Origin of the sequence: Shinella sp. CPCC 101442, assembly GCF_024704725.1 — a bacterium.
Taxonomy (GTDB): domain Bacteria; phylum Pseudomonadota; class Alphaproteobacteria; order Rhizobiales; family Rhizobiaceae; genus Shinella.
In genome coordinates, this window is sequence record NZ_JALIQS010000008.1 from 173,015 (window position 1) to 218,411 (window position 45,397).

The 45,397-nt window shown below is 59.9% G+C and carries 46 protein-coding genes and 1 pseudogene (1 of these 47 only partly in view); 28 read left to right on the top strand and 19 right to left on the bottom strand.

The window, feature by feature from the left end:
- The 4 genes from MUO32_RS24310 to MUO32_RS24320 all read right to left on the bottom strand — a co-directional run.
- Positions 1-377, bottom strand: the 5' portion of a protein-coding gene (locus MUO32_RS24310) for an HWE histidine kinase domain-containing protein (protein WP_257950949.1). 241 nt of this gene lie to the left of the window's left edge; only the first 377 of its 618 coding nucleotides appear in the window; the start codon lies at positions 375-377; the stop codon falls past the left edge of the window.
- Positions 378-389: 12 nt separating this feature from the next.
- Positions 390-551, bottom strand: a complete 162-nt coding sequence (locus MUO32_RS29425; protein WP_374708715.1) for a GAF domain-containing protein — start codon at positions 549-551, stop codon at positions 390-392.
- A 105-nt stretch (positions 552-656) separates the two neighbouring features.
- A complete protein-coding gene (locus MUO32_RS24315; RefSeq protein ID WP_257950950.1) occupies positions 657-923 on the bottom strand; it encodes a hypothetical protein in 267 nt (88 codons plus the stop codon).
- A gap of 38 nt (positions 924-961) precedes the next feature.
- Positions 962-4,081, bottom strand: coding sequence for a type II toxin-antitoxin system ParD family antitoxin (locus MUO32_RS24320; protein WP_257950951.1), 3,120 nt, complete (start codon positions 4,079-4,081; stop codon positions 962-964).
- Between the two features lie 137 nt (positions 4,082-4,218).
- Here MUO32_RS24320 and MUO32_RS24325 point away from each other — a divergent pair, with 137 nt between their 5' ends.
- Complete coding sequence (locus MUO32_RS24325; protein ID WP_257950952.1) at positions 4,219-5,313, top strand: PAS domain-containing protein; 1,095 nt, start codon at positions 4,219-4,221, stop codon at positions 5,311-5,313.
- Positions 5,314-5,315: 2 nt separating this feature from the next.
- Entirely contained in the window at positions 5,316-5,762 is a 447-nt protein-coding gene (locus MUO32_RS24330; RefSeq protein ID WP_257950953.1) for a response regulator, read from the top strand.
- A gap of 368 nt (positions 5,763-6,130) precedes the next feature.
- On the opposite strand, the gene MUO32_RS24340 is transcribed toward MUO32_RS24330, so the two are convergent.
- The 3 genes from MUO32_RS24340 to MUO32_RS24350 form a co-directional block, all read right to left on the bottom strand.
- Positions 6,131-6,385, bottom strand: coding sequence for a hypothetical protein (locus MUO32_RS24340; RefSeq protein ID WP_257950955.1), 255 nt, complete (start codon positions 6,383-6,385; stop codon positions 6,131-6,133).
- A gap of 251 nt (positions 6,386-6,636) precedes the next feature.
- Positions 6,637-7,077 (bottom strand): hypothetical protein, encoded by a 441-nt coding sequence (locus MUO32_RS24345; protein WP_257950956.1) that lies wholly within the window; start codon positions 7,075-7,077, stop codon positions 6,637-6,639.
- 49 nt (positions 7,078-7,126) lie between these two features.
- Positions 7,127-7,636, bottom strand: a complete 510-nt coding sequence (locus tag MUO32_RS24350) for a hypothetical protein (protein ID WP_257950957.1) — start codon at positions 7,634-7,636, stop codon at positions 7,127-7,129.
- A gap of 327 nt (positions 7,637-7,963) precedes the next feature.
- Between MUO32_RS24350 and MUO32_RS24355 the strand changes: the two genes are divergently transcribed.
- From MUO32_RS24355 to MUO32_RS24375, 5 genes are all read left to right on the top strand, one after another.
- The gene (locus tag MUO32_RS24355) at positions 7,964-8,173 is read left to right on the top strand and encodes a cold-shock protein (protein WP_257950998.1); all 210 of its coding nucleotides are present in this window, start codon (positions 7,964-7,966) and stop codon (positions 8,171-8,173) included.
- A 124-nt stretch (positions 8,174-8,297) separates the two neighbouring features.
- Positions 8,298-8,525 (top strand): hypothetical protein, encoded by a 228-nt coding sequence (locus tag MUO32_RS24360; RefSeq protein ID WP_257950958.1) that lies wholly within the window; start codon positions 8,298-8,300, stop codon positions 8,523-8,525.
- Between the two features lie 32 nt (positions 8,526-8,557).
- Entirely contained in the window at positions 8,558-8,938 is a 381-nt protein-coding gene (locus tag MUO32_RS24365) for a DUF6481 family protein (RefSeq protein WP_257950959.1), read from the top strand.
- Between the two features lie 96 nt (positions 8,939-9,034).
- Positions 9,035-9,310: a hypothetical protein gene (locus MUO32_RS24370; protein ID WP_257950960.1), complete on the top strand. Its 276-nt coding sequence runs from the start codon at positions 9,035-9,037 to the stop codon at positions 9,308-9,310.
- Between the two features lie 223 nt (positions 9,311-9,533).
- On the top strand, positions 9,534-9,752 hold the full coding sequence (locus tag MUO32_RS24375) for a hypothetical protein (protein WP_257950961.1): 219 nt from the start codon (positions 9,534-9,536) through the stop codon (positions 9,750-9,752).
- A gap of 193 nt (positions 9,753-9,945) precedes the next feature.
- On the opposite strand, the gene MUO32_RS24380 is transcribed toward MUO32_RS24375, so the two are convergent.
- Positions 9,946-10,908: a DUF808 domain-containing protein gene (locus MUO32_RS24380; protein WP_257950962.1), complete on the bottom strand. Its 963-nt coding sequence runs from the start codon at positions 10,906-10,908 to the stop codon at positions 9,946-9,948.
- Positions 10,909-11,125: 217 nt separating this feature from the next.
- Here MUO32_RS24380 and MUO32_RS24385 point away from each other — a divergent pair, with 217 nt between their 5' ends.
- The 3 genes from MUO32_RS24385 to MUO32_RS24395 all read left to right on the top strand — a co-directional run bounded on the left by MUO32_RS24385 (position 11,126) and on the right by MUO32_RS24395 (position 14,491).
- Positions 11,126-12,376, top strand: a complete 1,251-nt coding sequence (locus MUO32_RS24385; protein WP_257950963.1) for a sensor domain-containing diguanylate cyclase — start codon at positions 11,126-11,128, stop codon at positions 12,374-12,376.
- Between the two features lie 554 nt (positions 12,377-12,930).
- On the top strand, positions 12,931-13,245 hold the full coding sequence (locus tag MUO32_RS24390) for a helix-turn-helix domain-containing protein (protein WP_257950964.1): 315 nt from the start codon (positions 12,931-12,933) through the stop codon (positions 13,243-13,245).
- Positions 13,238-14,491, top strand: a complete 1,254-nt coding sequence (locus MUO32_RS24395) for a type II toxin-antitoxin system HipA family toxin (protein ID WP_257950965.1) — start codon at positions 13,238-13,240, stop codon at positions 14,489-14,491. Before MUO32_RS24390 ends, MUO32_RS24395 begins: the two co-directional genes overlap by 8 nt.
- Positions 14,492-14,555: 64 nt before the next feature.
- On the opposite strand, the gene MUO32_RS24400 is transcribed toward MUO32_RS24395, so the two are convergent.
- The 3 genes from MUO32_RS24400 to MUO32_RS24410 form a co-directional block, all read right to left on the bottom strand.
- Positions 14,556-14,810, bottom strand: a complete 255-nt coding sequence (locus tag MUO32_RS24400) for a recombinase family protein (protein ID WP_257950966.1) — start codon at positions 14,808-14,810, stop codon at positions 14,556-14,558.
- 9 nt (positions 14,811-14,819) lie between these two features.
- Positions 14,820-15,047 carry a hypothetical protein gene (locus MUO32_RS24405; protein WP_257950967.1) on the bottom strand — a complete coding sequence of 76 codons (228 nt, stop codon included), beginning with the start codon at positions 15,045-15,047 and terminating at the stop codon, positions 14,820-14,822.
- Positions 15,048-15,128: 81 nt separating this feature from the next.
- Positions 15,129-15,401, bottom strand: coding sequence for a recombinase family protein (locus MUO32_RS24410; protein ID WP_308311334.1), 273 nt, complete (start codon positions 15,399-15,401; stop codon positions 15,129-15,131).
- 45 nt (positions 15,402-15,446) lie between these two features.
- On the opposite strand from MUO32_RS24410, the gene MUO32_RS24415 reads away from it, so the two are divergent.
- A complete protein-coding gene (locus tag MUO32_RS24415; RefSeq protein WP_257951000.1) occupies positions 15,447-16,358 on the top strand; it encodes an HNH endonuclease in 912 nt (303 codons plus the stop codon).
- 908 nt (positions 16,359-17,266) lie between these two features.
- On the opposite strand, the gene MUO32_RS24420 is transcribed toward MUO32_RS24415, so the two are convergent.
- From MUO32_RS24420 to lsrA, 5 genes are all read right to left on the bottom strand, one after another.
- Positions 17,267-18,520 carry a class II aldolase gene (locus MUO32_RS24420; RefSeq protein ID WP_257950968.1) on the bottom strand — a complete coding sequence of 418 codons (1,254 nt, stop codon included), beginning with the start codon at positions 18,518-18,520 and terminating at the stop codon, positions 17,267-17,269.
- 66 nt (positions 18,521-18,586) lie between these two features.
- Positions 18,587-19,618, bottom strand: coding sequence for an autoinducer 2 ABC transporter substrate-binding protein LsrB (gene lsrB / locus MUO32_RS24425; RefSeq protein WP_257950969.1), 1,032 nt, complete (start codon positions 19,616-19,618; stop codon positions 18,587-18,589).
- A gap of 2 nt (positions 19,619-19,620) precedes the next feature.
- Positions 19,621-20,634 carry an autoinducer 2 import system permease LsrD gene (locus tag MUO32_RS24430; protein WP_257950970.1) on the bottom strand — a complete coding sequence of 338 codons (1,014 nt, stop codon included), beginning with the start codon at positions 20,632-20,634 and terminating at the stop codon, positions 19,621-19,623.
- Positions 20,631-21,662, bottom strand: coding sequence for an autoinducer 2 ABC transporter permease LsrC (locus tag MUO32_RS24435; RefSeq protein WP_257950971.1), 1,032 nt, complete (start codon positions 21,660-21,662; stop codon positions 20,631-20,633). Before MUO32_RS24435 ends, MUO32_RS24430 begins: the two co-directional genes overlap by 4 nt.
- Positions 21,655-23,157, bottom strand: coding sequence for an autoinducer 2 ABC transporter ATP-binding protein LsrA (gene lsrA, locus MUO32_RS24440; protein ID WP_257950972.1), 1,503 nt, complete (start codon positions 23,155-23,157; stop codon positions 21,655-21,657). Before lsrA ends, MUO32_RS24435 begins: the two co-directional genes overlap by 8 nt.
- 240 nt (positions 23,158-23,397) lie before the next feature.
- Between lsrA and MUO32_RS24445 the strand changes: the two genes are divergently transcribed.
- Genes MUO32_RS24445 through MUO32_RS24455 form a run of 3 tightly spaced genes read left to right on the top strand, consistent with a single transcriptional unit; the run spans position 23,398 to position 26,258 of the window.
- A complete protein-coding gene (locus MUO32_RS24445; RefSeq protein WP_160785049.1) occupies positions 23,398-24,345 on the top strand; it encodes a sugar-binding transcriptional regulator in 948 nt (315 codons plus the stop codon).
- A 3-nt stretch (positions 24,346-24,348) separates the two neighbouring features.
- Positions 24,349-25,911: an autoinducer-2 kinase gene (lsrK, locus tag MUO32_RS24450; protein WP_257950973.1), complete on the top strand. Its 1,563-nt coding sequence runs from the start codon at positions 24,349-24,351 to the stop codon at positions 25,909-25,911.
- A 41-nt stretch (positions 25,912-25,952) separates the two neighbouring features.
- A complete protein-coding gene (locus tag MUO32_RS24455; RefSeq protein WP_257950974.1) occupies positions 25,953-26,258 on the top strand; it encodes an antibiotic biosynthesis monooxygenase in 306 nt (101 codons plus the stop codon).
- Between the two features lie 364 nt (positions 26,259-26,622).
- Here the strand turns inward: MUO32_RS24455 and MUO32_RS24460 are convergent, their stop codons facing one another.
- Both MUO32_RS24460 and MUO32_RS24465 read right to left on the bottom strand, forming a co-directional pair.
- Positions 26,623-27,984 carry an MATE family efflux transporter gene (locus MUO32_RS24460; protein ID WP_257950975.1) on the bottom strand — a complete coding sequence of 454 codons (1,362 nt, stop codon included), beginning with the start codon at positions 27,982-27,984 and terminating at the stop codon, positions 26,623-26,625.
- Positions 27,985-28,470: 486 nt separating this feature from the next.
- Entirely contained in the window at positions 28,471-29,499 is a 1,029-nt protein-coding gene (locus tag MUO32_RS24465) for a LacI family DNA-binding transcriptional regulator (protein WP_257950976.1), read from the bottom strand.
- Between the two features lie 299 nt (positions 29,500-29,798).
- Here MUO32_RS24465 and MUO32_RS24470 point away from each other — a divergent pair, with 299 nt between their 5' ends.
- The 14 genes and pseudogenes from MUO32_RS24470 to MUO32_RS24535 all read left to right on the top strand — a co-directional run bounded on the left by MUO32_RS24470 (position 29,799) and on the right by MUO32_RS24535 (position 44,766).
- A complete protein-coding gene (locus MUO32_RS24470; RefSeq protein WP_257950977.1) occupies positions 29,799-30,821 on the top strand; it encodes a sterol desaturase family protein in 1,023 nt (340 codons plus the stop codon).
- Positions 30,822-30,937: 116 nt separating this feature from the next.
- Positions 30,938-31,912 carry a substrate-binding domain-containing protein gene (locus MUO32_RS24475; protein WP_257950978.1) on the top strand — a complete coding sequence of 325 codons (975 nt, stop codon included), beginning with the start codon at positions 30,938-30,940 and terminating at the stop codon, positions 31,910-31,912.
- Between the two features lie 159 nt (positions 31,913-32,071).
- Complete coding sequence (locus tag MUO32_RS24480; RefSeq protein ID WP_308311335.1) at positions 32,072-33,052, top strand: ABC transporter permease; 981 nt, start codon at positions 32,072-32,074, stop codon at positions 33,050-33,052.
- Between the two features lie 9 nt (positions 33,053-33,061).
- Positions 33,062-33,889: an ATP-binding cassette domain-containing protein gene (locus MUO32_RS24485; protein WP_257950980.1), complete on the top strand. Its 828-nt coding sequence runs from the start codon at positions 33,062-33,064 to the stop codon at positions 33,887-33,889.
- Between the two features lie 43 nt (positions 33,890-33,932).
- Positions 33,933-34,244 (top strand): MocE family 2Fe-2S type ferredoxin, encoded by a 312-nt coding sequence (locus MUO32_RS24490; RefSeq protein ID WP_257950981.1) that lies wholly within the window; start codon positions 33,933-33,935, stop codon positions 34,242-34,244.
- Positions 34,245-34,248: 4 nt separating this feature from the next.
- Positions 34,249-35,028, top strand: a complete 780-nt coding sequence (locus MUO32_RS24495) for a TIM barrel protein (protein ID WP_257950982.1) — start codon at positions 34,249-34,251, stop codon at positions 35,026-35,028.
- A 2-nt stretch (positions 35,029-35,030) separates the two neighbouring features.
- Positions 35,031-35,855 carry a 3-methyl-2-oxobutanoate hydroxymethyltransferase gene (locus MUO32_RS24500; RefSeq protein WP_257950983.1) on the top strand — a complete coding sequence of 275 codons (825 nt, stop codon included), beginning with the start codon at positions 35,031-35,033 and terminating at the stop codon, positions 35,853-35,855.
- 17 nt (positions 35,856-35,872) lie between these two features.
- Positions 35,873-36,874: an inositol 2-dehydrogenase gene (gene iolG / locus MUO32_RS24505; protein ID WP_257950984.1), complete on the top strand. Its 1,002-nt coding sequence runs from the start codon at positions 35,873-35,875 to the stop codon at positions 36,872-36,874.
- Positions 36,875-36,988: 114 nt separating this feature from the next.
- On the top strand, positions 36,989-37,276 hold the full coding sequence (locus MUO32_RS24510) for a MurR/RpiR family transcriptional regulator (RefSeq protein WP_257950985.1): 288 nt from the start codon (positions 36,989-36,991) through the stop codon (positions 37,274-37,276).
- A gap of 31 nt (positions 37,277-37,307) precedes the next feature.
- Entirely contained in the window at positions 37,308-38,534 is a 1,227-nt protein-coding gene (locus MUO32_RS24515; RefSeq protein ID WP_257950986.1) for an NAD(P)/FAD-dependent oxidoreductase, read from the top strand.
- 39 nt (positions 38,535-38,573) lie between these two features.
- A complete protein-coding gene (gene purU / locus MUO32_RS24520) occupies positions 38,574-39,458 on the top strand; it encodes a formyltetrahydrofolate deformylase (protein ID WP_257950987.1) in 885 nt (294 codons plus the stop codon).
- Positions 39,459-39,467: 9 nt separating this feature from the next.
- Positions 39,468-39,761, top strand: a pseudogene (locus MUO32_RS24525) (tetrahydrofolate dehydrogenase/cyclohydrolase catalytic domain-containing protein); the annotation flags it as partial.
- Between the two features lie 376 nt (positions 39,762-40,137).
- Positions 40,138-41,133: a helix-turn-helix domain-containing protein gene (locus tag MUO32_RS24530; RefSeq protein ID WP_257950988.1), complete on the top strand. Its 996-nt coding sequence runs from the start codon at positions 40,138-40,140 to the stop codon at positions 41,131-41,133.
- Between the two features lie 213 nt (positions 41,134-41,346).
- Complete coding sequence (locus MUO32_RS24535; protein WP_257950989.1) at positions 41,347-44,766, top strand: cadherin domain-containing protein; 3,420 nt, start codon at positions 41,347-41,349, stop codon at positions 44,764-44,766.
- A gap of 449 nt (positions 44,767-45,215) precedes the next feature.
- Here MUO32_RS24535 and MUO32_RS24540 read toward each other — a convergent pair.
- Positions 45,216-45,397: hypothetical protein (locus MUO32_RS24540; protein ID WP_257950990.1), on the bottom strand; the 182-nt coding region annotated here is incomplete at its 5' end.

A 45,397-nucleotide genomic window follows, 5' to 3' on the forward strand; every position in this document is an offset into this window, starting at 1 on the left:
GCGCCATACTTCGCCGCGTTCGTCGCCAGCTCATGGATGACGAGGGCGAGGGCCGACGACGCCTTTTCGCCGACGGAGACCGTCGGGCAGTAGACGACAACCTGGCGGTCGTTGCGCTTGAACGGCGCGAGCAGCGCGTCGATCAAATCCCCAAGGCCGCTGGCAATTCGATCGCCGCCCGACTTGACGTTAACAATAAAGTCGTTCGCCTTGCTGAGCGCCTGTATCCGTCCTGTGACGCTTCGTACGAAGCCGTCGAGATCGGTCTCAGTTCTCGATGACACGATGAGCAGACTGGAGATTACCGAGAAAATGTTCTTGAGACGATAGGCAAGCTCGCCCTCGATAAGGGCTCGCTGCGCGTCGAACCGCGCCATTTCGGCAACCCGTTAGCGAAGGGCTATCTGCTCTTCGACGAGTTTGGCAAAATCCTCAAGTATTTCCTGCTCGCGCGCCGTCCATTGGTGAGGCGCTGAACCGATGGCGCAAAGCGATCCCATGACATGACCATCCTCGCTGAGCAGGGGACATACCGAGATACGCGCGGACATTCAATTCCGGTTTCACTAGATTGTCACAGACGAGAGGGTCGAGGACGGCATCCTTTATAACCAACGGCGCGGCCCTAGAAACGACATTCTGGCAAAACGAATGCGTCAATGGCGCTCGCGCTCGCTTTTCCAAGGCTCGGGCAGGCCAAACGTGCTTTTGAAAAACTGTCGCTTGGTATCGACGAGAGAAAGAAGCGCCACCGGAACCGACAAGGTCGCGGCCACCAACCGCGTCAAACGGTCGAAGCGTTTCTCAGGACCGCTGTCCATCGGATCCGTCTGGTATAGCGCGCTTAGTCGCTCCTGGCCAATATACAACTCATGGTTCTCTCTGTTTCCGGCGATGCGTGGCGGCTGGGGTTTGTCGTTCATTGGAGCATCCTCGGACGTTCCGCCGCCTGCCGTGAAACCTATTTCGACGCATCCACCTCGTCTGCCCGGTCGCACGATAGGGTTTTTGCGTTTGTTCCCCGCAGCGCGCGGCTAAGTTGCTCGGCATCGTAAGGCTTGCAGAGGACGATCCCGTCGGAATCGCGCACAGCCGAGGCGTCCCCAGTCGCAAAGATGATCCTCGATAAAGGCCGCAAGGCGCGAGCTCGCTCCGCAAGAACCTTGCCCGAGACGCCCGGAAGGCTGATGTCGGTGACCAGAACGTCGAAGGGAACCGTCTCCAGAGCAGCCATCGCTTCTTCGGCGCTTCCTGCGTCGACAACGATGTGACCTGCTTCCTTCAGGATGTCGGATGTGTTCATCCGGATCAGCGCATCGTCTTCGACTAGGATGATCGTGAGCCGGGCGGCGGGTTCGGGCGACGGTGTCTCAGACGGTTTTGGGGCCGGAGGCGTGGAGGGCAGGGGGCCGGACCTCTGCCGCTGATTGTTGATGACGTGCCGGAACTTTCGCGCCAAGGCGTCCCGCGTATATGGTTTCGAGAGGAGCTCCACGCCGGCATCGAGCTTGCCGCCGTGCACGATGGAATTCTCGGTATATCCCGATGTGAAGAGCACGGCGACATCGGGCAGGCGCTCTTTGGCCTTGCGCGCTAGCTCCGGGCTTTTCAACGTACCTGGCATGACCACATCCGTGAACAGGATGTCGATTGGTATGCCGCTGTCGATGACGTTCAGCGCGCTGGCGGCATCGACCGCCTTCAGGACACGGTAGCCGAGATCGGCGAGGAGGGCCACGACAGTTTCGCGAACCGCATCGTCATCCTCGACGACGAGAACCGTTTCCGTCCCGCCGGCGATCGGTCCGTTGTCGACGTTGATCTCCATATCTTCCGACTGGAGGGCCCTTGGAAGATAAAGCTTGATCGTCGTGCCGTGACCGATCTCCGAATAGATTTTTACGTGGCCGCCGGATTGCTTGACGAAGCCGTAAACCATCGAAAGGCCGAGGCCGGATCCCTTGCCCTCCGCTTTTGTCGAAAAGAATGGTTCAAAGACCTTGTCGATAATCTCCGGCGACATGCCGGTGCCGGTATCGGTGACGGCGAGCAGGATATATTGACCAGCCGTGACCTCGTCATGCGTGCGAGCATAAAGCTCGTCGAGATGCGCGTTCGACAGTTCGATGGTCAGCTTGCCCTGGCCGTCCATCGCATCACGCGCATTGATGGCGAGGTTGAGCAGCGCATTTTCGATCTGCGCCGGATCGATGAACGTGTTCCAGAGTCCCCCTGCGACGACCGTCTCCACCTCGACAGCCTCGCCGAGCGCCCTGCGAAGCATGTCGTCCATGCCCTGTACGAATCGGCTGATGTTGACGACCTTCGGTTCGAGCGCCTGACGCCGGCCAAATGCAAGCAGCTGGCTTGCCAACTTCGCGCCCCGGCTGACACCAGCCATGGCGTTTGCGACACGTTTCTCGGCGCGTTCGTTCCCGGCTACATCCTTGGCAATCAGGGCTAGATTGCCGGATACGACCTGGAGGAGATTGTTGAAGTCGTGCGCCACGCCACCCGTCAGTTTGCCGACGGCCTCCATCTTCTGGGAATGCGCAAGCTTGATCTCCGCCTGCCGGCGCTCGGCGATTTCCGCGATAACCCGCGCCTCGAGCGTTTCGTTCAGCTGTCGCAGCTGTTCTTCCGCCCGCTCGCGATGGCGAACCTGTTTCGCCAGCGTATCGGCCTGATCACGCAGCGCGGCCTCGGCTGCGCGCTGATGCGTGATGTCTGCGTGCACACCGACCCACTCGAGTATGTCGCCATTCCTGCCAAGAATAGGTAATGCTCGGACCGCGAACTGACGCCAGGCGCCGTCATGTCGGCGCACCCGATGCTCGTAGACAAACATGGTCTTCGTCGCGACCGCCTGCTGCCAGGCCCCCACGCTTCCAGCGGAATCGTCCGGGTGGACGGCGTTCGACCAGCCATATCCCTGATATTCATCTGGTGTTTGTCCAGTCAGGGCAGCCCATCCGGGTTGCTCTCCGACCATGCGACCGTCGGCGCTGTTGGTCCATAGAATTCCGTGGACCGCGTCCATCGCGGTGCGGAAACGAGCGTTGCTGAATTCGATCGCGGCCTCGCGGGCTGCACGCTCTTGGATGTCGATCCCCAAAATATGCACGCCCGGAATAGAGCCGTCCGGCTCGACATGGGGCACATAGCGGACCTCCAGTCGCCGGACTGAGCCGTCGGCCCGGGGCATATTGGTTTCAGCCGTAAACGTTTCGCCCGACAGTCCGCGATCGATCGAGGCTTTACGGTCTGCGTAAGCCCGTTCCCCGATCATGGCTTCGACATGCCGGCCGATCATCGTTTGCGGATCGATATCAAACCAGTCGCGGTAGGCTTCGTTGGCAAAGCGATAGATATGATCGCGATCCACGTAGGAGATCAGCATCGGCACAGCGTCGGTAACCCGGCGCAGCTCCGCCTCTCGCTCGGCAAGTTTCCTCTCCGCGGAAATCCTCGCGCTGTTATCGACGATCGTGCACATCACGCCGCCGACCGTTCCATTCGCCTGGTACACCGGCGTATAGAAGAGATCCAGCATCATGGTCTGCGGACCGTCCGGCCGCTGGAACACGATCGGCTGGTCACGATGAAACACGGTCTCGCCGTTCAGACCGGCTTCCAGGATCGGCCGATTCCAGTCCCAGATCTCCGGAAAGGCTTTCGCAACGGGTGTTCCCAGTGTTGAAGGATGGCGCTCCCCAGCAATTTCCCGATAGGCGTCATTGTACAGCATGACGTGGTCGGCACCCCACATGAGCACCTTGGCGACAGGGGAATTCACGATATTGGCGACGGTGGCCCGCAATTCCAGGGACCAGCCCTCAACCGCGCCAAGGACGTTACTGGCCCAGTCCTTGGTTCTGATGAAGTTGCCACACTCACCACCGCCAATGGGCCAGCCGGGAACAGGAGCCGACCTCGGCTTTGCATCTGCGTCTCTGAGGGCCCGCAGGCCGGCGCGTACGACCTCGCTGGCATTGGCAAAGTCGCCGGATGCCAGGCTCTCGTTGATGAAACTCTCAAGCTCGGGGGTGAGCGATACGTTGCGTGACTGACGATGAACCATGGGCGTTCGTGCCACCGGTACGGGGCTGTGTCAACAGATGGCACACGACAAGAAATTCAGGATCTTCACTGGAACCAGAATGCTCGACGTCGCGTTAAATGACGCTGAATTTTGTGGAACGGAGAGTGGGGGTACCATTGGATCAACGCGATGATTGGCACCTAACTGACAGGCTTCACTACGACCATGGTCGTGGGGATCCTTTTGCTGCTGCCGTGCGCGCCACAAGAATGCCGATGGTGATCACCGATCCATCTCAGCCGGACAATCCGATTGTCTTTTGCAATGAGGCGTTCCAGAAATTGACAGGATATGATCAGAACGAGGTTCTGGGGCGTAACTGTCGTTTTCTGCAGGGCCCTGGTACCGACCGATGTTCAATCGACAAAATAAGGGAGGCGATCTCGAGGGGCGAGAGCATTGCCATCGAGTTGTTGAACTATCGCAAGGATGGCTCCACCTTCTGGAATGCTCTTTATCTCAGCCCGGTTCGCAACGATGACAACTCCATCCAGTTCTTCTTTGCTTCCCAGCTGGATGTAACCAACCACATCGTCGCCAAAGACAGGGCGATTGCACAAAGAGAGGAGATCGAAAACGAGGTCGCCAAGAGGACCGGCCAGCTCGAAGCGGCACTGGAAGCGAAGACATTGCTCCTTCATGAGGTCGATCATCGGGTCAAAAACAACCTCACCATGATAGGGTCTCTGCTTCGATTGCAATCGCGCACGATCGGGGATCCCGAGATAACAGCCAAGCTCGAGGCTATGATGGAGCGGATCGATGCCCTGGCAACCGTTCATCGGACCCTTTACCAATCGGACGATGTGACTAAGTTCGACGTCAGTGCATTTGCTGTGACGCTTGCGCAAGATGTTGTCGGTTCAAGCGGGCGATCGAACATCTTGCTGGCAACGGATCTGGAACCGATCTTGATTCCTGCCGGTCACGCCTCTTCGCTTGGGTTGGTTCTCAATGAGATCCTCACGAACGCTATCAAGCACGGCCTTCGCGAAGGGCGTGCGGGGATCTTGAAGCTCTCCGGAGGATCGACCGCGAACGGTGCGGAAATTCGTATAGATGATGATGGCATCGGTTTTTCTGACGAGCCATCGAAGGGGCTCGGGCGCATGCTTGTAGAACGTCTAACGAAGCAGACTGGTGCAACGGTGGAATGGTCGAACCTCGACCCAGGTACGTGTGTGACCATTCGCCTGAATGATTGGAATTGAAAATGGAAAGGCCGAAGCCACCACTGAGCGTCCTCATCGTCGAGGATGAGCCACTGCTGGCAATGGACGTTGAAATGATGGTTGAGGATGCTGGCCATCGCGTGATGGCAGAAGCGGCGTCGCTGTACGATGTGGAGGCGCTAGATCCGGCGCAATCGCCCGACATCGCATTCGTCGATATGCAGCTTGCGCGTAACACCACCGGCCTCCAGGTCTGTTCTCTGATCCAGGAGCGGTGGAGCAATACTATTATTATATTCGTGACCGCAAATCCCAAGAAAATCCCCGATGATTTCAGCGGTGCACATGGGGTCATTCCAAAACCCTTCTCTCGTCACGGATTTATGAATGCGCTGCGCTACCTCCAAGAAAGCGTCTGTACGCCACCACCAATCACGGCGCTCCCAGGAAGTTTTGTGCCGTCAGAGCATCTTGCCGCGACATGGTGAAAGTCAGGTTGGGTAGAGATATGGCGCCGGAGGGGCGCACGCGAACGATGATGGCGAAGAAGTTAGCGGCACGCGGGCGAAACGCTCTCGTCTTCAACGTCGGGCGAGAACCCCGTTCCAGGTGTCTTGCTTTTGTCCATCAGATGCTGCTTTGCGTGAGGGCCCGCCGGGGGGCCTTCCGGTGCGATCGGTGCCTTTTTGCCCGTATCCTCCATAGCTTCTTGCGCACTTTTGTCCTTGTTCATCGAAAATCTCATGAAGTTGTTGTGTATTAACCTCGAGCATCAGACTGAGGAGTACCGGCGGTATCACCTCCAGCTGGTCATGAGTTCATCTCACATCTTAGTCTAATATGGCATGTCTAACGATCATTCTCTGTATGGAGCGCTCTCAACCGCGCTTCGTATCTCGGCACGGTTGATCGTGTTGACCCTGTTCATGAGATAGGCGGCGATATTGCCACCGCAGTGTTCCGCTAGATCTTTGGCACTGTACCCGTCTTTTTGGGCCCGACGCCTTAAGATGTCAGCCTGCTGCTGGAAATCGACAGCTTTGTCCGAGAACCCCGGAGAGGTGGCCATTTCCTCGTACATGGCATCGAGCCAGTCATTGACCGTTTTCATGCTGTCTAATCCTGTTCCTTGAGAACGAGCATCATCATGGCTCAGCCTATATGCCGTTCATCACTTAGGCTTCTTCTCGCTAATCGGGCGATCCGTTGCCTTTCGCAGTTGCTGTTCAGCCTGTGTTTCAAGATTATCGCGGTTTTCGTCCGCCACTTTTGGATCGCTTCGCGCTGCGTCGCTTGCCGGATCGAGTTTCTTGTCGGTCAGGCGGGGGTTTCCTGACGTCTGGAGGTCGCTTGGAGCTTGTGTTACGTTTCGCTGATGGATGGAAGGTGGACTTCGACTTGCTGGCGCCGCTTTTCATCCATCGGCTCGACGTTCTCTTTCCAAAACGCTTCTGCCTCAGGCGGCTCGCTTTCCCACTTGCGGGTACTGACGATATTGTCATCGACCTTCGCGAGGCGACTGCCGCCAAGGCGAAGATACTCCTCGGCCAGACTCAACGACGGGGTCTTCTCGTCGCTGCGCATTCCCGCGGAGTGGTCTGGGTTGAGAAGTGCAAGCAAAGCTTCGCGCTCGGGTGCAGAGGGGGTCTGCCCCAAAAATGCATCCACCGACATTCGCGTTTCGTGGCCTCCAGAGGGTTGGTTGGCTCTGTGAACCACAATAATCTCTTCTCTCGGCTCTTCCTTACTGAGCAGCCAGCGATCTCCATTCGAACTGACCGCGAATTCCTGTTCGTTCTCCATGACGATCTCCTTCTGGGACGACTGTCGGGCGTGAACCTGAGGCCATCGGTTAATTTCGGCGAAGATTGATTTGGCTGGTTACGACAGCTTTCCCAGTTTTAGGGTCCTTGTCGACAGTGGTGAGACGCATTCCTAAATCACCAATCTTCTCGATAGTCATTTGCGCGCGTCGGTCCCCGTTCACAGGCTTTGCCCATGTGATGCCGAGATTGATCGCATCGCCTTTGCGCCTCCCACCCAGATTAGCGGTGCCCGTGCCTGCGCCGACATAAGAGCCGCTGTAGGCGCTTCCATTTGACGTCAGGTCAGCGCTGATCGCACGAGAAAAGACCGCCAAGCTTTTGCAACGTCCATTGAGTGAAAGCGAATTAGCGGTGGTATTAGATTTGAAATTGCAGGCTACGTTCATTGCACGCGAATTTGTGCGAACCTTCACGGTGCCCTTTCCGCTCCAGCTCCCTTGGAGGGATTTTAAGAATCCAATTTCGTCGGCATGTGCCGAGCCTCCGAAGAGCGCAAGCGAAACAACGGCGACCGACATTGCTAAAGCATTTTTCATTGTCGTGCTTTCGGCTCGCGAAAGACAGAGGCTGTCCCGCGAACATGGAGGAAGGTCATATTTCAACCCGCTGCTCTTGGCATAGTTCCATCGTCGGTTCGTTCGTCGATCAAAAGGAACCCGACAGCGAAATGAGGAAAACTACCGGTTGACATCTGCGCCGATATCTCTATTTTGAGTTTATCGATCTTTTGCTTGCTGAACTTTGGTTACCGCGCGATTAGCACCGCGCCTGACGAACTTTCCCTCTCAAAATCAATCGCTACCACCATCCGCGAACCTTTGGTTCCGCGGTCGCTCAACATTGCTTTGAAAGGGTTCATCATCATGACCACAGGCACAGTAAAATGGTTCAATTCCACAAAGGGTTTCGGCTTTATCGAGCCTGACAACGGCGGCGCTGACGCCTTCGTTCATATCTCGGCTGTTGAACGCGCTGGAATGCGCGAACTCGTCGAAGGCCAGAAGATTGGCTTCGATCTCGAGCGCGATAACAAGTCGGGCAAAATGTCGGCCTGCAATCTGCATTCCGCTTAATTGATATACGCTTCCCTTTGACCACGGATGTACTGGCACTGCCGGGAGCGTAATCAGTTTAAGCCAGGCATCTCGCCTGGCTTTTTTCGTTCCGGATCACCGGTCGAAGCCATCAGGAGTTTCAATGACCGAAACACACAGCAAATCCCGCCAGCGGGCTGAATTCGCGTTCAGCAACGTCCAGTCGCAGTTCTACGCGAAGAATAACGCAGTTGAAGAGCTTGAATCTGAGGCTGAGCGCCGGGACGCCAAGACGTTCAGGCTCAGAGCGGCGCGTTTGGCGCAGGAATTGGCCGACCGAACCTCGGCCAATTCCTGCGCCCTGCTTGCCAAACGAGCAAAAACGCGCTGATCACTGCGCATTATCGATATCAGGATGTAGATTTGAAGAACGCCAGAAACAACGAGCTTACTGACCGACGAACCGCATCCAAAGACGCCAAGATTTCTCTTCTCAACGCCTACCGTATAGCACAGACAGTGGCAGAACCATCAAAAGTGGAAAGGCAGGCGGCACGCACGGCCATCGCCTTGGCTCGTGAGGAACGACGCGTTGAGCGCGGGCGGCTCAAGCGTGAGGAGCGCACGCGTGTTGAGACCCGCGCAGAAGAAGAGACAGCGGCTGCGCAGGCTGAGGCACTCGCCGAAACCAAAGCTCGCGAGGGCGCGGAAAAGGCTAGGATAGCGCGCGTGATCGAAGATGAGGCGGCGCGAAAGGCTGAGCGCGATCGGCGTTACGCGAACCGCAAGGCCAGACAAGCTTAAACTTTGGTATTTTTGCCGCCGCCAGATGCTGACACTGCGCCAATCCCACGACAGGACGATGTTATGCCGTGGCTAGCGAATCTTATAGGAGCCGCCATGGCACCCGATCCGAACGAACTCCAGTCGATCAATACATCCTGGCAAATCGCGATCCAGGAGATCTTAAGGATGGTCATCCGTGACATGTACCATGACGGCGGCGAAGCTACCTTCAAGGCACATATCAAGCGCATCGAAGAAGCGGCCGTCGACAGTATCTATACGGACCTGAGACTCCGGGGCACGGATGAATGGACGGAAGTGCTCGTCAAAGAAAGGGCAAGCAATTTTGTCACTACGCTGCTGACGTCATTCACCTACGACCGAGCGTGAGTCAATTTACCTGAGCAACTGAACAAACCCGCGATATCAAAAACCAGCGATGAGCCCATCTGGCGGGCCAATTACCTCAAGGGGCCGTTCCTTCGGACGGACGCCGGACCAGAACGCACTCGATTTAACAAGCCGCACCCTGCTGGTCGTTAAGGATCTCCTAACCAACCGCTGGATTGTAGCCATTGGCTGTGCTTCATTGGGACTTCAGGAGGACGGAGCAATGAATACCTGCGCAGTCGATCTCGCACGCTTGCTGGCAATGACGATTGAAAAAATGATCCATTCTGAAGGCCAAGGCCCAGTTTGCCTGTCTGACAATTGTGTCCGAGTGCTCGCAGAGACAATCGCCGCTGTGGACGCAGGTCGAGTCGCGATGGGCGAAAGGGAAGTCGGGCGCGTCATTGAGCGCAAGCAGGACATCATTCTTATCCCGGCGTAAGAAAAGATCGCCAGTCGGGCGCCGACTATTCGGTCCCTATCAACGCGGTTTATTCCCTATTTCGCATGGTCGAATTGATGGCGGAGAATAATTTGTTTGTTGAAGTCTGTGAGAGTACAGGCCTGAAGAACGCGGAGTGATAGCTAGGCGAGCGCGGTTTGATGTGCCGACCGAAATTTCGGTGTTCCTTGGATCATTGACTCTGCGGTAGGAGCCGCCGGATCAAGGGTGATGAGGCATGCACGAGGAAAATGGTCACACCGCCGACCAATATGGCCAGAGCGGCCTGGAGCGCGGATGTTGTCGTCCAGTGCAGGACCTCCGGGAGGTAGGCGGACACGCTGCTGACGCCCCCAGCTATCCTTTCGATGACGTGTTCCGGGCCGTGGTAGCCCAGTTCGGCCATTCCGTGTACGAGAATGCTTCCTCCGACCCAGAGCATGGCGGCCGTACCGATCATGGCGAGTATACTGAGGAACACCGGGACGCTGACGACGAGGCCACGCCCGAATGCTCGCACGAGGCCGGCCGAGGAACCAGCAAGCGCCAGCCCCGCATCGTCCGCCTTCACGATGAGGGCGACGACGCCGTAGACGGCCAGGGTGATCAGGATGCCGACTGAAGCCAGGACCGCCGCCTGCGTGTAGATATTGGAGGCGACGACGTTTGCGAGCGTCAACGCCATGATTTCGGCGGAGAGTATGAAATCTGTCCTTATCGCGCCGGACACTTTCTGGTTCTCCAAAGCGACCGGATCGGAAGTTCCCGACACCCCTGCGTCATGTTCGTGGGCGTCGTGAGGCATGACGGCCTCGCACAGCTTTTCGGCCCCTTCGTAGCAGAGATAGAGGCCCCCGACCATCAGGAGGGGCGTGATCGCCCATGGCGCAAAATAGCCCAGGAAAATTCCGGCCGGAAGAAGGTAGAGTAGCTTGTTCTTCAAGGACCCGAGCGCGATCTTGGCGATGATCGGCAGTTCCCGCGCCGGTGAAAGGCCGACCACGTATCTAGGAGTCACCGCCGCGTCGTCAATCACGACCCCAGCCGCTTTTGCTCCTGCCTTCGCAGTCTGGGCGGCGATGTCGTCCAGCGACGCGGCCGCGAGCTTCGCGATTGCGGCGACGTCATCGAGGAGTGCGATCAGTCCGGTTGCCATATGATTTCCCATTCGTTCAGCCGCAAGGGGATATCGGTTGCCTTGCAGGGATTGTCCAGTCCGACATCTCCTCAACCGTGAGATCAAGGTCGCAAATGCGTTAAACTTGTATCGGGCCTCCGCTTTCCTCGTCGCTGGTTCGATTCCCTTCAAGACCCTCGGTGCAACCGGCTGTTTACGAAATCCTGCGCATGATCTCACGAAACAAGGTGTTCCGATGACGGTCGTTCGTGCGTTTGGTAAATCATCAGCGGAAGCAGCACAGCGCCAAATGGACCGGCTTGCAGCCCTGGACCAGTTGGACATGCTGGACACACCGCGCGATGCGGGTTTCGACCGATTGGTGCGGTTGATCAAGGAGATATTCAAGGTCGACATCGGGATTGTCTCGTTTATCGACGCCCATCGTCAGTGGTACAAGGCATGTTCTGGTCTTCCGATGGACGAGATGCCGCGCGAGGATACCTTTTGCCGATATGTCGTTGACTGCGAGGAGGCCATAGTTGTCCAAGATGCAACTCGCGATCCCCGTTTTGCTTCAAATCCCGCGGTGACGGGGGAAGCTCACATTCGCTTCTATGCGGGCGTGCCGATGCAAACGGCAGACGGCCATACGGTCGGGACCGTCTGTGCCATCGACAGGAAGCCGCGCTCGTTCGGCACCAGAGATTTGAGCATTCTTCGGGAACTGGCGGGTGTTGCCATGGATCGGGTTGAGGCGTTGAAGTCGGCCGCGACGGACAGCTTGACCGGAGCCCTCACACGCCGTGCCTTCAAAGAGGAAGCTACTCGAATCCTGTCGCAGGCAAGGCGTCACAACCATGATGTGTCCTGTATCGGACTGGACGTCGATCATTTCAAGAAAGTGAATGATACCTATGGGCATGCGGCGGGTGACGATGTCCTAAAGCTGGTCGCAGCTACTTGCCGGGAGCAGCTGCGAGGGGGCGACCTCCTCGGCCGGTTAGGAGGCGAAGAATTCGCTATTCTACTGCCGCATGTCGATCGGGAAGACGCACTCGCCGTTGCGGAAAAGCTACGCCAGGCATTATCCTCGAAGCAGGTGGAGATGGCGACGGATACAATCCGGGTAACCGCAAGTTTTGGTACGGCTTCCACGTCGATAGTCGCGAGAGACGTCGATACCCTGCTGGCTCAGGCCGATGCTGCCATGTATCGCGCAAAACAAGCAGGCCGCGACCGTTGCGTGTCCTGGGGTTCTGCGGAAGTGCGGGGAGCCGCTGAGCGGCGTCGCGTCTTGAAGGCTGGTACGATCATCTTCAACGATAAGCGCTCCACTCTCGACTGCACGATTCGGTCGCTTGGAGCAGACGGTGCGAATATCTCTGTTTCCAACACATCTGCTATACCTTCGCAGTTCGTCCTTGCGATCCAAGCGGAGGGTTTCGAGACGAACTGCCGTGTAGTTGCTCAGGATCGTCAGCACCTTGAGGTCAGCTTTCGATAAAGGGTACTCCTACCGAGCGAACCGTATAAAGCGCGATCAAATGTTAGCTTCGTTAGAGCCGCCAGCGTAACCTGGCCACAAAGCTCGTCGGTGATCGCATTCCGTACCGATCAGCCTGCGCGCCGCTCTGCGCCCCATATCGCTCAGTTGAACTCCAGTCGCCAGCCTGTTGATTGTTGCCTGAATTTGACCCGGTTCACCGTGACCCACGGGTAGCCAGAAGAATGCTTTTTCCCCAAGCCTTTGTGTCGCTTCAGCCGGCACAGCGCCAAATGAAAAACTGGGTCAAATCCCCGCGATATTCAACAGCATGCTCATCCGTTTCTCTCGGGCATCAGTGCCGGGGGCGAGCGGAATAGGGACGTGCCTTTGCCAAAGCATGTATGGTGGACAGAACTCGCTGGCCGTTACGCGGCCATCAGAAAACAGCATGAATGATATATAAAGGGATCAATTAAGGCGCTATGATCCTTATTCATATCTTTTTCGTTGACTGAGCTCAGAATGTTTGAGATAGCTTGCCCTGCTCCACGGAGAACTTTTGGGTAGGTAGGATGGCACGGTCTGAGTCAGATGCCTTGCTGGAAATCGGGCAGTTGCTGAAGGCTACGCGTAAAGACAGGCAACTGACGCAGGAGCAGGTTGCCGACATGGCGGGTATATCGCGCCCCCGCTATCGTGAGATAGAAGCCGGAAACAGTGCTGCGCGCACGACGACCCTGATCAACATCGGCCGCGCTCTCGGGCTTGAACTGATGCTTATACCGCAGACCATGGTTCCGGCCGTCGGCGCGCTGCTGCGGCCACAGGATGATCTCGACGATCTCCCGGCATTCATGGCTCATCCGGACGGGGATGAGAATGTCTGAATCATCTTCCAATCCGAGGTCCATCTCGTCGCTCAGCGTGCTGCTGAACGATGTGAAGGTCGGTACGATTGTCAGGACGCCCGGCGATTTCAACGCCTTCAGCTTCGAGGACAGCTATCGCGCAACGGGCGGCTTCCCGGTGCTCAGCCTGTCTTTTCGAGCAGTCACTGGCGGCTTGCGCAAGGACCCGACACCCGTCGCCAGAGCGTTGCCGGCGTTATTCGCCAATCTGCTCCCGGAAGACAAGCTGCGCGAGGCAATGGAAAAACACCACGCGGGTAGTGTTCGCGCGGGAAACGATTTCGATCTGCTCGTCGCACTGGGTTCAGATCTGCCAGGCGCCGTCCGCGTCGTGCCGAGCGACAGGACGATTGCCCGTCTCGACAACCTGCCCGCTAACAAGCCGAAAGCCCGGTTTTCGCTCGCCGGCGTTCAGATGAAGCTTTCGGTCATCAAGACCACGGGGAAGGGCGGTGGACTGACGTTGCCGATCGGCGACGAGCAGGGGGCCTACATTGCCAAATTTCCATCGACCTCGTTTCCCGGCGTGTCAGAAAATGAATATGCCAATCTTGCACTGGCTGAAGCGATCGGTATGGAGGTTCCGGAGCGTGAACTCGTCGAGCAATCAGAGTTCGAAGGTATCCCGAGGGAGTTCGAGACGCTGTCGGACGGTAGAGTCCTGCTCGTCAAACGTTTCGATCGTGGCGCAAACAGCGAGCGGATCCATATCGAGGATTTCGCGCAGGTATTCGGCGTCTATCCTTCGCGAAAATACGAAGGAGCTGCATATCATGATATTGCCGCAGCCTTGAACGTTGCCGTTTCGTCCGATGCTGCGCTCGAGTTCGTCCGCCGACTGGCTCTGGCTGCCATAACCGGCAATGGTGACATGCATCTGAAAAACTGGTCGCTGATCTATCGCGGAGCGGGCGACAAACCCGAGTTTGCGCCTGTGTACGACGTGCTCTCGACAATCCCTTACATCCCAGCAGATGCCATGGCTCTGTCGCTCGCCGGCGAGCGCCCGTTCAAGGCGTTGAATGCGCAACGATGGAAAGCCTTCGCCAATCGCGCGCGCTTGCCGGAAGCGGCCGTGCTTGAAGCGGTGGTCGATACGGTCGAGCGCGTCAACGAAGTTTGGTGGTCGCTGCCGGAGCGTAATGTCGCTCCGGCGAAGGTTCTCGAGCGTATCGATACGCATGTAAGGCTGATGACGCCGATCCTTGGCACGTGCGCGGAGTGAAGCCATTCGGCCGAACCTTACCGAGGCTTGTCCTAGCCCGCGCGCCAGTTCTCCTGGCGGGTCTTCACCCGTTGCCAAGGGCACTTTCAACAATTCTGAGCGACGGCACCTCCTTCTCCCGAGAGACCCGACGTTCTGCCGCAGGATTTTTCCGATAGGCGAGGCGGTTGAAGACGATCAGTCCGATATAGGCCTGATTGTTCAGAATGCCGCTGCCACGATTACGATGACCGCGAATTGCGGTCCCTTGCCAGGGTCGACCGCGCGGGCCGGGTACACTGCGTGCATTGAGTTCGTCAGCGATCCTGACCGGGCTCATGCCGTCTGCTTATCGCTCAAAAATCCAGACGATGGTTGCCGCCTCAGCGATGTTGATCGAACGCAGGCCGCGCACCGGCTGCCCGTTATCGTCGAACTCACGTCGTATTCTGTAGCCGTAACAGACACCGCCTGGCACCCGGCCATGCCTGGCGACAGTCTTCATGCCTTCGCGCGTGCGGTAGCGAACCTGTTCGAGCACCTCTTGATTGAGAACCGCCCTCAGTCCCAATTCCATTGACGACACCGCCGCGGCGCCGTGTACCGTCCACAGTTCGACATCATGAAACTGCAGGATCTTGAGAATGCGAGCGCTGTGCTAGAGGTCCCGGGAAAGGCGATCGAGAGTGAGGCATAGAAAGACGTCATAGGCGCCAGTGCTCGACCTGGCCAACGCGGCCCGGAGACCGGGCCGCGTCTCAAATGGCGAGGCGCGGACACCAGCATCAACGAAGGTGTCGGCCAGATCCCAGCCTTGCCGCATGACAAATTCCTTTCCGAGATCGAGCTGGGTATCGATCGAAGCGGGGTTTTGTTGATCTGTCGAATAACGCGCGTAAAGTACGACGCGCTTGAGGGCATGAATAGTGATCGTTCTCCCTGGTTTGAATCGTGGTCACCATGATAGAGATCGAGTATCGGATTCGGGGTTTTCATTCACCGCACAGATTCGATCTACGACGACAGTCCGGCTGAACAATATCAGTTTCCGAGCCAGTATCTCGGTCGCGTTCAAGCCTGCGTTGGGGACTGGATCATCTACTACGAGCCTCGAAAGGTTGCGGCGACGCGTGGATATTTTGCTGTGGCCAAAGTCGCGCAGGTCATTCCGGATCCTAAAGCGCCCGGGATGTATATCGCTCTGATCGAACCCGGAAGCTATCTTGATTTCGTAAATGCCGTTCCCTTCAACGGGCCAAATGGTGTGATCGAGCACGGGGTGCTCAACGACGCCGGACGGATTTCGGGAAGGGCTCAAGCAGTAGTACGGCCGATCTCAGCCGCAGATTTCAATCGCATTCTGTCGATTGGGGTGGCGGAAAATCAACCGGAACTGCCGCGGTCGGGTGAGGCAATCGACGGGATACTGCCAAGCGGGCTCGCTGAGAGCACCCAGGCTCCTTTCATATTCGAGCTGGACAGAACGAGAGTTACACAGCTTTCATCACGCGTCGTTCGCGATCGGCTGTTCCGCCGCTTGATCTTGCAGGCCTATGACAAACGCTGCGCGGTAACAGGCTTGAAGCTGATCAACGGCGGTGGCCGCGCGGAGGTTGATGCTGCCCATATCCGCCCCGTTGAAGCGAGTGGCCCGGACATTTTGTCGAACGGCATTGCGCTTTCCGGAACTGCACATTGGATGTTCGATCGCGGCCTTATCGGCTTGTCGGACGATCTCGAGGTTCTGGTTTCGCATCACGCAAACGACCGCGACAGCATCCAAGGCCTCATCAATAGAACGGGAAAAGCGATCGTGCCGGCAGGTATCCACGAGCGACCTCATCCTCAATTTCTGAAATGGCATCGTGAGAATACCTTCAAGCACTAAAAGCGAGTTGTGCATCACAACCGGTCCGCGGGAATGCCCATGTCACGGCTCAAAATAGCGGATAGAGCGGGGACCATCGTTTGACGATGACTTCCTGCTGGTTCGTGCGGCCGAGGCCAGTCAAGGTATAGCCCTCATCAGGGGCATTTGCGCTGAACAGGAGATTGCCGCTGGGCGCCTGGCAGTGGCGATCAAGCAGCCCTGACCGGCGGCGTTCGCATATTATGCGCTTGCCTTGACCGGCGCCGATCAGCACCCGGCGGTCAGGAGTTTTGTGTCATGGCTGCTGCAAGAGGCTGAACCGCCTCCTCTGGCCAGCCGTGCCTAGATAGCTTAACTGCAATGCTGCCAATATTGTCAAGCACTGACCGCCCCGGACGATTTGTTACGGTCTTGTCGCAGGTTCGAACCTCTTCAAGACCTGGATTGTTTCACTAGTTTTGGCAAATCTTTACGCCGCCCCCATTCGTGCCAGAAGCAGTCATAAAAGCGCCAGTCCGGATTGCCCAGTTGCTCGACCATGAGGCCGAGGATGCAGGCTGTAACGCCTGAGCCGCAGGTGGTGATCACCTCGCCGGAAATGTCAGCCTGCGCGGCCGCGAAGACGGAACGTGCCTTTTTCTATCGTGACGAATTCGAAGTTGTTCTCGGCATCGAAGAATTTGGCCCAGGGCGTATTGATGGCGCCGGGCATGTAGCCCGAGGCGACGCCAGGATAACCCGACCCCTCCAGCCCGTCGAAACGGGCTGCGGTTGGCAGTCAAAGTGGTAGGGTCGTGAGAGGTGGTCCGATGCCAAAAACCATCGAGGATCGTCGATTTAGACCTAATCAAGAGCTTGGCATGGCGAGCGCCGATTTTCACCGATTTCGAACTTCGGGCACCTAAAGAGATTTGTCGGCATCGATGCTATTGAACCACGACCTTTAGTTTTGCCTGCTCTAAGGACCAATACTCCATCTCAAAGAGATCGGCTTCGTCGATTGGAGTGAAGCGTCCGTAGACCTCTGCCGCGTTGATTGCGCGCGTTGCCTGTTCGCAAAGGTCACCACCGATCTTTGCAGCCCTAGCGTTGGCGCCGAGGGCGTACATTCCTTTTCCACGCACCAAGACCACACGGGGATAGACGTCCAGCATATGTTTGCGCTCGCTGGTGCGAGTGGCATTGCGTGCGAAATAGGCGCGGTAGCGCTCGGCATAAGCGTCAAGTGCAGTACCTATCGCCTCCGCGCTCGCGTCTGGCGCGACAATCATTGGCCAGGGTTTGATACGGATGACATGGTCCGGCGTGACGGTGCCGCGCAGGCCGATCGCCTCCACGTTCTCTTTCGCGGTGTGCTCGCGGATCGCGGGGGTGGAGCGATAGTCGAGAAAGACGCCCTTTGCAAAGGGTGAACCCTCGCGGGCAAGGGCCTTTTCCAGCCGCGCCCTCAGCGCGGGATCCTCTTCGCCGTCACTCTGCTGAGGGCCAGTGAGCGCCACGTTGGCGCGGGCAAGCTCGTCTTCCGCCATGGTGACGAACTCGATCATCAGTTCATAGGAGGCACGGGCATCGTCGGCGAAGGTGAAGAGGCCGTGATTCTCCAGCCAGAGGCCCTCGCAGCCTGGATGCTCGCGGTAGATGCGGTCTGCGACGATGGAAAGGTCGAAGCCCGGCATGACATAGGTCACATAGGCGAGCCGATCGCCGTAGATTCGCCGGACCGTTTCGCGCATGTCGGGCTGGTCGGCCAGCGCAAGGATGGCCGTCGCATGGGTATGGTCGACGAAGGCAAAGGGCAGGAAGGCGTGCAGCAGCGCCTCGACGGATGGGTTGGGTGCGTCCGCATCGATCAGGCTGGCGCGCAGCAGCCACACCATGTCAGGGTCGGAAAGCCTGGGTCCATCGCGGGTTTCCAGCAATGGTACGAGACGCACGGCCGGCAGGCCCGGCGCCTCGATCGTGTCGAGGTCCCAACCGCTGCCCTTGATATGCATCAGCGCTTCGCCACCGTCGGAGGTGACCTTGACGGAGGTGTTGCCGCCGCCGTGCAGCACGAGATCGGGATCGCCGCCGATGATGCGGGAGGTGTAGATGCGAAGGCCGAGTGCCTCGCTCTGCCCTGCCGCCAGCGCGGCCTCCACGTAGCGTGCAGCGGTCTCGTCGTTCCAGCGGCTTTTCATGCGTATCGTCCTGTTTTTCGGAATGAATACGGCGGGCAGCCGAAGCCGCCCGCCGCTTATGCCTGATCAGAAGTCGAAGTTGGCGATATTGTCCTTGGTGAAGACCGTGCGCTCGGGAAGCAGGATGATGCCGTTGCCGTCGGCTTCGTAGTCGTAGCCCTGCACCTTGTTGGCCGAGACTTCGACGGTGCCGACGCCCGGAATCTCCAGCTTGTCGCCGACCTTCATCGGGCCATTCTTCAGGACGTGATCGGCAACATAGACCGAGATCTTGCCCTGCTGCGTGACATCCCACAGGCCGAAACGCTGGATGGTGCCGCGCTCGATATAGGGACGCATGACATTCGGCGTGGAGAAGCCGACGATGGTGACGCCTTCGGCGCGCTTCAGGTTTTCGGCAGCCTGCGCGGCGGCCGGCAGGGCGTTGGCGTCGGGTGCGATGATCGCGTCGAGATCAGGATAGGTCTGAAGGATGCTTTCGGCCGTCTGCAGCGATTTCTGCGCGTCGTTATAGCCATACTGGGTGGTGACGATTTCCCAGCCTGGATGCTCCTTGGCGATCTTTGCCTTCGCGGCTTCCGCCCAGGCGTTCTGGTCGGTCACGGTCGGGCTGGAATAGAAGAAGGCGACCTTGGCCTTTTCCTTCGTGACACCTTCAGCTGCCATGTCGACCAAGAGACTGCCGAGCTGCTCGGGCGTGCCTTGGTTGATGTAATAGCTGCGGCAATCGGGGTTGACGTCGCTGTCCCAGGTCATGACGAGCACGCCGCGCTCCATGGCGCGCTTGAGTGCCGGGCATAGGCCATCGGGCGAGACGGAGGAGACGATCAGCGCATTGTAGCCTTGGTTGACGAAGTTGTTGATGAACTGCACCTGGCCGGAAACGCTGGGTTCCGTCGGGCCGTCATAGGTGACCTTCGCGCCGACTTCCCCGCCCGCCTTCGTCGCGCCGGCCCCGCCGGAGGTGAAGAAGCCGACACCCACCAGCTTGGGGATGAAGGCGATCTGGTTTTCGGCATGGGCCGCACCTGAGGCGAGCACGGTGCCCGCGAGAAGCGCGGCGGCGAAAGCGCTGGATTTCATAACGGTCTTGATCATTCTCATTCTCCTCCTGAAGTGACTGCCACCCGGGTCTGTCTCTTTTGCCGGGCGACGGCGATGAAATCGGCCAGCATTGCGCTTCCGTGACGCAGTGCGACCGCGACAACCAGCAACCCTCCCGAAAGTGCGCTGGAAATCTGGCTGGGGACGCCGGCCGCCTGCAGGCCCTGCTGCAGGTAGCCGATGACGAATGTGGCGATCAGGGTGCCGAGGATGGATCCCTGGCCGCCATAGATGGAGGCACCACCGAGCACGGCCGCCGTGACGGCGGGCAGCAGCGTCGCCGAGCCGAGGTCGACGCGCGCGGAGCCGAAATAGGCCGACATGACGAGGCCGGCGATGGCAGCCGAAACGCCCGTGATGACATAGGTGATGGTCTGCACGCGGCCGACCGGGATGCCGGCAAAGCGCGCCGCGCTTTCCGACTGGCCGGAGAGGAACACGGCGCGGCCGAAGCGGGTGAAATGCAGCAGCACCACCAGCACGAAGGCGAGCGCGAGAAACAGCGCGAGCGGGGCCGGCAGGCCGAGGACTTCCGCATAACCGAAGGCGTTGAAGGCTTCCGGGAAATTGCCGATGCCCTCATAGCCGCCCGCGCCGACGAGGCCTGAGGCGACCGTCGCGGTGCCCTGGAAGAGGTAGAGGCTGCCGAGCGTCACGACGAGCGGCTGGATCTTGGACAGGTGGACGATCGTGGCGTTGAGGAGGCCGCAGAGCGCGCCGGAGACCAGCGCCAGCGCGATCGAAAGCGGCAGCGGCACGCCGTAGAAGGTGGCGACACCGAAGACGATGGCGGCAAGGCCGATCACCGAGGCGAAGGAGACGTCGATGCCGCCGGCGATGATGACGAGGGTCAAAGGCAGGGCGACGATGCCGATCTGGACGAAGTCGGAGGTGCCGTAGATTAGGTTCGCGACATTGAGGAAGCGCGGATTGACGAGGCCGAAGATGACAAGCTCGGCGATGAGCATGGCAAGGAGGGCGCTCTCCCAGCGGAAGATGAGCTTCTTCATCGGCCTGCCTCCACGGTGCGCGCCGTTGTCGTTTCAGCGGATTGGACAGGACTGCGCTCGTGCACGGCATAGCGGCGGGCGCGGATGCGGCGGTCGATGATCTGGCGGATGCGCCCGTCGAGCAGCAGGACCGAGAGCAGGATCGCACCGGCGATGAAGTCGTTCCAGTAGGCGGGGATCTTCAGGAAGACGAGCGCGCTGTCGATGGAGGTGATGAAGATGACGGCGGAAAAGACGCCCGCAACCGAGCCGGTGCCGCCGAGCAGGCTGACCCCGCCGAGCACGTTGACGGCGATGGCTTTCAGCTCGATGCCGCTGCCCGCTTGGTTGGGGATGAAGCCGATCTGCGCCGCGAAGACGAGGCCGGCGAGCGCGGCGCAGATGCCGGTCGCGATGAAGGCGGTAAACTGCACACGCTTGACCGGCACGCCGAGATGGTGTGCGGCGGCGCGGTTGTCGCCGACAGCGTAGAAATAGCGGCCGAAGCGCGTTTTGCGCAGCATCAGCCATGCGACGATGGCGAGGGCGAGCACGACGACGGTGAGCGCGGAAAAACCGGGGCCGAGATTGCCGGCGAGCGCCTTCAGGTCCTGCGGCAGGTCCTCGATCCAGCGCCCGCCGGTCAGAACGAGCATGATGCCGCGATAAAGGCCGAGCGTGCCGAGTGTGGCGACGATGGAGGGGATGCCGAGATAGGCGACCATCAATCCGTTGAAGGCGCCGGCGGCAGCGCCGGTCGCAAGGCAGAAGGCGATGGCGAGCGGCAGGCTGATACCGGCATTGAGCGACAGGCCGAGCACGGCCGCGCTGAGGCCGAGCACCGAGCCGCTGGAGACATCGATGTTGCGCGTCAGGATGACGATCGTCGTTCCGAGCGAAATCAGCATCAAGACAAGGCTGTTGGAAACGACGACCGAGGCCGTGGCGCCGGAGAGGTAGCCGGGTGCGGCCGCGCCGATGGCGGCATAGGCGACGACGAGGACGGCGATGAGCGTTGCGACGCGGTTGCGCGCGAAGAGGTCAAGCATGACGGGCCTCCGAGGCGCCGAAGGCAAGGCGGGCGATGGTGTCCACCGAGATGTCGCCCGTCAGCTCCCCGCCGGGCTGGCCGAACGCCATGACCTCGACGCGGTCGGCGAGCTGTTCGATCTCGTCGAAATCCGAGGAGATGAGGACGATGGCGACGCCCTCGGCGGCGAGCTTGCGGATGAGGTCGTAGATATCGTTGCGGGCCGCGACGTCGACGCCGCGCGTCGGCTCGTCGAGAATCAACACCTTCGGCCGGGCGGACAGGCACTTGGCCAGCAGCACCTTCTGCTGGTTGCCGCCCGAAAGGCCGCGCACCTCCTGGCCGGGGCCGGTGCATTTGATGCCCATGCTGGCGCGGAATTCGTCGAAAGCCTTCCGCTCCGCGCCGGGGCGCAGGAAGAAGGGCAGTCGGTGCACGAGATAGGACGAGACGTTCCAGAAGAGCGGGGCTTCGAGGAAGAGGCCATGCTGCTGGCGATCTTCCGGCAGGTAGACGAGGCCGCGGTCGATGCAGAGGCGCGGCGAGCGCTTCTTCAACTCCATGCCGTCGAAGACGACGCTGCCCGCCGCCTGGGGGCGCAGGCCAAAGAGCGTTTCGGCGAATTCCGTTCGCCCCGCGCCGACAACGCCGGCAAGGCCGAGGATTTCACCCGCCCGCACATCGAGGCTGATATTGCGAAAACCCTCGCCGCTGAGACCGCGCACGCTGAGGCGCGGCTGGCCGATCTGCGAGACCTTGCGGCCGGTGCGGTCCTTGCCCGAAGCCTCCGTGATCTGCACGCGGCTCATCGCGTCGATGATCTCGGCGTCGCTATAGCCGTCGAGCGGACCGGAGAGCACGATGACGCCGTCGCGCAATACGCTGATCGTGCCGCAGATTTCGCGGATCTCGCGCAGCTTGTGCGAGATGAAGAAGATGCCGACGCCCTGCGCCTGCAATTTGCGCACGCGCTGGAAGAGCGCGCTCGTCTCGAACGGGGTGAGGGCGGAGGTGGGCTCGTCGAGGATCAGCACGCGCGCATCGCGCACGAGGCCGCGCAGGATCTCGACGATCTGCCGTTCGGCGATTTCGAGGGCGGCGGCCTGCGCGTTGAGGTCGAGCGAGACGGAGAGTTCCGCGACGAGCTGCTCGACACGCGGGCGCAGGGCCTTGGGCGAGGCGGCAAGGCCGAGGCAGATATTTTCCAGAACGCTCTGGTTGGGCAGGATATGCGCTTCCTGCGGCACCAGGTAGAGACCGAGGTCCTGGGCATGGGCGGGCGAGGCATGGGCGAGCGCCCGGCCGTTGATTTCGATGGCGCCGGAATTGGCCGGGATGACGCCCGACATGATCTTCATGAGGCTCGATTTGCCGGCGCCGTTGCCGCCGAGAAGCGCGTGCACTTCTCCGGCCTGCAAGGCGAGCGAAACGCCCTTCAGCACCGGAACGGCACCGTAGGACTTCCAGATGTCCGTCAGCTTCGCGACCCTCCCGGCCGCCGGGCTATCCGTCATTCTGCACCTGTTCACATGTAATTCGTGACAATCATGTGATCATAGCGACAGCGGGGCGTCAATATGCTCAAGCTGCACGAAGAAGCCATGTCGACCCAATATTGCGCTGCAAAATATGATTTACCAGCGAAAATCAACGAATTGCGACGGCAAAGAATTTTTCGCCGCACGGATACGTTGACGTATCAAAAGTTTTTTTGCTATTCAAATGATCAGAAATTGACCGAAAGGGCCGCTTGCATGGCGACGGACAACGGGGAATGGAGCTACGCCGATACGGACGAGGAAATCCTCACCCGCATCGCGTGGTATTACTACAACGACGGGCTGACGCAGAACGAGATCGGCGAAAAGCTCAACATGTCGCGCATCAAGGTCTCGCGCCTGCTCGAGAGCGGCCGACGCTCCGGCATCATCCAGGTGCGCATCAACTCGCGCTACCAGGGCTGTCTGGCGCTGGAGCGGCAGATCAAGGAGCGCTATGGGCTGCTCGAGGCCTATGTCGTGCCGCAGCTTCCCGACCAAGACCCGAGCGACCGGCTGGGGCAGGCGGCCGCACAGTTTCTCATGCAGCGGCTGCAGACGGACGATCTTCTGGCGGTCGGCTGGGGCGCGACGGTTTCCAACACCATCCAGCGGCTCGGCCATCTCGCCAACGAGCGCAATATCGGCCTGGTCAGCCTCACCGGCGGCGTCGGCACATATGTCGACGGCATGCGCACGGCCAATTGGGGCAGCGGCGTGCATCTGGTGCCTGCGCCGCTTGTCGTGCGTGATCCGGATGTGGCGCGCAATCTCTCCTCTGAGCCGGCGGTTGCCAACCTGCTCGACATGGCGCTCAACGCCACCTACCAGCTCGTTGGCATCGGGGAGCTTTCCGCCGCCTCCACCGTCGTGCGCTCGGGCTATGTCAGCCCCGACGAGGTGGAGCCGTTGCGCCGCAAGGGCGCGGTCGGCGATATCCTCTGCCAGTTCTACAACGAGCGCGGCGAGCCGCTAGACCTGCCGCTGCACGACCGGGTGATCGGCGTGAAGCTCGCGGCGCTCTCGCGTGCCGAAAAGGTCGTGGCGGCCGCCGGCGGCATCCAGAAGGTACAGGCCATTCACGCGGCGCTGCGCGGTAAATTCGTCGGCATCCTCATCACCGACGAGACGACGGCCGCCGGCCTCATCGAGATCAAGGACTGACCTATGACGACTTCCTACCTGCTGGCTGTCGACGCCGGCACCGGCAGCGGCCGCGCCGTCATCTTCGATGAGAACGGCAACCAGATCGCCAGCGCCCAGCACGAATGGTGGCACAAGGCCGATCCGCGCTTTCCGGGCTCCATGGATTTCGATGTGGAGGGGAACTGGTCGCTCCTGTCGCGCGCCATCCGGCAGGCGATTGCCGAGGCCGGCATAACGGCCGCCGATATCCGCGCCGTCAGCGCCACTAGCATGCGCGAGGCCATCGTCGCCTATGATCGCGCTGGACGGGAAATCTGGGCCTGCGCCAATGTCGACAGCCGCGCCGTCAGCGAAGTGCGCGACCTGAATCGCGATTTTCCGGGCCTGGAACGCGACCTCTATGCGCAGAGCGGCCAGACCTTCGCGCTCGGCGCCCTGCCGCGCCTTCTTTGGCTGAAGCGCAACCTGCCGGATGTCTATGCCCGCATCGACCGGATCAGCATGCTGTCCGACTGGGTCCTGGCGCGTCTCTCCGGCGTCATCGCCAGCGATCCCTCCAATGCCGGTACCACCGGCCTCTACAGCCTCGCGAAGCGCGACTGGCTGCCGGAAGCCGTGGCGAAAGCCGGCATGCGCGACGATATCTTCCCTGAAAGTGTCGAGCCGGGCACGATCATCGGCCGCGTCACCGAAAAAGCGGCGGATGAGACCGGCCTTGCCCCCGGCACCCCCGTCGTCATGGGCGGCGGCGACTGCCAGAGCGGCGCGGCTGCCATCGGCGTAGTCAACGAGGGCGACTGCGCCGTGCTCGGCGGCACCTTCTGGCAGCAGGTGGTGAATGTCGGCCCTGATGTCTCCGACCCGTCCATGGACCTGCGCATCAATCCGCATGTCGTAACCGGCCTCAATCAGGCAGAGGCGATCAGCTTTTTCGTCGGCATCGTCATGCGCTGGTTCCGCGACAGTTTTGGCGCGGAGGAGGTGGCGGCGGCCGGGCAGGGCGGCGATGCCTACAAGCTTCTCGAGGAGAAAGCGGCAAGCGTACCTGTCGGCGCCTACGGCATCATCCCGGTCTTCTCCGACGTCATGCACTACGGCAACTGGTATCACGCCGCGCCGTCGCTGCTGAACCTGTCGATCGACCCGGAGAAATCCGGCAAGGCGGCGATATTCCGGGCGCTGCAGGAAAACGCGGCCATCGTCGCGTCCCGCAACCTGTCGGCCATCTTCAGGCTCTCGGGCAAGACGCCGGACAAGATCGTCTTCGCCGCCGGTGCGTCGAAATCCGCCCACTGGTCGCAGATCCTTTCCGACGCGACCGGCCTTCCGGTCGTAACCCCGGTCGTCAAGGAAGCGACCGCGCTCGGTTGCGCCGCCTCGGCCGCCATCGGCATTGGCCTTCGCCGCGATTTCGTCGAAGCGGCTGAAGGCTGGGTGCGCTGGGACAGGCGCTTCGAGCCGAATGTCGAACACAAGGCCATCTACGACGAGGCCGGCGAGCGCTGGGCGCGCGCCTATGCGCTGCAGCGCCAGCTCGTCGACGAGGGCGTCACCACGGCGATGTGGAAAGCGCCGGGCCTTTGACCCTTTCATCTAGGACTTCAACATATAACAAGGAATAAGACATGCTCATCCAGATGGTCAGCATCAACGTCAAGCCGGGCCATGCCGCGGAGTTTCTCGAGGCGTTCCGCATCAATTACGAGGGCACCCGGCAGGAGCGGGGCAATGTGCGCTTTGACGTGCTTCGCAATCCCGAAGACGAAAACAGCTTCACGATCTACGAAGTGTTCACCTCGCCGGAAGCCGTCGACGAGCACCGTAAGACGCCGCACTATCAGGAATGTGTACGCCGGATCGACCCGATCCTCGCAGGCCCGCGGACCAAAACCTTTTTCAATGCCGAAATGGCAGATTTCCTCGGCACCTAAATCAGTAACGGCGCGTGGCGCGACAATGTTTTCGTCTGGCGCTCCGGGGAACTGTGTGACGAGTTTGCAAGCCTCATGGGGCGTTTCGATGTGGTGATAACAGCCGCGTCAGTGTTGATTGTTGCCTGAATTTGACTCGGTTTGTTAGTTCAAGGTGACCCACGCTTAGCCAGAAGAACGCTTTTTCTCTCAAGCCTTTGTGTCGCTCTAGCCGGGGCGGCGCCAAATGGAAAACTGGGTCAAATCCCAGTGATATTCATTAGTTGGGAAACAGACTGGCTGTTTTCGGAACGGCAAACGGCAATAGCTGCCGTTCCGAGAGAGTGTTTATCGAGGGCGGTTGTGCAGAGTGGCATCCACCACGCTAGTCCGTCTCGTCCGAGCCTCGCTGCAAAGCCCCGTCGCGGCGCGACAGCACCACAACCGTGATAAAGACCAGCATCAGGTCCGCAACCGGCAAAGCCGCCCAGATACCCGTCTCACCCATCAAGAGGGGCAGGACGAAGGTGAGCGGGATTGCGAAGAGGTACGTCCGCGCCACAGAAAGCAAAGCCGAACGCTTGGCATCGCCTATGCTCTGCAGGTAACCGGCAACCATCATCGTCGGCCCCATTGTAAAATAGAGCGCAGCATAGAAGGGCAGCATGCGTCCGACTTCCCCGACCAAAGCGTCATCGGAGAAGAATACGCCCCCCAGGCTTCCTCTGAATACCCACAGGACTGCCTCCACCAATCCGCAGTAAATCAATGCAAGCAGCATCGACAGTCGGAGGGTGGCGACCGCGCGGTCCTGATGACCAGCGCCGTAATTGTTCCCGACCACAGCCTGCATCGCAAGGTTCAGCCCCATTAGTGGGAGATAGGCAAAGGTCATGATCCGCGTCACGACGCCATATGCGGCAATGATCGCATCGTTGCCGGTGGTAACGTAGAGACCAACACACGTTATGGTCGCTGCCGCGCCAAGGGCGATCCCAAAAAAGCTCAGGCTGCGTGGCGCCCCCAGCGCAAGAATATCTGTCCATCCCGCCAACCAGTTTCGGTTCGGCGTAGGAACCGGCAGGCGTGCCTTACCGGCCAGGCGGAACCCCAGCATCACTCCGAGGGCGACGCCTTGCGCAGCCGCAGTGCCCCAGGCCGATCCGGCAACGCCAAGTCCGAAGCCCGCAATGAGCAAGATGTTGAAAGCAATATTGCCGAGCGAGACCAGAAGCCCTGCCAGTGCCATGAAACCGATCTTGCCTTCAACGCGTAGAGCGTCGGAATGGACGGAAACCAGGAACATGATTGGTGATGTGAGGACCGAAATCATCAGGAACTGATGACCAATTGCGGCCAGCGCCTGATCTAATGTGACGGCGGCTATCACGGGTTGACTGAAGGCTAGGAGAGCCACGCCCAGGATGACGCAGATCAAAATGGACAACCCGTGCGCGCCGGCGAAGGTAGCCTTTGCCTCCGACAGGCGACCGGCGCCGAGCTGTCGCGCGACGATGCTGGCCATGCCCGACGACACCATGGCGGAGAGCGCCAACAACAGCATGGAGACGGGGAACATCAAGGTGACGGCGGCCAGTGCCTCCGGACCGACAAAGATGCCAAGCAGCATCGCGTCGACTACAGTGAGAAGTCCATTGATGCTTGTCAAAAAAACAACGGGAAGTGCGGTGCGAAGGAGAACCTTCGCGATCGGGTCATGGGTGAACCCATGGCTTGCGGAGGGCATGAGCGTAGCCTCGTAGGGCGGGACATCTCATGGGAGCTCGCTTTGCCATGAACCGCCTTAAGAGGAGCGATCAGGGTTTCTAGGGCTGAACTTCACCATCGGACTATCCGGCGAGCGGCAGGCGTCAGCAACCGCACGCTGAATGCTCCTGGGCAACGACGTTGTCAAGGCACTGCCGGATACGCAAAAGCGGTGTGCGAGACGTTTGTCACATTGCGGCGCAGAACCGCTATTCGGTTTGCAAGCGAATGCCTGCTTTTGGAGTTTCCAGCTCAATAGCGAACGGCCGATATAGGGTCGGAAGCGGTCATAGGGCTCGACCGCCCCGGCCTCCAGAACCGGACGGTCCGCTCGCGGCTCCCTATCAGCCGTCCCCGCAAACGACCCGACGTCCGTCCGCTGAGGATTTCAGAGGGTTACCTGTATTCGAGAAAGAGGGTCGTGGGTCCGTATCCCTTCAAGAGCTTGAAGGATTGTTGTTTAGCGCTAGAGATTCTCACGCGTATGAACGTCAAATGGGACGATCCTCGTATGGCTGGCATTTTCGCCGTTTGACGTCATTGCCCTTGTCATGCCGGTGATGGTCTCGCTTGCCAGGCGGGCCAGGGGGTGGGCGATCGAGAGGGTTATGGTCCCGTCGAGCAGGGCGGCCCTGACATTGTCCATCAATTCGTAGCCGACCACGACCAGTTTTCCAGCGCGGTCGCTGGCGCGCAACGCTGCGAGGGCTCCGCTGATCCCACCGCCGGCGACGTAGAGGCCCGCGAGATCTGCATGATCGTTCAGCAGTCGCTCCGTCATTTCCTGGGCGACGGCTGAGGATTCAAATGTCGAGAGAGGTTCGAGCAGCACGAAGTCCCGCGCGTGCTCGCGGAAATACGAGCGGAAGCCGGTCTCGTTCATTTCCTGGTTGCGATAGCGCGGATTGCCCATGAGGATGCCGATCTTGCCGGGCGCCTTGCAGATGTGATCGAAGGCCCAGGCGGCGGTTCTGCCGACTTTCCAGTTGTCGAGCCCGATATAGTGGATCTGCCCCGTTGCGGCGAGCTGCGAGATCAGCGCGAAGACCGGGATGCCCTTTGCCTGGATGTCAGCGAGTGCTTGGGCGACGACAGGGTGCACGGCCGTGGTGATGCAGATGGCGTCGCATTCTTCGGCCAGCGCCAGCGCCCGTTCGGCTGTATTCTGCGGCGAGAGGTCCTCCAGATGCTCGATCTTGAGATCGACGTCGGCCGAGGTGGCTTGTGCGGCCGCGTCCACGAGGGCGCGCGCGACCAGCCTGTAGAACGGGCGGTGCGGCTGGAGGAGAAGTATGCCGAATCGGTATTTGGGGCGCGCCGCAGCATTGCGCGCCTGTATCGCCCCCAGTCCGTAAAAGCCGATCGTCGCCGCCGCCGCCTGGACCTTCTCCCGCGTGCTGCCGCTCACATTTTCCGCACCGGACAAAACCCGGTTGGCCGTGGCGATGGAAACGCCGGCCGCCTCGGCGAGATCGCGGATGGTCGGTCTGCGCACGGAATCCCCATGAGATGAAATATATCATTTGATCGGCTTTATGAGACGAATGATACGTTCGTACCCTGAAAGAGAAATGCGCCTTGATTTAATAGACGTCAAGTTGGCATTGTCTGTTCAGAGACGGCGGGTGGCGCGAAACGCGACGCACACGCCTGGAGGAACTGCCTTCGACATCGTTGGGACTGCACGCTTTGGGCTTTCGTCCGGGGACCGTCGTGCTGTGGCCGCGACAGAGCGCCGGCACGGTTTCTCCTCCCCTTTTGACGACAAGGCGCGCCACGCCCGGAGGCATGACGATGGACGATCACAATTTTGGAACGCGCAACAAGCGCGGCGACTGGGCACCGAACGGACACATCGAGGTTGCGCCATTCTGGGCCTGGCCGCCGAAGCTCATGACCGTGCTGAAGTGGCTGCCGGAATATGTCTGGCCTTGGAATGCCATTCATATGGCAACGGCCTTACTTTACTGGTTCTATGTCGTCCCGGATGTCGCGGTGATGAAGACGCTGAGCTGGGGGTGGCCGCTTTGGCTGTACGCCGTCAATGCGGGCGCGATCTTCGTCTTCTACGGGTCAGTCGAGCTGCTCTTCTACGTCAAGCGCAAGCAGGGCAATCGCTTCAAATACAACGCCAAATTCCCCGGCGAGCAACCATCCGATGTCTTCTGGTTCAAGAGCCAGAACATTGACAACTTTCTGCGCTCGTTTTTCATTTCGATCCCGCTGTGGACGCTGGTCGAGGTCCTCTTCCTCTGGGTGTTCGCCAATGGCTGGGTGCCGTGGCTGAGCTGGGCTGACAATCCGTATTACCTCGCTTTCCTCGTCGCCGTGGCGCCGATGATCCACGAAGTTCACTTCTTCTTCATCCACCGGCTCATCCATTGGGGACCGCTCTATCGCTGGATCCACTCAGTACACCACAACTCGGTCAACCCGTCGCCGTGGTCGTCGCTGTCCATGCATCCGGTCGAGGGTTTTCTCTACCATGCTGTCGCCTTCTGGCACCTCGTCATCCCGTCCAACCCAATCGTCGCGATGTTCCAGCTTCACATTGCCGGCTTCGGCGCCGTCAACGGTCACATCGGCTTCGACAAGCTGGAAATCACAGAGGAAACGCCGATCGATACGCATGCCTATGCCCACTATCTGCACCATAAGTATTTCGAGGTGAACTACGGCGGCGATGGCCTGATCCCGCTCGATAAGTGGTTCGGCACCTGGCACGACGGCACGAAGGATGGCGACGTGCAGATGCAGGCGCGCTTCCAGAAGAAGAAAGAGCGCATGAACGCCAAGGCAGCGCGTGCAAATTCCTGATCGCAGTTGATGCTCAGCACCCGCGAGGAGGCGGGTGCTTTCCAAAAGCGGATCGCTTCGACTCATCCAGTCAACATTGCAACCCGCCATTCGGCGGACACAGGGGAGGAAACCCGATGACCAAACTGACCACCATGACCAGGGCGCTCGCAACCACGGTTGCCGTCTGTCTCACCGCAAGTGTCGCTTTGGCTGCCGACATTGCGGTCGTCGGCGGCAAGACCGACGACGCCTTCTGGACCAAGATCAAGAAGGGGGTCGATGACAGCCGGTTCGTCGTCGAGGCGAATGGCGGCAAAGTCACCTACCTGCAACTCCAGACCTATGACAATCTCGGTCCGGATGCGGCAGGCCTCGTGCGCACCGCCGTCAGCCAGGGCGTCAGCGGCATCGTCATTCCCAACTGGGTTCCGGAAGCGGAAGACGAAGCGATCAAGGCGGCGGTCGAAAGCGGCATCAAAGTTATCCTGATGAACGCTGGTTCTCTCGAAAAAGCCAAGGAACTCGGCGCAATCAACTATGTCGGGTCCGATGAGTACATCGCCGGTGTCGCTGGCGGAGAATACTTCGGCAAAAACGGTCAGAAGAATGTGCTCTGCGTCAACACGCTGCCGGGCAGCGCCAACCAGGAAGCACGCTGCAAGGGCGTCATTGATGGTGTCACCAAGACGGGCGGTGCGGGCAAGCAGCTGCCGCTGCCGGCGACAAGCTTCGGAGATCCGACCGCGATTGCGGAAGCCGTCAAGGCGACGCTTTCCCAAGACGGCACTATCGACAGCGTGATCACGATCGCTGCCGGCGACGCCGATGCCGCCGCAAGCGGGATTCAGCAAGCCGGCAAGGTGGAGACCGTCAAGCTTGGCTCGTTCGACTTCAACGAAGCCAGCCTCGATCGCATCAAAAACGGTGCGCAGCTCTTTGCGATCGATCAGCAGCCGTATCTCCAGTCCCTTCTCGCGGTGTCGCTGCTTGCCTCCCACATCGATTTCGGAACGGATTTGCCGGTGAGGCCGGTTCTGACTGGACCGGGCATCGTCGATGCGTCGAACATCGAATCGACGCTTGCAGGCGTGTCGAAGGGCGCGCGCTGACCGGCCCGCTTCAGGGCCGCTCCCTGTGACCTCCCCAGGGAGCGGCCACCGCCACAACACGGCAAAGCCGGGTAGGGAACCATCATGAACTCGAAAACCGCAAGCCAGCCGATTGTCGTTGCCAAGGCACCGGCGCCATCACCGGCAACAAGCTTTTCCATTGGCGGCCTTTTCCGCAGGCCAGAAGCGGGCGCCTGTCTCGGCCTTTTCGGCGTCTTCGTCTTTTTCATCGCTTTCGGAAGCATCGATTTCCTGAAGCCTGCAGGTGCGGCAAGCTGGCTGAATGTCGCCGCAAATCTCGGGATCGTCGCTTTTCCCATCGGTCTGTTGATGATCGCCGGGGAATTGGACATTTCGATCGGCTCGATGATCCCAGCTGGCTCCATGACGGTCGCGATCATCTCCGGGTACTACGGCCTTCCGATCTGGCTCGGTATCGCTGCGACCCTCGGCCTTGGTGTCGTCGTTGGGCTGGTGAACGGATTTCTCGTAGTGCGCACCAACGTGCCGTCCCTCATCGTCACGCTCGGCACGCTCTTTGCTGTCGCAGGCCTCGTGCTCGGCCTATCGGTTCTGCTGACAGGTACGACGAGCGTCGCCCTCAAGGCACCGGAACTCGCTAAGTTTCTGTTCGGCCGGTTCGTGGCGAACACGTTCCAGGTCATCATCTTCTGGTGGCTGGCGCTGACGGCGATCTACATCTACGTCATCCACTACTCGCCCTATGGCAACTGGATCTTCGCCATGGGCGGCGACAAGGTCAGCGCACGCAATGCCGGCATTCCGACAGCCCGTCTGACCATCGCCCTCTTCGTCCTCTCCTCAACGAGTGCGGCCTTCGTCGGCATGTGCCAGGCTATCCTGTTCAACTCCGCGCAGGTTTCCGCCGGCATGTCCTTCATTTTTAACTCGATCATCTCGGTGGTGGTGGGCGGCGTGCTGCTCACAGGTGGCTTCGGCTCGATCGTCGGCATCTTCTTCGGCACCATCACTTTCGCCGTGGTCAACCAGGGCATCTACTTCACGACCTTCGACCGCAACTGGTCCAGCCTGATCATCGGCGTGATGCTGCTTCTGGCGGTGCTTATGAACAACACCTTCCGCAGCATGGCGCTCTCCTATTCGCCTAAGAAGAAGTGAGGGTCGATCATGTCTACGCCCATCATGAAGCTTAGGAACATCTGCAAGTCCTTCGGCCCGATCGATGTCCTCCAGGACATCTCGCTGGATATCTGTCCTGGAGAAGTCCTCTGCCTGCTCGGTGACAACGGCGCCGGCAAGTCGACGCTAATTAAGACGCTTTCGGGTGTGTATCGCCCGAACTCCGGCACGATTGAGATGGACGGTAAGCCCATCGAATTCGCCGGCCCGCGAGATGCCAGCAACCGCGGCATCGCGACCGTCCATCAGTTTGGGGGTACGTTCCCGCTGATGAGCATCGGCCGCTCGTTCTTCATCGGCGTCGAGCCGACTAAAGGCTGGGGACCGTTCAAGATTTTTGACCGGAAAAAGGCGAACGAGATCGCCGTCAAGGCGGTTCGCGACTTCGGCATAACGCGGATCGAGGATGGCGACCGCCTGGTCGGCGGGCTTTCGGGCGGCGAGCGGCAAGCCCTCGCCATCGCCCGCGCCGTACATTTCGGCGCGAAGGTCCTGATCCTCGACGAGCCGACGGCGGCGCTGGGCGTGAAGCAGGCCACCCATGTCCTGCGGATCGTCAACGAGGCGAAGCGGCGGGGTCTCGCGGTCGTCTTCATCACCCATCAGGTCATGCATGCCATGGCGGTCGGCGATCACTTCGCGGTGTTGATCCGCGGCGCGGTCGCCGCCGATTTCCGGAAGGGGGAAAAGTCGCGCGAAGAGATCACCGACCTGATGGCCGGTGGCGAGACCATGGCGGAACTCGAAGCCCAGATCGACGGCTACATGGAGACGCATGACGGTCATGTGCCTCAGCATGCGGGTGCGTCGGCCTGACGCTACCGCTTCAACAGACCCTTAACTGCCAAAGGACAAAGACATGGGGACCTGGACCCGCGCTTGCGCAACCGAGGACGTCGAACTCGAAGAGCAGATTCGTTTCGATCACAGCGGACGCACCTTTCTGGTGATCCGCAGTCCGGACGACGAATTCTTCTGCATCGACGGCATCTGCACCCATGAAAACGTGCACCTCGCTGATGGCCTGGTGATGGACGGCATCATCGAGTGTCCGAAGCATAGTGCGCACTTCGACTACAAGACCGGGGAGGCGATGCGTGCGCCTGCCTGCATCAACCTTCGCACCTGGCCGGTCAAGGTCGAGGATGGCGACGTTTTCATAGAGATTTGAGACAATGACACAGTTTGCATTGGCGGCCTGCGCCGAAATGATCTGGCGGGACCGCCCCATCGAATGGCGGGCCTCCCGCCTAAAGGATATGGGCTTTGGTGTTGGTTTGTGGAACTGGCCGGCGCACGATCTGGCGAAGCTAAAAGCCACCGGCGCCACCTTCACCATTATGAACGGCTATCTCGCCGGCCGCCTGACCGACGACGAGGGCGCTGCCGAGCTTCTGCGCACCGCGCGAGAAACGGCGCAGATCGGCAGGCGTCTCGGTGTGCAGCGGCTGAACCTGCACGGCACGGGGCTGGGCGAGGGGGGACTTCCCGTCCAACCCATCGAGGTCGTGACCGGTGCGATGTGGTTGAAGGCGCGCGGCACGCTGTGCCGTGTGGCCGAAATGGCCGAAGCTGAAGACGTCATCTTTACGCTGGAAAACCTCAACCTGCCCGTCGACCACGCGGGCGTGCCGTTCGGACGGGCTGAGGACACGCTAGCGCTCGTCTCCAGCATCAATCACCCGCGGCTTAGTCTCAATCTCGACCTTTACCATGCCCAGATCGGCGAGGGGAACCTCATCGAGCTATGCCGAAAATGCCTGCCATGGATCGGCGAAATACAGGTTGCCGACGTGCCAGGTCGTTGCGAGCCGGGCACCGGCGAGGTGAATTGGCATGGCATCGCCAAGGCGCTCAAGACAATGGGATACGCCGGCCCGGTCGGCATGGAGGCTTTCGCTTCGGGCGATCCAGAAGCCGCCCTCGAAGCCTTCCGCAATGCATTCACGGTGTAACTATGGTTCACAGGAACACACGCCCGACCGTTTCCGACATCCGCGCTATGAAGGCGCGGGGCGAAAAAATCTCGATGCTCTATGTCACCACGTTCGAGGAAGCCGCTGCTGCGGATGCCGCGGGCATCCACATGCTCTCGATTGAGGGGCGCTTCTTCTCGCCCGAAATGCGCGAAGCGGCTGGCCGTTGCTTCGTGCAGGTCGGGCTTCCGTTCGGCGGATGGGGCACGTTCGAGGGCCGGCCGCTTGCAACAGCTGAGGATTATCTGCGCGCCGCCTTCCACTTCTCCGCTATGGGCGGCGACTGCTTCTATTGTGCCGCCTCGCTGGATATCCAGAAGGTGCTTTGCGACAACCACGTCCCGGTCGTCGCCCATGTAGGGCTCATCCCCTCCTATATTACCTGGACCGGGTTTCGCGCCGTGGGCAAGACGGCCGAGGAGGCAGCTAGAGTTTACCGACACGTCAAGCAGCTCGAAGCGATCGGCTGCTTCGGAGCGGAGCTGGAGGTCGTGCCGGATCGTGTCGGCGAACTGATCTCGAAAAACACCACGATGATCATGCTCGGCATGGGCGCCGGACCCGGCGCCGATGCGCAATACCTCTTCGCAGAAGACGTGCTCGGCCACACCGATGGACATCGGCCGCGCCACGCAAAGACCTACCGCAACTTCGCGGTCGAATTTGACAGGCTCCAAAAGGAGCGCATTGCCGCCTTCAGCGAATTTATCGCGGACGTGAACACGGGCGCCTATCCGCAGCCCCAGCACAATGTCGCGATCGGCGACACGGAATTCAACGCATTAAAGGCCGAACTCGGTCTCTGATCAGAAGAGGAAAACCCATGCTTAAAGTTGGCCTTCTTGGCGCCGGCCGCATTGCCGGCGTGCATGCTACGGCAATCTCCAGCCATCCCGGCAGCACGCTCGTCGCCGTGTCCGATATCAACACGGCCGCCGCCGAAAAAATCGCGGCCCAATATGGCGCGCAAGCACACGACACATCCGCCATTCTGGAGGACAGCGCGATCGACGCCGTGCTGATCGCCACCTCCACGGACACCCATTCCGACCTGATTGAAAGGGCGACGGCTGCCGGCAAGGCGGTGTTGTGCGAAAAGCCGGTCGATCTTAGCCTTGCGCGGGCGCGCGCCTGCCAGAAGGCGGTTTCCTCCATTGGGCGCCCGGTGATGATCGGCTTCAATCGTCGTTTCGATCCGAACTTTTCCGCGCTGAAGAAGGCGGTCGATGCCGGAGAGATCGGCAAGCCCGAACTGCTCTCCATCACGTCCTTCGATCCGGCACCCCCGCCGGTTTCCTATATCAAGGTGTCAGGCGGTCTCTTCCGGGACATGATGATTCATGACTTCGACATGGCGAACTTCATCATGGGCGCGCCGCCAGTCACGGTAACGGCAGTCGGCTCGTCCATCGTTGACACGGAAATCGGGGCGGCGGGTGATGTCGACACGGCCGTTGTGACGCTTACCTATGCGGACGGCCGAATCGCCGTCATCAAGAATAGCCGCCGGGCAGTCTACGGTTACGACCAGCGCGTCGAACTGCTTGGTTCCGAAGGTCTGCTTCAGGCGCAGAACATACTCGAAAACACCGTGGTGAAATCGACGACGAAGGGCGTAACGGGCGCAAAGCCCACCTACTTTTTCCTCGAGCGCTACATGCCGGCCTATGCTGCGGAATGGGCGGCGTTTGTTGAGGCGGTGAAAGGTGGAACGCCGCTACCGGTGACGCTGGAAGACGGCGTCGCCGCGCTCGCCATGGCGGAAGCCGCGACCCTATCCATCAAAACCGGCAGCCCCGTCTCGCTTGCGAGCCTTCTTGATTGAGCAAGATCTTCCCGAGGCACTCACGCCGGGAATGGGCGTCAGGCCTCCGACAGCCCAACCCAAACGGTTGCGTTGGAGCGACCAGAAGTCCCGCACAGTTTGAGGAGATTGGAAATGCTAGCTCCGGTAAGTGATACTGCTCCGCCGAGCATACAGGTTATCAAGCAGCTGATTGCCGAACGCCGTATCGATTTTCCGGCCCTTCTGGAACAAGCCATGCGGCTGCTTCTCAGCAAGCCGGAAATCATCGCGTTCGGATCTCTGCAATCGGTAGCGCAAATCTGCGGCGTGTCGGGAACCACCATCATCCGTCTCGCGTCCCGGAGCGGATATGCAAGCTTCAAAGAGATGAGGGCCGCCTTTCGCCAACACCTGATCGCCATCGCCCGGACGAACCAGTAATTTGGCCAGTACAACAGCAAAGGCTCGTGCAATGACTTCATTCGTTATCATTGGCGCAGGCGAGTGCGGTGCTCGTGCTGCCCTGGCCTTACGCGAGCTTGGTTTTGCGGGCAACGTGACACTCGTTGGTAGCGAGACCCTGTTACCTTACGAACGGCCACCTCTATCCAAGGAGGGCCTTCAAAAGGGAGCCGAGCCTAAATGGATTGCGGATGCTGGCCGCTACGAAGACCTCGATATTGCAGTCCGGACCGGCGTGACCGCAACGGATATCGATCGCCAGCGAAAGACCGTGGAGCTCTCGGATGGCACCACGCTCGGATACGACATGTTGCTTCTGGCGACGGGCGCGCGACCGCGAGAGCTTGAAAATGTTGCCTCTCCGCTTGGTCGCATCCGCTCGCTACGAACACATGCTGACGCCTCGGGTCTCCAGCCATTCCTGCAAGCTGGCCGGTGTATTGCCATCCTCGGCGGCGGATTTATCGGCCTCGAACTAGCAGCCAGTGCGAGAAGACTTGGTGCGTCGGTGATCCTGCTCGAAGGGCAACCGCTTATCCTGTCGCGCGGCGTGCCCGCTGAGATCGCTGCGCTGATCGCGGAGCGCCACGCCGCGGCGGGTGTCGATATCCGCTGCGGGGTGAAAATCCGTTCCGTCACGGAGACCGATGCCGACGTCTCGATTGACCTTGAGGACGCGGACCGCGTTGTCGCAGATATTCTGGTTGTCGGCATCGGCGCCGTTCCGAACACGGAGCTCGCCGCGAAGGCAGGCCTCGCCATCGAGAACGGGATCTCGGTCGACAGCAGCCTGCGCACCAGCGATCCCAACATTCTTGCCGCCGGTGACTGCTGTTCATTTCCCTCGGCTCACTTCGGTGACCGACGCCTGCGCCTTGAATCCTGGCGAAGCGCGCAGGAGCAGGGCATTCGCGCCGCGGCGAAAATGACCGGCGCGGCCGCCCCCCAGACATCCGTGCCGTGGTTCTGGTCTGACCAGTACGAGGTGACGCTGCAGGTCGCAGGGCTTACCGATGGGGCGACGACGATCATCCGGCGCAACCTCTCCCCTGATACCTTTGTCATGTTCCACCTCGATGGAGAAGGCCGGCTGCTTGCCGCAAGCGGTATCGGACCGGGCAATGCGGTCGCCCGCGAAATTCGCCTCGCCGAAATGCTGATTGCGGCCGGCAGACGGCCCGATCCCGCAGCGCTTGCAAACCCGGATATCAAGCTTAAGCAGTTGCTTGCCTCCTAGCGGCTCCTTCCAGACTTCAAGCAGAAAATAAGAGAAAAGATGACCTCCTACGTCCTGACAGTATCGTGCCAATCGACCCGCGGCATCGTCGCCGCGATCACCGGCTACCTCGCCGAGAAGGGGTGTTACATCTCGGATTCGTCGCAGTTCGACGACCTGGAAACCGGCCTGTTCTTCATGCGCCTCACCTTCCTGTCCCAGGAAGGCGTGTCGGAAGAGGACATCAAGGCCGGCTTCGCGCGGGTCGCCAAGAAGTTTGCGATGACCCATCGCTTCAACGACAGCGATGAGCGCATGAAGGTGCTGCTGATGGTGTCGCGCTTCGGCCATTGCCTGAACGACCTGCTCTACCGCTGGAAGATCGGCGCGCTGCCGATCGACATCGTCGGCGTCGTGTCGAACCACTTCGACTACCAGAAGGTCATCGTCAACCACGACATCCCCTTCCACCACATCAAGGTGACGAAGGAGAACAAGCCGCAGGCCGAAGCGCGCCTGATGGAGGTGGTGGAACAGTCCGGCGCCGAACTGATCGTGCTCGCCCGCTACATGCAGGTTCTGTCGGATGCGGTGTGCAAGAAGATGTCGGGCCGGATCATCAACATCCACCACTCGTTCCTGCCGTCGTTCAAGGGTGCCAACCCGTACAAGCAGGCGTTCGAGCGCGGCGTGAAGCTGATCGGTGCGACGGCGCACTATGTGACGGAGGATCTCGACGAGGGTCCGATCATCGAACAGGACGTGGCGCGCATCACGCATGCGCAGTCTGCGGAGGACTATGTGTCGATTGGCCGGGACGTGGAGAGCCAGGTGCTTGCCCGCGCCGTGCACGCCCACATCCACCACCGCACCTTCATGAACGGCAACAAGACCATCGTCTTCCCGCCGAGCCCCGGCAGCTACGCGTCAGAGCGTATGGGTTGAACCATGGGGATCGCGACGCGCATTGACGGGAAGAAAGTCGCGGCGTCGGTGACCGCGGCTGTGAAGGCCGCGACCTCGGCACTTGAGGATGAGGCAGGGGTGAAGGCCGGGCTTGCCGTCGTCATCGTCGGCGATGATCCGGCGAGCCACGCCTATGTCGGCGCCAAGGGCCGTATGGCCAAGGAATGCGGCTTCAACTCCACCCAGCACACGCTGCCGGAGGAGACCACGCAAGCGGAACTCGCAAGCCTGGTGGCGTCGCTGAACGCGGATCTCGCCGTGCACGGTATCCTAGTGCTGTTGATTTTTGCCTGAATTTGACCCGGTTTGTTAGTTCACCGTGACCCACGCGTAGCCAGAAGAACGCTTTTTCCCCAAGCCTTTGTGTCGCTTTAGCCGGCACAGCGCCAAATGAAAAACTGGGTCAAATCGCAGCGATATTCAACATACTGGTGACCGGCCGCCATTCCAGCGAATGTAGTGGGAGGCGTGCAGAATAACCTTAGGATGCAGTACTCTCTTTTACAATTTTTTGTCGACAACGGCGGCTGATCTGGGTAGACATCGGTCTGATCCAGGAAGGAATGCCATCAACTCTCCGCCGAAGGACCTCAGATGAGATTTTCACCGAGCGTTGACCATTTTCAGTGGCAATGGCCGCTCTTGACGGTGGATCGGAATGAGCACCCATCCGACAATTGAGAATCTCGCCCGCGCCAGCTACGGAACCTTCGTGAATCCGGAGGCGATGGCGTCGGCAATCGGAGGAATGTATTCCGGAGGTGCGTCGCCGCGGCCCGCCGGCCGAAGTGGGAAGCTATTTCATGGAACACTTGCGCGCGTCTCGTTCGATCGTCTGAGCGTTGGCGCGGGCCGTTTCGCGCAGGGCATTGCGCAAACGGCGGGAGCGCCGAACCTTCATACCTTCATGTTCGCGACCGAGCCGGGCATCGTACGGCGCGTTTCCGGCCGCAGCCTCTACGGCCGACATATCTTTCACTTCCGCCCGAACGAGCGGATCGTCACCTCGTCTCCCGCTGGCCAGCCCTGGGCCTTCGGCATCGTCACCGTGCCGTTCGAACGGCTGGCAGCCTATGGATCGGAGGTGACCGGTCTCGACCATGGCGTGCCGCTCGATGACGACCGCATGTTCGTCGCTCCGGAGGCGGGAATGGCCTCGTTAGTTGCCCTGATGGCGGACATGGCCCGCCTCGCGCGCGACACTCCCTGGGTCATAACCGAGCCGCAACCGGCCAGGGCGCTCTCCGGGACGATCCTAGACGTTCTCGTCGGCAGCCTGACGCAGGGTGTGGTGCGCCGGGACCGTGCCGCGCTCGGCCGGCATCGCCAGATCGTCACCCGTTTCAAGCAGGCTATGGACGATCGGCCGGAGGAAATGCTGTCTCTTCGCGACATCTGCGTCGAGGTCGGTGTTGCCCAGCGGACCCTCAGTCTCGCCTGCCAGGAGTTTCTCGGCCAGGGCCCGATGCAGTTTGCGCGGGACTGCCGCCTGGATCATGTTCGCGATCGTCTTCTTGCGGGCGATCCCGCCACCACGTCGGTGACCACCGTAGCCATGCAGCTCGGGTTCTGGGAGCTCGGGCGATTCGCAATTGCCTATCGACGGCGTTTCGGCGAACGCCCGTCCGATACGCTTCGCCGGAACGGCTCATAAGCTTACCGCTCGCCGAAATCTGCCGTTCATGCCGGAATTGCATAGTCCTTCGCCGCTGCAGCCTGTATCGCAATCGGCTCGGAGGATCGCGCCGCCTGAAAAGCCCGCAAGCCGGCGATCCCGTCCGCACAGTTTTCATCATCACGATCGGTCCGCGCCCCATGTGTGCGGACGACAGTGCCGTTATTTCAACACTTCATTGGGATCCGCCGCATGCCCACTTTCACGATGACCGCAGGCAACGACACGATAACGGCAACCGATAGCAGCGAAGTACTGGGTGCAAACGGCGTCGGAGGGGGGACGGACATCATCTACGGCGGCGGAGGCGATGACCGGTTCTACATCCTCCAGGGCACCGAGCACGTCACCTATTACGGTGAAGAGGGGGACGACGAGCTGGGTCTATTGGGTTACATCGCGGACGGAACATTCGATGGCGGTGACGGCTTCGACGTCGTAACCGTAGAGGAGGAAACCGCGTCGCTCGGGACGATGAGCTTCGTCAATGTAGAGCGGATCACCGCCTACACCTTCATTGCGTCGATTTCGCAGTTGATGAGTGTTTCCAGCATCCGCCCCTATTTGCGTGACGATTACGATATCCGTCTCGTTGGTGAAGGCGGCAACTTGGATCTGACGTTGCCGCGCATCGAAACCAACCGCGTAGTCTTGCTCGACGCCAGCGCGCTGAGCTCCGGTCTTGTGACGACGGGCGGCACCAGTAATGACGTTTTTGTCGGTTCGGCCTATGCCGATGTGCTCTCGGGCAATCGTGGCGATGACGAGATCAAGGGTGGCGACGGCGGTGATACGCTCAACGGTGATGCTGGCAACGATTCGCTGCATGGCGAGGCCGGAGACGACACGCTGAACGGCGGCGAAGGCAACGATACGTTCTATGGCGGCAGCGGCACGGATGTCCTCAACGGTGGTTCAGGAGATGATAAATTCGTCATGGACGAAACGAGCAGCGGCACCGTCGACGGCGGTGACGGCTGGGATGTGGTCTCTGGCAACGCGCTTGGCAGTGTCACCTACACCAATGTCGAGGAACTTGTGTCTTGGAGCGGCAGCATTTCCATCCGCTTCGCCGACCTCGCGCTCTTCTCGCAGGTATCGGTCGATCATATCTGGCTAATCGGTGCAGGTGGCGCGCTCGATCTCGCGGGAAAATCCTACTTCATGGACGGCACGAAGCTGGAAAGCGCCATCACCGTCACTGCTGGTCCTGAAGGCGGTTGGATCGTGGGAACCGAGTTCGCCGATACGTTCAATGGTGGTGCAGCGAGGGATGTCTTCACCGGCGGCGACGGCAATGACACGATCAATGGTGGCGCGGGCGACGATATTCTCATCGGTCACAGCGGCGACGCTTATGGCATCGAATTCGACCATGGCACCGATGTGTTGAATGGACAGGATGGAAACGATCATATCGAGGGCAGGGGTCGCGACGTCATGAATGGCGGCGCCGGCGACGATGTCTTGGCGGCGAGCGATGATGCAAAGCTTGCCCTCACTGTCGACGGCGGAACGGGAACAGATTGGTTCTGGTTTAACGGCGATCTGGGGACAAGTACGTTCATCAACGTCGAGTTCCTGCAGTCGTATAGACTCACCGCTAGCCTTGAGCAGCTGAAGGCGTTCTCGACGATCTACAGGCTGGAAAACCTAACCCTTTCAGGTGCCGGGGGGACGCTCGACTTGTCCGGCAAGCTCAAACTCACGTCAGGCATCAGTCTTAACGGATCTGCGCTGACATCGGCGGTTACGCTGGCAGCCGAGGATAGCGACGACTGGCTGGTCGGCTCGCGATACAGCGATACCCTGCGCGGACGAGGGGGCGCGGATCAGATCGATGGCGGTGCTGGAACGGATGTCGCCGTCTACTCGGGCAAGAGAGCGGATTATACCGTGGCGAAACTCCCTGGCGGTTTTGTCACCATCACGGACAATCGTCCGGGGGCCAATGACGGGCAAGACACGCTGCTAGGCGTTGAAATGGCCAGATTCTCCGACGGCACGCTGGATCTGCGTAACCTCGCACCGACATCGCTTGCGCTTTCCAGATCGACCGTCGCGGAGGATCGCAAGGTCGGCACGACGATCGGCACGCTTTCGGCCGTTGATCCCGAAGGCGGGGCGATTACCTACAGCCTGTCGTCCAATCCTGGTGGAATCTTCAAGATCGTTGGCAATACGCTGCAGCTTGCCAAGGCGATCGATTACGAAACGGCCAAGAGCCATGCCATTACGATCGTCGCGACTGATGTGGGCGGTAATAGTATCAGCAAGAGCGTATCGATCGGGGTAATCAATGTCGTCGATGAAGCGCCAACATCGCTAGCGCTTTCCAAGACGACCGTACTGGAAAGCAGCAAAGTCGGCACGACGATCGGTACGCTCTCAGCCATCGATCCCGAAGGCGGGGCGATCACCTACAGCCTGTCGTCCAACCCCGGCGGTCTGTTCAAAATTGTTGGCAACGTGCTGCAGCTTGCCAAAGCGGTCGACTACGAGACGGCCAAGAGCCATGCCATCACGATCGTTGCGATTGACGCAGGCGGCAAAAGCACGAGCAAGAACGTCTCGATCGGGGTCACGAATGTCAACGAAGCGCCAACATCGCTAGCGCTTTCCAAGACGACCGTACTGGAAAGCAGCAAAGTCGGCACGACGATCGGTACGCTCTCAGCCATCGATCCCGAAGGCGGGGCGATCACCTACAGCCTGTCGTCCAACCCCGGCGGTCTGTTCAAAATTGTTGGCAACGTGCTGCAGCTTGCCAAAGCGGTCGACTACGAGACGGCCAAGAGCCATGCCATCACGATCGTTGCGATTGACGCAGGCGGCAAAAGCACGAGCAAGAACGTCTCGATCGGGGTCACGAATGTCAACGAAGCGCCGACATCGATTGCGCTCTCCAAGGCAAGCGTAACTGAGAACAGCAAGATCGAAACTATTGTCGGCACGCTCTCCGCCACCGACCCGGAAGGGAAGGCGATGAGCTACACACTGACGGATAATGCAGGCGGCCTGTTCAAGATCGTCGGCAACAAGCTGGTTACCGCAAAGGCTGTCGATTTCGAGAAGGTGCAGACGGATACCGTGACGGTGCAGGCCTTCGATGGGGTAAACAAGGGGACAAGGACCTTCACTATCAGCGTGATGGATCAGGTCGAAGCGATCATAGGGACTGCAAAGGCGGAAACGTTGAAAGGCGGCATCGGCGCCGACTTTATCAACGCGGGCAGGGGCGATGACAGACTGATCGGAGGCGTGGGGGCAGACAAGCTCTATGGCGGATCTGGTGCGGATACCTTCAGCTTCCTCGCGCTCAAGGATTCCACGCGCTCACCCACGGGACGCGATGTGATCTACGATTTCGATGGGAAGGCCGGCGACCGGATTGATCTTTCGAGGATCGACGCAAAGCTGGCAGCCACCGCCAACGACGCCTTCAGCTTCATCGGCACGGACGCCTTTTCGAAGAAGGCCGGTGAGCTGCGATATGACAAGACATCTTCCGACACCTATCTCTATGGCGACGTCAATGGCGATGGGAAGGCTGATTTCTCCATCCATTTCGACGATCCGTTGGTGTTATCGAAGGGCTATTTCATTCTGTAGGCGACGGTATTGTGCGGAGTGGCTCACGGAGAGAGCGGCGATAAAGTTGTACGAGAAATTTCTCAGATGAAGCCAGCCCGACGGCGACGGAGCGTTAGTTTTCATCGCATCTCATCGGCTTCGGCCGAAGCTTAGATCTATGCGGGGAAAGTTCTGATATCCACTTTTCGCTCGTGTTGTTTTGGCCGCGGACTGTCTGTCCTGCGGTCCCATGCCGGCTATTCCAAAGAGTAAGTCATTTCCCGGCCTGGAGAATTCAAACCAATCATCAGACAGTGGACCCACCGGGTCGTCGGTTCCACTCCTTTCAAAGAGCTCACTTGGAAAATCTGGCTTCTTCAGCGGGGCAGGTTCTTTATCTGAGATAAGGTCGCTTTGCGACTGCTGATCGCCGCCATCACCGCCAGATCAGATAAAAAAGAGCCCCGATAAAACCGGGCTCTTTCCATTCAGGGAAGTTTGACCGAGGGTTCTCTTGCCCAGACCCGCAACGTGCGGAGACTTTTGAGGAAGCTGGAGACAGCGTCGGGCCCATCGATCTCCACAGTCCCCTCGTCCAGCATCTCTGCGGCACCAGCTTTCTCAAGAAGGGCAAGGGCGGGCGCGGTGTAGCCGATGAACTTGCAATGGG

Excerpts from the sequence above, each read along its gene's own strand:
- MUO32_RS29425 (WP_374708715.1), bottom strand. The coding sequence starts at position 551 with ATGTCCGCGCGTATCTCGGTATGTCCCCTGCTCAGCGAGGATGGTCAT.
- MUO32_RS24315 (WP_257950950.1), bottom strand. The coding sequence starts at position 923 with ATGAACGACAAACCCCAGCCGCCACGCATCGCCGGAAACAGAGAGAAC.
- MUO32_RS24320 (WP_257950951.1), bottom strand. The coding sequence starts at position 4,081 with ATGGTTCATCGTCAGTCACGCAACGTATCGCTCACCCCCGAGCTTGAG.
- MUO32_RS24330 (WP_257950953.1), top strand. The coding sequence starts at position 5,316 with ATGGAAAGGCCGAAGCCACCACTGAGCGTCCTCATCGTCGAGGATGAG.
- MUO32_RS24340 (WP_257950955.1), bottom strand. The coding sequence starts at position 6,385 with ATGAAAACGGTCAATGACTGGCTCGATGCCATGTACGAGGAAATGGCC.
- MUO32_RS24345 (WP_257950956.1), bottom strand. The coding sequence starts at position 7,077 with ATGGAGAACGAACAGGAATTCGCGGTCAGTTCGAATGGAGATCGCTGG.
- MUO32_RS24350 (WP_257950957.1), bottom strand. The coding sequence starts at position 7,636 with ATGAAAAATGCTTTAGCAATGTCGGTCGCCGTTGTTTCGCTTGCGCTC.
- MUO32_RS24355 (WP_257950998.1), top strand. The coding sequence starts at position 7,964 with ATGACCACAGGCACAGTAAAATGGTTCAATTCCACAAAGGGTTTCGGC.
- MUO32_RS24360 (WP_257950958.1), top strand. The coding sequence starts at position 8,298 with ATGACCGAAACACACAGCAAATCCCGCCAGCGGGCTGAATTCGCGTTC.
- MUO32_RS24370 (WP_257950960.1), top strand. The coding sequence starts at position 9,035 with ATGGCACCCGATCCGAACGAACTCCAGTCGATCAATACATCCTGGCAA.
- MUO32_RS24375 (WP_257950961.1), top strand. The coding sequence starts at position 9,534 with ATGAATACCTGCGCAGTCGATCTCGCACGCTTGCTGGCAATGACGATT.
- MUO32_RS24380 (WP_257950962.1), bottom strand. The coding sequence starts at position 10,908 with ATGGCAACCGGACTGATCGCACTCCTCGATGACGTCGCCGCAATCGCG.
- MUO32_RS24385 (WP_257950963.1), top strand. The coding sequence starts at position 11,126 with ATGACGGTCGTTCGTGCGTTTGGTAAATCATCAGCGGAAGCAGCACAG.
- MUO32_RS24390 (WP_257950964.1), top strand. The coding sequence starts at position 12,931 with ATGGCACGGTCTGAGTCAGATGCCTTGCTGGAAATCGGGCAGTTGCTG.
- MUO32_RS24395 (WP_257950965.1), top strand. The coding sequence starts at position 13,238 with ATGTCTGAATCATCTTCCAATCCGAGGTCCATCTCGTCGCTCAGCGTG.
- MUO32_RS24400 (WP_257950966.1), bottom strand. The coding sequence starts at position 14,810 with ATGAGCCCGGTCAGGATCGCTGACGAACTCAATGCACGCAGTGTACCC.
- MUO32_RS24405 (WP_257950967.1), bottom strand. The coding sequence starts at position 15,047 with ATGGAATTGGGACTGAGGGCGGTTCTCAATCAAGAGGTGCTCGAACAG.
- MUO32_RS24420 (WP_257950968.1), bottom strand. The coding sequence starts at position 18,520 with ATGAAAAGCCGCTGGAACGACGAGACCGCTGCACGCTACGTGGAGGCC.
- lsrB (WP_257950969.1), bottom strand. The coding sequence starts at position 19,618 with ATGATCAAGACCGTTATGAAATCCAGCGCTTTCGCCGCCGCGCTTCTC.
- MUO32_RS24430 (WP_257950970.1), bottom strand. The coding sequence starts at position 20,634 with ATGAAGAAGCTCATCTTCCGCTGGGAGAGCGCCCTCCTTGCCATGCTC.
- MUO32_RS24435 (WP_257950971.1), bottom strand. The coding sequence starts at position 21,662 with ATGCTTGACCTCTTCGCGCGCAACCGCGTCGCAACGCTCATCGCCGTC.
- lsrA (WP_257950972.1), bottom strand. The coding sequence starts at position 23,157 with ATGACGGATAGCCCGGCGGCCGGGAGGGTCGCGAAGCTGACGGACATC.
- MUO32_RS24445 (WP_160785049.1), top strand. The coding sequence starts at position 23,398 with ATGGCGACGGACAACGGGGAATGGAGCTACGCCGATACGGACGAGGAA.
- lsrK (WP_257950973.1), top strand. The coding sequence starts at position 24,349 with ATGACGACTTCCTACCTGCTGGCTGTCGACGCCGGCACCGGCAGCGGC.
- MUO32_RS24455 (WP_257950974.1), top strand. The coding sequence starts at position 25,953 with ATGCTCATCCAGATGGTCAGCATCAACGTCAAGCCGGGCCATGCCGCG.
- MUO32_RS24460 (WP_257950975.1), bottom strand. The coding sequence starts at position 27,984 with ATGCCCTCCGCAAGCCATGGGTTCACCCATGACCCGATCGCGAAGGTT.
- MUO32_RS24470 (WP_257950977.1), top strand. The coding sequence starts at position 29,799 with ATGGACGATCACAATTTTGGAACGCGCAACAAGCGCGGCGACTGGGCA.
- MUO32_RS24475 (WP_257950978.1), top strand. The coding sequence starts at position 30,938 with ATGACCAAACTGACCACCATGACCAGGGCGCTCGCAACCACGGTTGCC.
- MUO32_RS24485 (WP_257950980.1), top strand. The coding sequence starts at position 33,062 with ATGTCTACGCCCATCATGAAGCTTAGGAACATCTGCAAGTCCTTCGGC.
- MUO32_RS24490 (WP_257950981.1), top strand. The coding sequence starts at position 33,933 with ATGGGGACCTGGACCCGCGCTTGCGCAACCGAGGACGTCGAACTCGAA.
- MUO32_RS24495 (WP_257950982.1), top strand. The coding sequence starts at position 34,249 with ATGACACAGTTTGCATTGGCGGCCTGCGCCGAAATGATCTGGCGGGAC.
- MUO32_RS24500 (WP_257950983.1), top strand. The coding sequence starts at position 35,031 with ATGGTTCACAGGAACACACGCCCGACCGTTTCCGACATCCGCGCTATG.
- iolG (WP_257950984.1), top strand. The coding sequence starts at position 35,873 with ATGCTTAAAGTTGGCCTTCTTGGCGCCGGCCGCATTGCCGGCGTGCAT.
- MUO32_RS24510 (WP_257950985.1), top strand. The coding sequence starts at position 36,989 with ATGCTAGCTCCGGTAAGTGATACTGCTCCGCCGAGCATACAGGTTATC.
- MUO32_RS24515 (WP_257950986.1), top strand. The coding sequence starts at position 37,308 with ATGACTTCATTCGTTATCATTGGCGCAGGCGAGTGCGGTGCTCGTGCT.
- purU (WP_257950987.1), top strand. The coding sequence starts at position 38,574 with ATGACCTCCTACGTCCTGACAGTATCGTGCCAATCGACCCGCGGCATC.
- MUO32_RS24530 (WP_257950988.1), top strand. The coding sequence starts at position 40,138 with ATGAGCACCCATCCGACAATTGAGAATCTCGCCCGCGCCAGCTACGGA.
- MUO32_RS24535 (WP_257950989.1), top strand. The coding sequence starts at position 41,347 with ATGCCCACTTTCACGATGACCGCAGGCAACGACACGATAACGGCAACC.